The following is a 57,671-nucleotide window of genomic DNA, read 5'->3' as shown; positions in this document are numbered from 1 at the left end:
GCCGCGATCGCCTCGTCGAGGGTGAAGAGATCGGCGCTGAATGTGTTCTCCGCTCCGATGGATTTGCGAACGCGATCGGCGCAGACCGGGCGTTCGTCGACGCCCCGCGCCAGCCCATAGTAGTAGGGGCCGACCTTGCCGAAGTGCTGCTGAAGAAACGACGACGTCTGGGCCTTGAGATCGGTGCCGAGGCGAATGCCGAGTCGCTCCATCTTCGCGCACGTCGCCGGGCCTATGCCGTGGAACTTTCCGATAGGTAGGGTTTCGACGAAGGCCGGGCCCATCTTCGGTGTAATGACGAACAACCCATCGGGTTTGCGCTCACAGGACGCCATCTTGGCGAGGAACTTGTTATAGGAGACGCCCGCGGACGCGGTGAGCCCGGTCTCGGCGTGGATTCTCGCCCGAATTTGCCGGGCGATCTCGGTCGCGGTGGGAATACCCTTCGAGTTTTCACTGACGTCGAGATAGGCTTCATCGAGCGAGAGCGGTTCGATGAGCGGCGTGTACTCTTCGAAAATCCGACGGACTTGCTGCGACACCGCTCGATACACATCGAACCGAGGTTTCACGAAAACCAGCTCCGGACACCTCCTCCTCGCCGTCACCGAGGGCATCGCGGACTTCACGCCGAATTTCCGTGCCTCATAGCTCGCCGCCGCCACGACGCCCCGTTCGCGCGCCCCACCCACCGCGACCGGTCTGCCGCGCAGCTCCGAATGATCCCGCTGCTCCACCGACGCGTAGAAAGCGTCCATGTCGACATGAATAATCTTGCGTTGAAGCGCATCCCCTTGAAGGAGCATCACACTCACGCCCCCCTGCCGCTCGACGTTGGATAACGCCATCTCAGCTCAGGCCGTGAAGCCCCCCTCGTCTTCCATACCGGTCCCGGCGTTCGATTCAATTACAGCAACGATCCAATGTGGCGCTCACGCTCCCGACCTTCTCGGCATCGACTCGACGGAACGCCTCTCCAGAATATACCCCGTGTGAACGGCCTGCGAGCTTAGACCTAGACGAATGTCCATGATGGCACGAGAAGCCGACGGAGGAAGGCTCCGAGTTTTCCTGGCCCGGGGAGCGAAATGGAAGCCCGAAGCGCCAGCGAGTGAATTCCCCGCTGGCCGACCGGAAATTCACATGAGGTCGGGCACCCCAAACTGGCGGCATGACGATTCGTTCGATCAACGGTCCTTATTCCGAGCCATACAACAGGGGGATATACCTGGAGGGCACCGCAAATGGAAAACAGCTCTTTCCGAGCGTGCGGTTTCTCGTCCTCTCCATCGCCGGAAGCAGGATCGCGGCGGTGAGCAGGATGATCGCTATGAGGGTCGTGACGTCGGCAAGCCTGAAGCCGTGCCTGGCCAGGCTCAGGCAGGCGAAGACGGCTCCGGCGAGCGCTGTGAAGAAGACGATCATGGGCGTCGGGAAGCGGCAGGCCAGCAGTCCCGCCGAGCAGACGGCGACGACGACCATGTAGTCTTTCAGCGACCATTGCCAGGGGCGGGATAACCATCGTCGATACCCCATCGCGGCTAGGATCACCATGAAGATTGAGAGCGTCCGTCGCCGGGAAGTAGGTGCCCAAGCTTCGTGTCTCATGAGCAAGCTCCAAGCCGAATCATCGATGCGAATCCGCAACTGCGGGGGACGACCCAAGAGGGGGATGGGAGCCTCTAGCGATCAAGAATGCGCCCCGTCCCCCTGTTCCGCCCACGGCCGTCACGCGCCCGGCCAAGGGTTGATGAGAAGCGCCCCGCTTGCCTCGAAGTGACGCGTATTTCGGGTCATGACGTGGAGCCCATGACGGAGGGCGGTTGCGGCGAGGAGGCCGTCGGAGGCGGGGATGACGACGCCGGTCTTTTGCGATCGCGCCGTCAATTCGCCCCAGATCCTGGCCGTCTCGACGTCGACGCCGAGGATGCGGTCGCCGAACTGCGTTTCGAGCGCCACAAGCCACGAGGAGAGGGCTTTCTTCTTCCGGCCGACGGCCAGCAGGGCGATGCCTTTGGCGATCTCGCCAACGGACAGCACGCTAAGGTAAAGGTCGTCCGCGGGAATCTCCCGTACCGCCGACTTCACCAAGGGATCGCCCTCGGGCAGCCGAATCTCCGCGAGGACGCAGGTGTCAAGCAGCACCTTCACAACTCGACGTCCCGCATCGGGCTCTGATCACGCGTCAGGTCGAGCCCCTCGAACGATTCCCCCTGGAAGAGAAAGTCCTTGAAATCGGGCTTCCGACCCGTCAATTCGGCATACCTCGCCGCCGAAATGACGACGACCGTATCACTCCGCCTGGTGATCGTCTGCGGCCCCTCGGTGAGCGCCAGGTTCACAACTTCGGTGAGTCGGTTTTTGGCTTCGGCAAGTTTCCAGGTCATAAGCCCTCCCCTTTCCATAGCTAGACTAGCTAGCTATTGTACCGCATCTCCCATCAGTAGGAATCAAGCGGTCGCAGGTCGTCGACGACGAACTTGCCGTCGATGCGGATCGGCTCGCCGTCGAAGGCGATGGTGCCGCCGCCGTAGTCGGGGCGCTGGATCTGGACGAGGTCCCAGTGGATCTTCGACTTGTTGCCGTTGTCGGCTTCGTCGTAGGCGTTGCCGGGGGTCAGGTGGAAGCTGCCGGCGATCTTCTCGTCGAACAGGATGTCGCGCATCGGCTTGAGGATCTTCGGGTTGCAGCCGATCGACCATTCGCCGGTGTAGCGGGCACCCTCGTCGGCGTCGAAGATCCGCCGCAGCTTCTCAACGTCGCCCCCCGCGCAGTCGGCCCGGACGATCTTGCCGGCCTCGAACTCGAGTCGGACGCCGTCGAACGACGCCCCCTGGTAGATCGTCGGAGTATTGAACCGGATCACGCCGTTGATCGAGTCGCGCACCGGCGCGGTGAAGACCTCGCCGTCGGGGATGTTCATCGTGCCCGAGCACGGTACGACCGGGATTCCGGCGATCGAGAAGCTCAGATCGGTCTCCGGCCCGGTGATCCGGACGTCGTGGGCCTTCTCCATCCGGGCGACCAGCGGCTTGAGCATCTGGGCCATCCGGCCGTAGTCGAGTGTGCAGACGTCGAAATAGAAATCCTCGAACGCCTCGGTGCTCATCCCCGCCTGCTGGGCCATACTGGCGGTCGGCAACCGGAGCACGCACCACTTGGTGTTCGTCACCCGGCGCTCGAAGTGGACCGGCTTCTGGTAGAGGGCGTTGTACAGCTCAAGCTGTTCGGCGGGGACGTCGCTCATCTCGCTGATGTTCAATGATCCCCGCAGGCCGAGGTACGCCTGCACCTGCTCCATCCGCTGCCGGTCGATGCGCCCCCATGACTCGATCGACTCGGCCGAGCCGCGAAGCACTAGCTCGCGGACGATCCGGTTGTCGCGGGTTTCGACGAGCACCCGGCCGCCGCGCGCCGCCGCCTTCTGGATCAAGAGTCGAGGGAGCGTCGAATCGGGCAGGTCGAAGCACTCGATCAAGAGGGTCTCGCCCGAAGCCAGGCGGACGGAGTGATTGATCAGGATCTCGGCCAGCGCATCCCATCGCGGATCGGGCATCGGCTTTCACACCTTCCTTGAGAGTCGTCCACGAAGAACATCCAACCTCCGAGCAGGAATTCACCACGGAGGACGCGGAGGACACGGAGAGGAAACGATTCCAACGATCATGCGGGCGATGCCGACTCGCGAAGGAACGACGTTGAATTCGAGAGACGATTCAGCCCTTGTTCCTCTCGTGTTTCCTCCGTGTCCTCCGTGGTGAATTCTTCTGCATCAACTGTTGGACGCCGTTCGTAGACGGCACCTTGAAGAGACGACGATCGCGGCGGCGGCGTTCTTGCGACCGGCGCGGCCGTCGATTAGGTTACGAGGAACCGGGACGCAGAAAGGCCTCCGACGACCTCTCGTCCCTCAACATGATCCACCGTGCGATCCGCGACGGCAAGCCGACGGGACGACGGAACCGCGCCGAGGCTCACGCTTCGAGCGCCAAGGGAGCGGCGCGTTGAATCTCTTCGACCTGACGGACAGAGTGGCGATCGTGACCGGCGGCAACGGCGGCATCGGCCTGGGGATGGCCAAGGGGCTCGCAAACGCCGGGGCTTCGGTCGTCGTCCTGGGGCGGAACGAACCCAAATCGCAGGCCGCCGCCGAAGCCATCCGCGCGGAGACCGGCGCGAAGACGCTGGCCGTCACAGCCGACGTCTCGGTCCCGGCCGAAGTCGACCGCGCCGTCGCCGAGGTCCTCGATCACTTCCAGCGGATCGACATCCTGTTCAACAATGCCGGCATCAACATCCGCAAGCCTCCCCAGGAGTTGACGCTCGACGACTGGAACCAGGTTCTGACCGTGAACCTGACGAGCGCCTTCCTGACGTCGAAGGCCGTCCACCCGGCGATGAAGCAGGCGGGAGGGGGCAAGATCGTCAATATCGGCAGCATGACGTCGATCTTCGGATCGAGCTTCGCCGCCGCCTACAGCGCGTCCAAGGGAGGAATCGTCCAGCTCACCAAGAGCCTCGCCATGGCTTGGGCGGCCGACAACATCCAGGTGAACGCGATCCTCCCCGGCTGGTTCGACACCGAGCTGACCCAGCAGGCCCGCCAGCAGATCCCCGGCCTCCACGAACGCGTGCTGGCGCGGATCGCCTGCGGCCGTTGGGCCACCCCCGACGACATGGCCGGCACCGCCGTCTGGCTGGCGAGCCGAGCCAGCGACTACGTCACCGGCGTCGCTGTCCCCGTCGACGGCGGCTACGCCTCGACGCTCTGACGCGAGTTCGGCCGTCTTACGACGATCGCCTGATTCAAGAATCGAAACTCATCGTACATTGATGATAGGAGACTCCTCGGAGGCTCCTCGATTCGTTGACAATGCGCCAGTCGGAGGGGGCGAGAGCCGAGCGACGAGACTTCGAAAAACCGCGCGAACAATCCCAATCGCCGGAGGACCAGCGGGCGACGACTTGCGGAGAGAACCGCGCGAACAAACCCAGAGGGGATGCCGTTCCCGGGAACGCGAATCGGGGACGATCGAGCCGGGAAGGAGCGGCGGTGTGGAACGTGAAAACGACCGTTTTCCGCGCGATCGAAGCCAAAGCCCGCATCGACTCCAAAATCCACCTGGATAAGGAGTTAAGCTCCAGGATCGGGCCGAGGGGGACCGCAAACGAACCCAATCGCGGCAGCCGGCCGGGCGGCTTTCGCCTGCCTGGCGGAAAGCCCGACGCGCCACGGCGGCGGGGCGGTCGGCAGAGTTGCGGGAGGGGGAATTCGGGAGCAAACGAACCCAATCCGGGAGATCGCCGGACCGGGCGCGGTTCAGTTGCCCACGGCGACGACTTGATCCTCGGTCGCGGCGTCGGGGTCGGGGACGATCCGCCCGATAAGCTCGAATTCGAGCTTCTGGTTGAACGGCAGCTTGAGACCGAACGCCTTGAGCGGCAACAGGAACTGCGCCCCCGGCAGCGGCAGGGGGAAGAGGCTGCTGGCTCGGAACTGCGAGAGCTGAGGGAAGGAGAACGACGTCTTGGCCGCCTTGTGGTCGACTTTCTTGGCCTTGGGCTCCGTCGGCGCCGGTACCGGCGCCTCGGCCGGGACCGGCAGCCGAGGCAAGGGGGTGGGCGACTCGGCGGAAGGCGTCACCTTTCGCTTGGACTGCGGGCTGGCGAGCGGCTCGTCGGATTTCGAGTCGTCGGCCTTCTCATCGGCCTTCGCTTCGTCGGGGAGCGGCGGCAGGACCGAGGGGGTGCCATCGACGTTCAGGCCCTGGGGGAGCGTGCGGCTGGGGAGGCTGGGAATCGCCGCCGCGGTGCGGGGGGCGGTGGTCGTCGCGGGGGCCGGAGCCGGCTCGGAAGACTCGGCGATCGGCGGCGGCGGTGCGAGGGCGTCGACCTGAATCTGCGTTCCCTCCTCGGCCTCGGCGGTGATCACGGCGACGTGCTCGCGAACGACCGCCTTGCCATCGGCGTCTGCCACCGTGTGCGGGCCGAAACCGATCACGAGGACGCCGTCTTCAGGGATCAGCCATTCGCCGGCGGCCGATGCGCGGCCGATCTCGGGAAGCTGGATCTGCGAACCGGTCGTCGACGCCTTGAAGCCCGCGCGGACCGCCTTCGCGTCGGTCTTCGCCCTGGCGGCGACCGCCTCGGCCTTGGTGGGCGCCCAGCCCGACTGGCTCGTCTCGGAACTGCGGGCGGCCTTGTGCTCCGCGGGCGTCATCGGGCATGACTTGTCGCACGCCTCCGACTCCGGCAAGGAGGCGACGTCGACCTCGTTGAACGTGCAGGTCGAATCATCGGGGTCCATCGACGCCGAGACCTCCACCGAGGTGGCGCTCAATGGGCTGTCGACCTTCGCGACCTTCTTGGGGCTGGGGACGTCGATCGTGTGCACGGAGCGGATGTCGGTGTCGTCGATGACGAGTTGGACAAGAACCCCCTGGTCGATCTTCCGGCCGATCACCGTGGCGGCGATGCCTTCGCGGATGTTCTCGGTGATCTGCTTGGGCGCCTTGCCTTCGCCTTTCCACGAGACCCGTGTGACGAATGCTTGCTCTTTGCGGGTTGTGAGGTGCGTGGGGACCTGAGCCGGCCCGTGGATCTTGGAGTTCGTGGTGATCGCGCCGCGGGCTTCTTTCGGCAGCGAGTCGAGGAAGTCGCCGGGGGCGGTCCAGACGCTGACGGCCCCGTGATGAGCGACCGACCGGAGCATGCTCTGTCCAGGGTCGCGCCAGGAGAGGCCGCGGACTTCGACCATCTGGAACTGGTAGGTGATTTCCGGCTTTGCCTTCGGCGGCGCAGCGGGCCCCGCGGCGGCCAGAACGAGAGCCAGACATCCTAGCGTATTGCCCATGCGACGACCTCCGTTTCGTCTTCTCGATCCCGGAACCGCGTGTCGACCTATCCTGGGTCGGATTCGGCCGGGATCTTACGGCCGCCGGCCGATCCGGTCAACCGCGGCTGTCGGCCAATCGGTCGCCGAACTTGAGGATTCTTCGCCCGGACGCTTGGCGAGCGGATCAAAGATCGGGTTTCCAGGTGGGTGGTCGGCCGTCTCCCTCCCATTTGTCCAACGCCAACCATGCCAGGCTGGTAACCCTGTCGGGCCGGTCGGCCTCGACCTCGAAGCGTTTGGGAAGTTCCTTGGCGAGCACGAAGAGGAGGTAGGAGTGGGCCATGATGCAGACGCAGACGACCGCCGTCCAGTCGGTCGTATTCTGCTGTCTGTTCAGGAAGAAATCGGAAACCTGCGCATGGGTCGCGGTCGCGAATGTAACGATGAAAGGGGTTGCCCCGGCCAGGATGATCGCTGACTCCCCCCGGAACAAGGGCACGCAGCAGAAAAGATACCCCCCTTTAAGGAAGAGCCCGATCCCGATTGTCACGGCGATCGCCCGCGCCGAGCTGGTCATCCGCAGCGAGACGTAGCAGCCCATGGCCGAGACGAACGCCACATCCAGAGCCGTCAAAAAAACGATCAGGAGGAATGCGAGAGGATGAACCGCGCCGCAGACGACGCCGAAGACCCATACGGCCACCAGCAGTCCCAGCACGTACCGCACCCGCCAGATCGACCCGAGGAACTTGCCGGCGACGATCTCGTTGCCTTCAAGCGGGGACGCCAGCAGGCTGATCCAGGTGTCTTTCTCGCGCTCCGACGTGAAGCTGGTCCCAGCGACCCCCGCGAGCATGAACAGCAGGAGCACGTAAAGGACCGCCGTCAAAATGCGAACCGCGGCGTTGAGGTCGTCCCGGGCGTTATTAGGCCCCTCGCCGTAACCGAAGCTCCAGACCTCCTCCATGGCGGGGCCGCCCACTCTCACGGCGAGATAACCCAGGCCGCCGAGGGCGACGAGGACCAGCAGCCCGGCGAGAATGGTGCTCAGGAGGTTTCGCGAGATCGGCGCCCCGGTGCATTCCTTCCAGATCATCGGCCGGTCGCTGCACGGCTTGCGTCCCCAGAGGCGTCGAGCGACGGGCGATTGGGGTTCGATGGTCGCGCGAAACAAGATCCGCGCGCCTTGCTCGATCGGCCTGAGTCGGAGCGTCGCCCAGAGCAGGAAGATCGACCCGTAAAGGACCTGGAGTCCCATCATCCACAGGACTGGTTCGAGGTAATTGCCGCCGAAGGCGTTGGTAAAGATCAGGCCCGTCGGACTCGAGTCGGTCAGCCAACTGAGATAAGGGGCGATGATCCGGTACGAGGGGAAGAAGCGAGCCGGACCTTTGGTCAGCATCGTGTCGAGAACCGGCCAGCCCAGCCACACCAGCTCCCAGAAGTAGGTGCGGAGGATCGCCTCGCGCGGCTTCGCCGTCATGGTCGAGACGGCGATCGAGACGCCCGCGAGGAAGTAGATCGTCGAGAACGTCCCCGCGTACGAGAGCAGCAGGTCCATCGGGTCGATGCCGCCGAACAGCAGCGCGAGGCTGATGATCGGAAAGCAGCTCGCCACGATCACCACGACGTTGAACAGCCGCGCGGCCACCTTGCCCAGGACGATCTCCGCCGCGTTCAGGGGGCTGGTCAGCAGGTAAAGCAGCACCCGGCGCTGGCGGTCCTCGGCGATGGCGCCGGCCAGGAGCGCGGGCGTCAAGAAGAGGACGGCGATCGATTGCAGCCAGAAGACCGTGCTGAACAGACTGGTACCCAGCAGGGCCGTCTCCGACACGGTCAACTCGATCGTCGACGCCGACGAGTTCGGATACCTCGACAGCATCCAGCGAAGGGACGAATAGGTCTGGACGACGAAATAGAGCAGCAGGAGCCCGAATCCGAATCGCAGCGCGTAGAACCGCCGCCGCCGCGCCAACGTCCTCAGCTCGCTGTAAAAGACCGGACCTGGGAACATGGCGAGTCGTCTTCCGAGACAGGGGACGGGAACCGACGCGAAGGTGGCGGTCTCCGGCGTCTCACCTTCCGGCTCGACGCCCCGACAACTGTAGCGTACCGCCGCTGAACTCGACCCACAATAGCACGCACCCAAGGCCGCGACCGCTGGCTCTGGCAGGTCGAAGCCCCGACAATCAACCTGACGACCGATCACGCGTCGAGTCATCACAAGAACCGACGCTCACTCGCGACCACAGTTGAGGAATCATGCCGACCCACACGCTGTCTCGTCAGGAAAACCTGGACCGGCTCCGCGCGGGAGGAATCTGGGACGTGGTGGTGATCGGCGGCGGCGCCACCGGCCTGGGCACGGCCGTCGACGCCTCGACCCGAGGCTACCGGACCCTCGTGCTCGAAGCGCTCGACTTCGCGCACGGAACTTCCAGCCGAAGCACGAAGCTCGTCCACGGCGGCGTCCGCTACCTGGCGCAGGGGAATCTGAAACTCGTCCGCGAAGCGCTCCACGAGCGCGGGCTGCTCGTGCGGAACGCGCCGCATCTGATCTACTCGCGCGAATTCATGGTTCCCGCGTACCACTACTGGCAGTTGCCGTTCTACGGGATCGGTCTCTGGCTCTACGACCGGCTGGCGGGCCGGCTGGGCCTGGGACGGTCGCACTGGGCTTCGCGGACGACCGTGATCGAGCGGGTCCCCACGATCCGCCGGGAGCATCTGCGAGGCGGGATTCTGTACGTCGACGGCCAGTTCGACGACGCCCGGCTGGCGATCGCGCTGGCCCGGACGGCGGTCGAGCAGGGAGCGTCGGCCCTGAACCACTTCCCCGTGGTCGGCCTGATCAAGAACGACGGCAGGATCGAAGGGGTCCGGGCGCAAGACGCCGAGACGGGTGAGGAATACGCCGTGCGCGCCGCGCCGTCGTCAACGCCACGGGTGCCTACGCCGACGCGGTTCGGCGTCTCGACGAGCCCGACGCCCCGGCGCTCCTGGCGCCCAGCCAGGGAGCGCACATCGTGTTGGATCGGTCGTTCCTGCCGGGAGCGACGGCCGTGATGGTGCCGAAGACCGAAGACGGCCGGGTGCTGTTCGCGATCCCCTGGCACGACCGCGTGCTCGTCGGCACGACCGACGTCCCCCTCACCCGCACGCCGACCGAACCCCGGCCGCTTCGAGAGGAGGTCGATTTCCTGCTCCGACACGCCGGGCTCTACCTTGAGAAGGCCCCGACCCTCAAGGACGTCAAGAGCCAGTTCGCCGGCCTGCGACCGTTGATCGACGCCCGGGTCGGCAAGGATCGCACGACGGCGAAGCTGTCGCGCGAGCACGCCGTGATCGTCGCCGACTCGGGTCTGGTGACCGTCACGGGGGGTAAGTGGACCACCTACCGCGTGATGGCCGAGGACGCCGTCGACCAGGCCGCCCGGGTCGCGGGCCTGGCGTCCGTCCCCTGCGCCACCGCCGATCTCCGGATCCACGGCTGGTGCGCCGAGCCCGCCGGCGCCGAGAAGTCGATGGCGGTCTACGGAGCCGATCTGGCCGAGCTTCGCCAGTTGATCGAGAGCGAGCCGGGCGGATCGGAGCGGCTCCACCCCGCCCTGCTCTACGTCGAGGGCGAGGTCGTCTGGGCCGCTCGCCACGAGGCTGCCCGATCAGTCGAAGACGTGCTCGCCAGGCGGACCCGGGCCCTGTTCCTCGACGCCAGGGCCAGCATCGCCGCCGCCCCCCGAGTCGCCGAGATCCTGGCGCGCGAGCTGGGTAAAGACGCCGCCTGGCGCGACGACCAGACGGCCCGCTTCCGGGCGCTGGCCGCGACCTATTTGCCGGAACCCGAGGGCACGGAACCATGAACCGACGCTGCGAAGCCTCAGAGCCAGAAGCAACCCATCGGGTCGACGGCGATGAAGTCGAGGGCGTCGTCAAGCCTGAGGATCATATCGCCGAAGTCGCCGATCGTCCGCCAGCGCTGGCCGAATCGACTCCAATAGAGCACCGCGAATTGATGCTCTCCTTGGGGCCGCAGCCGTGCCACGGGGTCGCCGGTGTCCTCACGAAACAAAGTGAAGCCGTGACGGTCCTTCCGCACGCCGACACCGTGGGAGTTCTCCGCGGTGAACGCCAGAATCCGACTGTGCACGAAGTCGGGGACGACGGGCAACCGGCGTTCCATCGGGGCTTTGACGGCGGCGGGGACTCCCTCGCGCCTCATGACGATCGGCTTATTGCGATTCATGGTCAAATCCGGGGCGTCCGGCGTCCATGGTCGTCGAAGGGGTCCTCGCATCCTGCGCCAATTGATACGGATGACCATCCTGATACAGATGATCATCCGGGTTGCATGGGTTCCAACGCAAGAGAATTCACGACGGTCGCGCCGGGTTCGCTCGCACTCGGCGATCGGCGCTCAAGCTGGGCTTGCGTCTCTCGGCCGACCATTAGACTCTGGAAGCCTGGTCGCCCCTCCGGGAAATCGCTTCCGGATCGGGCCGATTCATTGATTTCCGTTTCTTATAGACGAGACCCCGGGTGCGACCGGGGTGATGGACTGCAACATGGCCGACAAGACTCTCCTGATGCTTCTGGACGACGTGCGGACCAAGACCCTGAACGACCTGAAGGGGCTCGACGAGGCCCAGGCGCGCTGGGCGCCGTCGAATTTGCAGAATTCCTGCCTGTGGCACGGCGGGCATTCCTACGTCGTGACCGAGTTCCTCACCGCGCGCGCCCTGGGGCGCGAGCCGAAGCTGCCCGAGGGCTGGCTGAAGATGTTCAGTTGGGAGAGCAACCCGGCTCACGTGTCGCCGGAGGCTTGGCCGCCGCTGGAGACCGTCATCGAGGCCCTGACCGAGCAGCTCGAACGGTTTCGCAAGCTGTTCAACTCGTTGTCGGACGAGCAGCTCGACGCCCCCGAGCCCGGCAACCCGATCCGCACGGTCCGTTACGGCCTGATGCACGGCCTCCACGACGAGGCCCGTCACAGCGGCGAGATCAAGCTGCTCCGCAAGCTGATGCAGCGGACCTTCATCGTCGCGCCGGCGTCGCCGAGCTGAACTCCGGCTCAGCGTTGCGTCAGCCCTCGCCTCGATTCCACCGCGTCTCGGGGCGAGGGACGACCGGCCAGGCGACCGGCGATCGCTTGGGCCGCGACCTCGTGCCCCTCGGCCGACCAGTGGGTGTCGTCGGGCAGATAGACCAGGCCCCCGGAGCGGGCGGCGGCCCGCAGCGGCCCGCTGAGGTCGACGTAGCCGATCTCGGGCGAAATCGCCGCCACGGTCCGGGCCATGACGTCGGGGAGATCGTCGATCGGCCAATCGCGGCAGGGGGAATCGGCGGCGAACCGGCAGAGGTCTTGGTAAACGCGGAACTTGGCCGGGATGAACGCGACGACGAGTTCGATGCCCCGCGCGGCGCACAACTCGTGAGCCTCGGCCAGGATCGCCCGCACCCGCTTCAGCTCGTCCGAGCCTCCCCGGGGAAGCTCCGGCCCCCCCGCTCCGTGCTGGATGCCCGTGCTGAAGTAGATTTCGACGTCCTTCCCCGCCCGGTCGGTGAACCGGCCGGCGTACGAAGCCGCGGGCCGCGTCGGCTCGGGACGCAGCCAGTTGCGGACCGCGAAGCCGAGGCTGTTCCGGACGAAGCAACGGCTGTAAAAACTGCTCGACCGCCGGTCGTCGAGAATCCACTTCAGGTTCTTCTGGTTTGCGTCGAACTCGTGGAGGTCTTGCAGGTCGTTGCCTTCGTAGAAGGCCCAGACGCAGGTCTTCGGCCCGAGGTTGAGCCCGTGCCGGACGAGCACGTTCCGCTCCTGCTGCGGCCCGTAGCCGGTGCGGCCGAGGTTGGTCACGGTCTGCCCGAGCTTTTCCGCCAGGCGGGCGGTCATCAGCTCGGGCGCCTCGACGTGCAGACCCTCCACGAACGAGTCGCCCACCACCACGACGTCGGTCGAATCGGCGTCGGTCGGATTACGAAACCCGTTGGCGTCGAGCGCCAGCTCGCAGTTGTAGCGCTGCCACGGCTTCGCGCCGCGAAGCCCGTACAGCTCGGCGCCGTCGTATCGGAACCGCGTCCGCTGATGCCCCTGGCGGACGTAGATCAGGTCGGGGTCCGGCCGATTTCCGGACCGTTGCCAGGGGGGCGTCGGGGTCGTGAAAACGGTCCGGTAGTCGATGATCCGGAGCAGCGCGGGAACTTCCAGAACCGCGAAGGTCGACGCGATCGAGAACGTGCACAACGCGAACCGGGCCGCCTTGCCGACCGGGGCGAGCCGCGAGAGGGCGAAGAACGGCCCCCAGGCCGCCATGTAAGCGAGGCCGAGCAGGCCCGTGAGATGCTCGGGGTTCGTGTCGAAGGCCGTGCAGCCGACCCGCAGGCCCAGCCACAACGCCCCGCCCCAGGCCAAGCCGAACAGGAGCGTCCCCCATCGTCGCCGTCGGCTGTCGCTCATCAAAGGCTCCCTGCTCCTGGTTCGGAACCCGACGTTCCAACGACCCTCGAAAACGTGAGTTGTAGCCCGAGCCCCGGACCTGTCAACTCGAATCGTCGGATCGCTCCGGGATCATGCGACGATCACGAAAAGGCCCCTCGCCCGAATCAAGGAGACTTTGAGGCGAGGAATGGCCCATGTTAAACTTTGGATCGACACTGCATGCGGTATTCGTCCTGTGAGGTCTCGTTCATGAACCGTTCGTCGTCGAATCGAAGGCCGTCGCGAACCTGGGCCTGGATTGGGCTCCTGGGGATTTTGACGCTCCTGACCGCGGATTTCATCCGGGCGCAGGTCACGCAAGACGCCGCGAAGCCCGCGCCGGCCCCGGCCGCCGCCAAGCCTGGCGACGGGCTGTATGCGCGCGACAACCTCATCGCCTGGTGCATCGTCCCGTTCGACTCCAAGAAACGGCCCCCGGAAGAGCGGGCGGCGATGCTCGAACGGCTGGGGTTCAAGCACTTCGCCTACGACTGGCGCGCCGAGCACATCCCGACGTTCGACGCCGAGGTCGAGGCCCTCAAGCGGCACGGCGTCTCGCTCGACGCCTTCTGGATGTCCGGCGAGCTGAACAACGAAACGCGGAACATCCTCGACGTCCTCAAGCGGCACAACGTCAAGGCGCAGCTTTGGTCCTTGCTCGACTTCGGTGCCGACAAGGTCGAGGGCGCCGAGCAAGAGCGTCGGGTCGAAGCGGCGGCGAAGAAGCTGAAGCCCCTGGCCGACGAGGCCGCCAAGATCGGCTGCACCGTCGCGTTGTACAACCACGGCGGATGGTTCGGCGAGCCCGAGAACCAGATCGCGATCATCGAACGACTCAAAAAGGACGGGGTCGCGAACGTCGGCGTCGTCTACAACTTCCACCACGGCCACGACCACCTCGACCGCATCAAGCCGTTGCTCGCCAAGATGATGCCCTACCTCGTCGCGCTCAACATCAACGGCATGGACCCGGCCGGCGACCGCCACGATCGCAAGATCCTGCCGCTGGGCCAGGGCGAACTCGACCTCGAACTCCTGCGGACGATCCGCGAGAGCGGCTATCACGGGCTGATCGGCATCCTCGGGCACACGATGGACGACGCCGAGGAGCGACTGCAAGACAACCTCGACGGCCTCGACTGGCTCGTCCCCCAACTTGACGGCAAGGTGCCCGGCCCCAAGCCGACGCCGCGCACGCCGGTCGCACCTCGTCCCGCGGCGCCCCCGGCGGCGGCCACGCCCCTCACGCCCGAGGAAGCGCGTCAGGTCGCGGCCCTCGTCGACGCCGCCCAGCACGACGGCGATCCGGCGCGCGGCGCGGCCGTCTTCGCGGACGCCCGCTTCAGTTGCTTGCCGTGCCACAAGGTCGGCGCCCAGGGGGGGACCGTTGGGCCGGATCTGACCACCATCGGCCAGACCCTCAAGCCTGAAGAGCTGGCCGAGTCGTTCCTCTGGCCCAAGCGGAAAGTCAAGGAAGGGTACGAAGCCTTCGCTCTCTCTATCGACGACGGCCGCTTGATTCAGGGCTACAAGCAAGGCGAAACGGCGACCGCGATCACGGTTCGCGAGGCCGCGATGGGCGAGGTCGTCACGATTCCGAAAACGTCGATCGAGGAGATCAAGTCGCTGGGCACGCTGATGCCCGACGGCCTCGCCGCGACGATGACCTCGCGCGAGCAGGCCGATCTGCTGAGCTTCTTGACGAGCCTGGGCAAGCCCGGGGCGTCGAGCAATCTCGCGATGGCCATGCCCGCTCACGGCCACGCGCCGGCGAGCTTTCCCTACGATCGCCAACCGCTCCGACCGGAGTATTACGCGAGCCTCGGACACCACGTCAATCGCGAGCGGATCTACGACTTCTACGCCAAGGAAGCCGACTACTTCCGCAAGCAGCCGACTCCGCCGACGCTCTTGCCCTCCTATCCCGGTCTCGACGGCGGAGTCAACGGGCACTGGGGCAACCAGAATGAAGAAACGTGGGCGGACGGTCGCTGGAACAAGACGATCCTCGGCTCCGTCATGAGCGGCGTCTTCCGGGGCGCGGGAGTCACCGTGCCCAAGGCGGTCTGCCTCAAGCTCGGCGACCAGGGCGAACTTTCCACCTGCTTCGATCCCCAAACGCTTTGCTACGAGGCGCTCTGGAACGGCGGGTTCGTCCGTTTCACGAGCGTCCGCCACGGCTTCATGGAAGGCCTGATCCTCGACGGTCAGCCGCTGCCAAGGCCCGAGGGCGCGAAGCCCGCCAAGCCGTTCGTTTACAACGGTTTTTATCGACATGGCAAACGGGTGTTGATCTCCTACACGATCGACGGCGAGGAATGGCTCGACGCGCCGTGGGTCGAGGGGGGCAAGTTCGCCCGCAACGCGTTCCCGGCCGCGAAGCACCCGCTCCGCGACTTCACGAAGGGGGGCCCGGCCGAATGGCCGCAGATCCTCATCACCAAGGGGAAGCTCGGCGCGACCCGTCCCTACACGACCGACACCATCGAGCCGCCGTTCAACAACCCCTGGAACGCCCTTCTGTTCTTCGGCGACCACGATTTCCTGGCCGACGGAACCGCCATGATCTGCACGATGCAGGGGGACGTCTGGCGGGTCGAGGGGCTGGATGGGAGTCTCGAAAACGTCTCCTGGCGGCGGTACGCCTCGGGCCTGCACCAGGCGCTCGGGCTGGTAGTGACCGACGACAAGACGTACGTCCTGGGCCGCGATCAGATCACCGAATTGCAGGACCGCAACGGCGACGGCGAGGCCGACTACTACCGATGCGTCAACAACGCGTTCACGACCTCGCCCGCCGGCCACGACTTCATCTGCGGTCTTCAGCGCGACAAGACCGGCGACTTCTACTCGGCCTCGGGCCCCCAGGGCCTGCTCCGCATCCCCGGCGACGGCAAGCCCGCGCAGACGATCGCCACGGGATTCCGCAACCCGGACGGCCTCGGCCTGACGGCGTCGGGCGTGCTCACCGTGCCCAACTCCGAGGGCGAATGGGTTCCCACGTCGATGATCTGCGAGGCTCGCCCCGGAAACCACTTCGGCTATCCGGGGCCGAAGGACGACCGCGCGCCCGAGCCGCCGATGGTCTACCTGCCGCGCGGGATCGATAATTCGAGCGGTGGCGCGGTCGAAGTGACCAGCGACCGCTGGGGCCCGCTCAATGGAAACCTCGTCCACTTCTCGTACGGCGCGGGGGCGGCGTTCCTCGTGCTTCGCGACCCGGTCGACGGCGTCCCGCAAGGCGCGGTCGTCCCGTTCCCCAGCGACTTCCTGTCGGGCGTTCATCGCGGCCGATTCAGCCCCCGCGACGGCCAGCTTTACGTCTCCGGGATGGCGGGCTGGGGCTCGTACACGGCGCTCGACGGCTGCTTCCAGCGGGTGCGTTACACGGGCGATCCGGTGCAAATGCCCGTGTCCTTCCGGGCAGTCGAGAACGGCGTGCTGATCGGCTTCAGCCAGCCTGTCGACCCGTCGATCGCGACGCGGGCCGGCAACACGTTCGCGCAGGCGTGGAACTACCGCTACAGCAGCGGATACGGCTCGCTCGAATACTCGACCCGACACCCCGGCGTCGCCGGCCACGACCCGTTGGCGATCCGCTCGGTGCATGTCCAGCCCGACGGGAAAACGCTGTTCCTGGAGATCCCCGAGGTCCAGCCCGTCAACACGCTGCACCTGCGGCTCGAAGTCGACGCCGGTCCGCCGCACGAGCTGTTCGCGACCATCAACAAGCTGGCCTCGCCGTTCACCGACTTCGAGGGCTACAAGCCTGTAGCCAAGACGATCGCCGCGCATCCGATCCTGGCCGACATGGCGACGCTCAAGATCAAGAAGGCGCCCAACCCCTGGGCCGGCGCCCTGCCGAACGCCCGACTGGTCGGCATCGGGGCGGGGAAGAACCTCACCTTCACGGTCCCGTCGTTCAAGGTCAAGGCGGGCGAGACGATCAAGCTGCGGTTCGAGAACCCCGACGTCGTGCCGCACAACTGGGTGCTGACGCGCCCGGGAAGCCTGGCCCGCGTCGGCGACCTCGTCAACAAGATCATCGCCGAGCCCGACGCCGCGGCCCGCAACTACATTCCGAGGTCCGACGACGTGCTGGTCTACGTCGACATCATCGACCCCGGCTCCGACGCCCGGATCTTCTTCAAGGCCCCGACGACCCCGGGCCGCTATCCGTACCTCTGCACCTTCCCCGGACACTGGATGGTGATGAACGGCGTGATGACGGTGGAATAATCACAATCCTGGAATCGCGACGTGAAAACCTGATCGCGGCGATCAATAGGCGTCGTCGTCGATCAGGTTGCCGTCGCTGCGATGGCCCAGCGAGCGGAGGACGTCAGGGCGGATCTTATTCTTGAGCATCCGAACCGAGCCGTCGCCGAACAGAAAATTCGCGCCGCCCGGATGCTGGCTGGAGAAGCCGCCGACCACCTCCGCGGCAAGCTCGCCGGAGTCGATCATGTTCTGAATGACGGTCGTATCGAACATCAGCTTCCCGCCAGCCGGCTTGAGCCTGGCGAACGGGTCGTTGCCGCCGTTGACGCCCCAGCCGGTGTTGCGGAGCGTGGCCGACGTGCCGACCGCCCACGAGCTGGAGGTGATCGCGCGGGAAAACTCGCCGAGGAGGATCGTGTACGCCGGCCCGTCGACAAGGTCGTCGTAGCCGATCCGGCTGTTGAGGAAGAAGACGCCGTGGTTGTCCACATCAATCGGCGCCTCGACGTCGTGGTGGCAGCCGGCGTAGTTGCTCGCCCCTCGAAACCCGTTCGACGGACACATGAACGTCTGGATCGAGATCTGCTGGGCCGTGTCGTTGCTGGCGTGGTAGACGCCGAACGAGAAGTTGAACTGGTTGTAGGTCGTCCCCCGCTCCATGAACGGCAGAATCCGCGCCGCCCAGCCGAAATGGTAGCCGGCGGGTACGTTGGAGATCGGCCCCTTGTCGTTGACCACGCCGGGGGGGAAGACGCGGTTCGACGAGGCGTAGTTGCTGATCGCCGTGCCGAGCTGGAGCAGGTTGTTGGTGCACTGCGTGCGGCGGGCGACTTCGCGCGACGACTGGATCGCCGGCAGCAACAGGGCGATCAGCACCGCGATCACCGCCACGACCACGAGCAGCTCGATCAGGGTGAAGCCCGACGATCGGGACGACCGTCGGCCGCGCGGAGATGTGGAATCCATGGGCGTGTCAGTAGCTGGAGTCATCGATCGCCTCCCCGTCGGATCGATTCCCGAGCAGCCGGAGCACGGCCGGATCGATCGACTCGTTGAGAAACCGGACCGAACCGTCGCCGAACGCGAAGATCGCCCCGCCCGTGTGCTTGCTTCCAAACCCGCCGACGAACTGGGGCGGGAGGGGGACGTCTTTCGATTGGATCGACGGGACTTGCTCGTCGTTGATCGGGTGTCCGGTGTTCCGGAGCGTGGCCCGGCTCCCGGACATCCAGCCGAGCGACGACGGCTCGGCGACCTCGCCGATGAACAGCGTCTGAGACAGGCCGTCGGTCACATCGTCGAAGCGAATGCGGCTGTTCCGGAAGAACACTCCGCTGTTGTTCACGTCGATCGGCGCCTCGACGTCGTGGTGACAGCCGGCGTAGGTGGACAGCCCATCCTGAACGCCTGGTATGACGACTCGCACCGAGGGCGTTCGCCAGTTCTGAAACGACTGTCGCCACGCGGCCGAGGTCGGGCAGAGAAGCATCGATATCGACGACACCCGTACCGTGTGGTTCGCCGCGTTGAGGACGCCGAGATCGAAGTTGATCGAGTCGAAGAGCGAACGTTGCTCGTTATAGGGGAGCAACGAGGTGATCCAGCTCATCCGATCGCCGCCGGCCACGTCCGGATTCGGCCCGCCGTAGTCGACGCTTCCCGACGGGAGGACGTTGTTCATCGAGTAATAACCCTGGGTCGCCAGGATCATTTGCTTCAGATTGTTGATGCAGGAGATCCGTCGAGCCGCCTCGCGGCCCCGGACGAATACGGGCAGCAACAGCGAGATCAGGACGATGATGATCGCCAGGACGACCAGGAATTCGACGACCGAGAAACCGGCGTTGCGCTTCATGTTCCCGCCTCGTTCAATACTGATCCGAATCGATGGCCTCGCCATCGGCGCGGTTGGCCAGGAGCTGGAAGACGTTGGCGCCGATCGTCGATTTGATGAACCGGACCGAGCCGTCGCCGAACAGGAAGTTGGCGCCCCCCGGGTGCCGGCTGCCGAAGCCCCCGACGTAACGAAGTTGCGCTTCCTCGGCCTCCTTGGGATCAAGCGGCTTCGTCTCCGGCCCGTCGACGACGACGCCGGTCGAGCGCCAGCCGCCGCCCGCCAACGGCGTTCCCGTGTTGCGGAGGCTGCTCCGGGTTCCCGACGCCCAGCCCTGGTCGAGGCCGTTGTTGAGCTTCTCGCCGACGAAAATCGTCTGGCTCGAACCGTCGGTGATCTTCTCATAGCTGATCGCGCTGTTGAGGAACAAGACGCCGTGGTTGTCGGCGGCGATCGGCGCCTCGACGTCGTGGTGGACGCCCGCGTAGCTGGTCATCGCCACGCGCTGGCTGTCGCGCACGGCGCCGGAGTCGGACGGGCAGAGGAAGCTTCGAACCAGGTTCGTCCGGGTCGTCAGGTTGGCCTGATCGTAGAGCCCGATCTTGTAGTTGAAGTGGTTGTAGACGTTCTTCAGCTCCATGTATGGCAAGACGCCGACCATCCAGCCGAAGCCGTACCCCTTGGGCTGGTCGAGGACCGGGCCGTTGCCATCGCCGACCGAGCCGGGGGGAAGCACCTCGAACGCCCCCTCGTAGTTCTGGAGCGCAATGCCGATCTGCATCAGGTTGTTCAGGCACTGCGCCCGACGGGCGGCCTCTCTGGCCGACTGGACGGCCGGCAAGAGGAGCGCGATCAACACGGCGATGATCGCGATGACGACCAGCAGCTCGATCAGCGTGAAGCCGAACCGAGGCCCGCCGTCCTCCCCCGAAAGGAGAGGCGCGGCGTGGGGAACGTCTGACGAACGCGAAGGCATGGCGGATCTCCTCGGAATCAGGGCGTTTGAGGGACGACGACTTCTCGTGTGTATCGAATCCGGCGCGGGGGATCGGGGGGGTAATCGGCCTGCACCTGGACGATCCGGGCTTCCCCCTGGGCCGACGGCCGCTCGACCCGGATCGTCACCACGGCCGACGGACCCTTCTCGGGGGCGAGCGAGGCCGGCTGGCCGAGCGCCTCGGCGCTGATCTCCCACCGTTCGCCCGTGTAATCGGGCTTCGCGGCCAGGCGGGCGAACGCCCGATCGACTCCCGACTCGGCGAGCCATTCCGCCTGGAGCCTTCGCTCCTGGACGCGGACCTGATCGCGGTATGCGACTCCCAGCTTGACGAGCACCCCGCTGACGAGCGTGACGACCATCAGGCAGACCAGGACGGCCGCCGCGGTGAGCCCGCGACGCTTCGGCTTTCCTTGCGCGGCTCTCATGGCTTGCCTCCTTCAGTCTTCGCCTCGGACGCGAGCGATCGCACGTCCTTGCCCACCGCCCCCAGGATTTCCAGGGTACGCACGGGATCGATCCGGTTCTTGCGGGCGATCGTATCGACCTCGACGACCGCGAACCTGCGGCCGTCCAGCTCGCGAAGCGACAGCCGGACCGCGCCGGACTGCGGCACGATGAACGTCTCGCGGCTGGCGACCTTGCCGCCGACCGTGTCCACGCGGGCGAGCTTGCCGTCGCCCTGGGGCTGGTAATCGATCGAACGATTCGGCCCGGGGGCGATCCGCAGGCCAGGCTGTCGCTTGGGGTCGGTCGTGACGATCTCGACGCCGCTCGCGGCGTGGACGTCGGACCGGAACTGACGGGCCAGGCGGCCCAGCGCCCCCGCCCGATCCAGCCGTCCCCGGCTGTCGGCTTCGAGCTTCATCGCCAGTTGCAAGACGATCACGGTCATCCCGAGCAGGACAGCCACGCCGGTCATCATGACCAGAGTCTCGATGATCGTGATCCCCCGGCGACGGCGTCCGAGAACGCGTTGGTTCGCACGAATCATCGTGGGCCCCCTTTCCGGCGATAGACCCACGAGGTGAGCCGCACGGGCGCTTCCCACCCGCCGGACCGGCTGCGCCAGCGGAGCCCCAGCGCGATCCGCTTCGAGTCGTCGCCGCCCGAGGGGTCGTGCTCGGTCACTTCGATGTGAAGCTGGGCGTCCGGCAGGGTTCGGGCGGCCTCGGGCGAGAGGGCCGTGTTCTTGACCGCGTCGGTCGTCAGGGATTCAAACGGTCGCGCGGTCAGCCGTTCCATGAGGTTGGCCCCTTCTTGCACGGCCCACTGGCGACGATCCAGGTTGCGGCGCTCGGCGGCGGTCCAGCCGACGACCCTGGCGATCAAGCTCATGGCGATCATCAGCATCACGGCCGACATCGCCATCTCGGCCAGCAGCGAACCCCGTCGCGATCGTCCCACTCGTCTCCGCGCGATCATCCCGACAGCCTCCCAATCAGCTCGACCAGCGGCGCGAAGAATCCGACCGCTATGACCAGGATCAACGCCCCGATGGCGCAAATGACCAGCGGAAACAGCGTCTGGACCACGGCCTGAGCGCGGATGCCGAGTCGACGCTCAGCCGTCTCGGCCAGCTCGTTCATGGCCCAGGCCAAGTTGCCGACGGCCGCGGCCGACGACAACACCTCGTAGTCCGTGTAGCCCAGCAGCCGGCACCTCAGCAGGGCCTCGCGCCAATCGCCCCCCTCGCGCGCCTCGCGGGCCGCCCCGGCGAGCTTTTTCCGCACCCAGCGGGTGGGGTAGTGGCTCGCCAACGTCTCCAAGCCCCCTTCGATCTTCCGGCCGCCTCCGATGGAGATCGCCAGCGATCGCAGGATCAACGCGGTGTGGCGGCGCTTCAAGAGCCGGTCGAGGAACGGGATCTCGAAGTTCGACCGGCCCGCGAATACGAACGGGAGGAAGAACAACAGAAGTACGTTGAGGGCCGGGAACCAGAAGAGGTACTTGATCAGGAAATGAGACGCCTCGAGGACGAAGATGGTCGTCTGCGGCAGCGAGACCCCGAAGTCTTTGAAGATCGCCTCGAACTTCGGCATGATGAAGTAGAGGATGAATCCAACGATCCCCTGGATGATGAACAGCACGCCGAGGATGTAGGCGACGCGGGACGAGATCGCCGCCCAGATCGGCGCCCGGGCCGCGCGGATCGTCGCGGCCGTCCGCAGGGCCTCCGCCAGCTCGCCGCTCTCGTGGCCGACGTGGGCCAGGAGCAGGGCGTCGCTCGACACCACGCGCGGCGTTCGCTCAAGGGCCTCGGGGAGGCTCAGGCCGCCGTCCAGCAGCGCGGCCACCCGCAGCACGCGGCGTCGATAGCGGCCGGAATACTGGTCCGCGAACGCGGCGACCGTCCTCGCCAGCGGCATCTGGTGCTCGGCCGCGATCGCCAGCATCCAGAGCAGCGAATCCTGCTGACCGGCACGCCCACGGATCAGGATCACCGCCGCGCCCGTCAGAAGGGCGATCCCCAGGACGAAGATCAGCGGAATCACGACGGCACGAAACGTCACCATCATCCAGAGGACGACGGCGATCGCCATGATCAGGTAGAGCAGATGGCTCAACCGCCACGGATTTGGCGCGGTGAGCGACTCCGCCAGTTCAGCGCGCCAGTCGTCGGTCGGCTTGTCAGGCAATTCGGCTCGCGGTTCCTCGGTCATCTCAACGTCTCCGCACTTCGGCCAGAACCCCGAGCACCAGACCCGACGTCGCCAGGCTGAGCGACGCCGCCACGGCCGCCAGCGTACCGATCAGCATCTCGGCCCGGTTCGTGCACAGTCGAGCGATCCCGAACAGGGCCACGATCAGGAGGGCCGGGCTCGCCGCGTGGCAAAGCACCTGCGCCGCGCGCAAGGCGGTCGACTCGTCGCAGATCCGCATCGCAAAAACCTTCGCCGTCGCTCTCATCGATATCGACTCCCGAATCGTGCGTGGACTCACCCGGAAAGCTTGCTCAGGAGCGTGATCATCGGCAGCATCAGACCCACGACCACGATGAAGATCCCCAGGATCACGCCGATGACCGCCAGCACCCCCATGACCGTGCCGGCGAAGGCCGCCTGCGACCGCGAGCGGGCCTCGAACATCTCGCCGGCCATGTGGAGGATCTCGGCGATGGCCCTGTGGCTCTCGGCCCATTGCAAGAGCCTGGCCAGGCTGCGCGGCATGGCCTGTCGCACCGCCGCCGCCCCTTCCTTGGCGCTGATCAGGTTTTCCATCGTCGGGGCCGGAGGCGCCAGGGCGGCCTTCTTGTCGAGATGGTCGAACGGTCCCACGGGCGCGACGACCGGCGCCCGGCCCGCCATCGCCTCGGACAGGGTCTTGCCTTGCTCGACGTCGTTCGCCATGGCGCGGCACGCTCGGTCGATGTCCGAATTCTGAATCCCCTGCCCGGTCAACCGCAGCGCCTCGGGCATGGGAAGATCGGACTCAAGCAAGATCGCGAGCAGGTGGCAGAACTCCGCCCAGGAGGTGAATCGCCACAGTTTGCCGATGACCGGTATCCGACCGATGACGCTGTTCCGGACCGGCGTCGGCAGCAGGAAGCGGAGAATCAGCCAGAAGGCCACGACCAGGCCGACGAAGGCTACCAGGACCGGCCAGCCCGCGCGGGCGAGGTGCGAGGTGCCGACCAGCATGATCGTCAGCGCGGGCAGCGGGATGCCGAAGTCGCGGAATATGTTCTCGAACTGCCCCACCAGGAAAATGTCGACGAGCAGCAACAGCGTCAACGCCAGACCGATCGTGAACAGCGGATAGGCCAGCCCCAGCCAGAGCCCGCGCTTCAACTCGGTCCCGACGCTGGCGTACGCGGAGAAGCGGCCGAGCACGTCGCCCAGCTTCCCCGTGCGAAGGCCGCCGAGCACGAGCCCTCGGATATGCGAGGGAATCCGATCTTGCTGAGCTTCGAGGGCCGTCGTCAGCGGGCTTCCCCGGTCGATCGCGTCGGCCAGCTCGATGAGCGAGTTGCGAAAGCCGCCCTGCGACAGCTCCTCGCCGAGCGCCCTCAGCCCGGGCCCCAGCGGCAGGCCCGAACGCGCGACGCCGGCGATCTGGTCCGACAGCCGCTCGGTCTCGCTCCGGGTCAGCGGGTCTCGTCCGCCAGGTTTCTCTTGTGAATCCGCCATATCTCGGAAAGCCTTGATTCGTGGTCGGAAGGTTCAGCCCGATCGACTCCCGCGGCGCCGGCTTTACGGGCCCGCCAGCCGACTCAACATGCCGGTAAGCGGCAGGAACAACGTCAACGCATAAAGCAACGTCGCCGACGCCCCCACCAGGATCATTACGATCGACGGCAGGAACAGCCGGAGCTTCTCGGCACGATACGCCGCGCGCTTGCGGTACATCGGCGCCAGGTTCCGCAGCGCCTCGACGATCGAGCCCTGCTGCTGATCGCTAGTCAGCACCCAGCGGAGCAGCGGGCTGAACGCCGGACCGGGGGCGCCGCGAAGCGCCTCGCCGGCCGGCCGGCCTTGCTCCAGATTCTTCGACAACGCGTGAGCCTCGTTGATGAGCGGCGTGCTTCCCGTGGCCTCCGCCGCCAGCGAGACGGCCTCGGGGTACGCGACCTTGTTTTCGAGCAGAAGCGCCAGCAGCTCGGCGAAGCCGGCCGACTGATGGTCCTTGAGCATCGGCCGCATCCACGGAAAGAAGCTCAAGAACGTCCAGCCGCTCTCGCTGAACTGGACCGCGCGACCCGACCGCCACCAGGCGAAGGCCATCCAGCACAGCATGATCGGCCAGATCGGCCACCAGTACGGCGCCAGCTCGCCAACCCGCTCGACGAACGACAGCGCCCGCGTCGCCGGCAGGTCGAATTGCTCGAACGCCTCCCGGAACCGGGGGACGAGCTGCGTCACCACCCCGATGAACAGCCCGTAAGCCAGCGTCACGACGAGCAGCGGATACCAGAGCGCCAACCCGATCGCGGCGCGGGTCTCGGAGTACCCCCTGAGATAGCGGGTGAGCCCCTGAAGGGCCGAAGCCAGGTCGCCGGTCCGGCTCCCCGCCTCCACGACCGCCCGGTAAAGCGGCGGGATGGCGTCCTTCTCGGCCTCAAGAGCCGAGACCAGGTCCTCGCCGCGTCCCATCCGATCCGCCAGAATCTTCGTGACCGCGCCCAGCCGCCCGGGCAGGTCCTCGCCCGCCTTCACCAGCCCGCGCTCGAGCGGCGAACCGGACCTGACAAGCGCCACGATCTCCTCGTTCAGGGCGATCAACTGGTCGATCGTGACCGGCCGCGCGCCGCTCCCCGCCGAACTCGCCTCGGACATGACTGCTCGACCCCCGCGCGACGCGGCCGTCGCAAACCGATCCGCTTGCCTCCGACATGTGTGACAGTTTTATTCCTATCACAATTGTCACAGGGCGTCAAGCAGCGGCTTTCGCTTTAGACGACATTTGTCGGACTGACGTGGGGCGGGTCAGCCGGGACGTGGTCCTTCGCCCATGCCCAGGACGCGCCGGACTTCGGCGGGGGAGGTTCGACCGTCCTCGACGGCCTGGAGGGCGCGGTCCCAGCGCGTGGTCATGCCGGCGGCGACGGCGACGGCCTCAAGCCGGCGGACGTCGGCGCGGGCGAGGACGGCCTGGCCGACTTCCTCGCTCTCGGGCAAGAGCAGTTCGGCGAGCACGATCCGGCCGGAGTAACCCGCGTTGCACGCCTCGCAGCCCCTGGGGAGGCGAACCTGGCGGACAGCGAGGCCGAGGCGGTCTTCGACGGCCTCGGAAGGGGTCGAGCAGGCGGGGCAGAGCTTGCGGACGAGGCGCTGGGCGACCACGGCCCGGAGCCCGCTGCGGATGGCGTAGGGCTCGATGCCCATGTCGAGCAGACGGCCGACGACCTCGCAGGCGCTGCCGGCGTGGAAGGTCGTGAGCGTCAGGTGTCCGGTGAGAGCGGCCTGAAGCGCGATCTCGGCGGTCGTGCGGTCGCGGACCTCGCCGATGGCGATCACCTCGGGGTCTTGCCGCAGGAGCGCGCGGAGGCCGGCCTCCAGGGTCAGGCCGGCGGCGGTGTTGACCTGCGACTGCGAGACGCCGTCGATCGCCGCCTCGATCGGGTCTTCGAGCGTGGTCAGGCTGCGGGCCCCCGCCGACCGCTTGGCCAACTCGCGAAGGCACGCGTAGATCGTCGTCGTCTTGCCGCTTCCGGCCGGTCCCGACAGGACGATCGCGCCGGAAGTCTCGTCGAGTAGACCCGAGAGGACCCGGCCGACCTCGTCGGGGAGTCCCAGGTCATTGAGCGTCAGATAGCGGCCCGGCCCGGCGAAGAGTCGGACGACGGCTTTCTCGCCGTGGAGCGTCGGAAAGCTGGAGAGCCGCATCTCGACCTGGCCGGCCACGCCGCGAATTCGGCCCTCCTGGGGGACGTCGGTCCGGTAGGTCAGCAGGTCGGCCAGCACCTTGAGCCGGGCGACGACGTTGGGAGCCCCCTGCCGGCCCAGCGTCGCGACCGATCGCAGCACGCCGTCGATCCGCCAGCGGAGGTCGAGCCCGTTCTCGACAGGCTGAAAATGGACGTCGCTCGCGCCCGATTGAACGGCCGCCGCCAGTACGCGATCGACGACTTCGGTCGCGTACTGGGGACGGCTCGGGTCAAGCTTTTTCAACGCCTCGTGCAGCGACGTCTCAGGCATGGAATCCCATTCTTCCTCAGCCGCGTCCGCCCTCGCAGCACGTCTCGCAGATTGTCCGACATCGCGAACAGATCAGCTTCCCGCGCCGCTCGACCAGCCGCCCGCCGCAGACCGGGCACGCCGGACAGCGGTCTTGCGGAGAATCGTCGGCGGACGCGGACGCGGGCGACGGCGGCGGAGACGGTGGCAGCGGCTGTATCGAGGCTTCGTCCGCCATGAAACGACTCACACATGAGAGACGACTGGCGTTACTTCCCCAGAACCGGAAGGGCCTGGGCCGAGGAACCGGCGACGTCTTCGAGAATGCACCGCACGCCTTCGGGGCGGCGGGCCGGCTCGAAGGCGACCGACAACATGTGAGCGCCGCGGTCGAGGTCGAGCACGAGCGCATCGGGTTCAGCCGAGGTCGGTTCGACGCGGCGGCCGTCGATCCAGAACGACAGGTCCTTCGCCGAATCGAACCGGAGCTTGATCTTTCCTGGAGTCGTCAACTGGACGGCCGACTGCGCGACGGCGATCGGCGGCGCCTGGTTGACGCGGGGATTGACCGGCAGCTCGCCCGACGGCAAGACGCCGCCGACCGTCGTGTAGATCGGCCGCCACGCCCACGATTGCTGGTTCTGGATCACCGCCTCGATGCTCGTGCGGATCATCGCCGTGGCGGCTTCGGGCGTGCTCTCAAGCGCCTGCCAGCGGCGAAGGACCCGATCCTTGCCCACTGAGTAAGGGCCGATCTTGCCCAGCTCGGAGAGGAACCGGACCAGGTCGACCAGTTCGGCGCGGGTGAGCGGATCGGTCAACCCGTTGGGCATGAGCGAGGGGCCCGGCTTCTGGTCCTCGATCGAGCTGACCGGGATGGCGACCTCGCGGTCGTCGGCGTCGCGCACGACCAGCTCGGCGTCCGACTGCCGGACTTTGATGCCGTTGATCACGCGGCCGTCGTCGGTTCCGACGATGAGCGAGTGGAAGTTCTCCTTGACCGCCTTGTTCGGTTCGATGATCGAATCGAGCAGGTAGTCGATCGGAGCACTCGCGCCGATGCTCTCCAGTCCCGGGCCGACCTGGCCGCCCGAGCCGGCGACCGCGTGGCATTTCAGGCAGGTCAACTGGGCGCGTCGGAAGATCGCCTCGCCGCGCGCGGGGTCGCCGTGGCTGATCTCGGCGAGGATCGCCGTCTTCTCCTCGGCCGAGTAGACGCGGTTCGTCGCGCCCAGGCCGGCGGCCTTGCCGAGGGCGTCGATCAGCTCGGGAGCCGAGCGTCCAGACGCCTGGACGTCGCGGATGCAGAGCTTGGCGAGGTCGGATTCGACCTTCGCGTCGGCGATCGCCTTGGCCAGCGCGGCCGGGCCGTCGCGACGTTCGAGGAACCGCGCGACGACCCGTTTCGCCTCGTCCGCTTGATCCGCCTTGAGGCTGGCCAGCCAGCGCGCGACGCGGGGGGCGGCCGCCTGGGGATTGTGAGAAGCCAGGGCGGCGAGGGCCAGGGCCTGAACCCCGTTGGAACCGCCCGAGTCGGCGAGCGTCTCGACCACGCGGGCCGATTCGGCGTCGCCGAGCCCCAGCAAGGCCCCGACGGCCTGCTGACGGACCGCCGGCGCGACCTTCTCGTCCTTCGCCAGCTCGGTCAGCTTGGGAGCGAGCCCCACGATCTTCCACGCGCCGGCGGCCGACGCCGCGGCCGCGCGGAGCGCGTCGTCGGGCTCGGCGAAGAGGGCGCCGAGGGCCGACAGGTCGCCGGACGGCACCGCCTTGCGATCGCGACTGGCGCGAACCAGGGCGTTCAGCAACGTCGCCCGGCGGCTGCTGGGGAGCGACTTCTCACGTTCCACCAGATCGAGCACAAGGGCCAGCTCGTTGGGACCGCCGACCGCCGTGATCAGGTTCAGCGCGGCCTCGTCCTGCTCGTTGGGCACGCGGCCCGATCGGTAAAGGCTCAGCAGCGGCTTGAGAACCTGGGCGGACCCTTCGGCCTGAAGGGCGAAGACCAGCCGGCGCGGGTGGCCGTCGAAATCGAACGTCCCGGCCTGAACGCCAGGGAGCCACGCCGGCGCAAGCTGGCGGGCGGTCAGCCACAAGGCGTAGTCGAGAAACGTGTCGACCGGCTTGTCGAGCGCCCGCATGGCCAGGCTTGCGGCCTGCTGGCTAGGAATCTGGGCCAGGACGCGGACCGCTTCGAGCCGCACCCGAGGGTTCTCATCCTCGACGCGAGGCGCCAGCAGGGCCAGGGCGTCCGGCAGTCGGTCCTTCCAGAACTCGACGACGCGGACCGCCGCGGCGCGAACGCGGCCGTCGGGCGATTCGAGCAAGCCGCCGAGCAGCGCGGGCTCGACGACGTTGAGCCCCTGGTAAACCCAGAGGGCTTCGAGCCGAAGATGCTCATAGCGGGCGTCGGCCGGCTTGAGAGCCTTGACCCAGGCCGCCAGCGCGGGGACGACCTTCGCGGCCCCCCGATCCTTGAGCACGCGCTTGGCGTGGTGCCGGGTGTAGTCTTCGGGGGCCGCGAGCGCTTCGAGCAGGCGGGGGACGTCGGCCGAAACCAGCTTCGGGCGCTCGACGAGCGGACGGCCCTTGGCCGTGACCCGCCAGATCCGGCCGCGCGAGTGGTCGCGCCGGGGGTCGCGGAAGTCGACCTCGCCGTGCTGGATGATCGGGTTGTACCAGTCGGCGATGTAGATCGCGCCGTCGGGCCCCATCTTCACGTCGATCGGCCGGAACGAAGCGTGGCGCGTCTTGATGAGTTCGGACTGCTCGCGCGAGGCGAAGCCCGAGCCGTCGTCGCTGACCACGAACCGGCAGACGCGGTTGCCCCGGAAGTCGTTGGTCAGCATGCTCCCCTGCCACGACTCGGGCAGATGCCGGCCGCTGGCGACCTCCAATCCGGAGTACTTGGGACTGCCCGGATTCAACCCCTTGAGAATCCGCGTCGCGTCGACGGCCGTCACGTAGTACGCGCCCGGCAGGCAATAGTTGATCCCCTCGCCCCCCGCGCCGTCGGTGGCGAACGACTGGCCCCAGCGGTCGACCTGGTGGCCCCAGGCGTTCACGAACCCTCGAACGAAGACGCCGAGCTCCATCGTCTCGGGCCGGAACCGCCAGATTCCGCCGCCGTTGAGCCGGCGCACGCCGTGCGGCGTCTCGATATGGCTGTGAATATAAATCGACTGATTCATGTACAGCATGCCGTCGTGAGCCCACCGCAGCGTATGGAGCAGGTGGTGAGTGTCTTCGGTGCCGAAGCCCGAGAGCACGACGCGCTTCGCGTCGCCCTTGCCGTCGCCATCGGTGTCCTTGAAGTGGAGCAGCTCGGTGCTGTTGGCCACGTAGACGCCGCCGTCGCCGGGCTCGACTCCGGTCGGGATCAAGAGACCGTCGGCGAAGACGGTCGTCTTCTCGGCCCGGCCGTCGCCGTCGGCGTCCTCGACGATTAAGACCTTGTCGTTGGCTTCCTGGCCAGGCTTGATCTGGGGATAGACCTCGGAGCTGGCGATCCAGAGGCGGCCTTCCGAGTCGAAGTTCATCTGGATCGGCTTGGCGATCAGGGGGTCGGCGGCGTAGAGGTTGACCTCGAAGCCGTCGGCCATGATGAACGACTTGCGCTCGACCTCGGGATCGGGGTCGGGCAGCGGCCCGGTCGCGTTCTGGGCGAGCGCGGACGTCGAGGCGTTCAGGGTCAGCAACAACGCGGCGAGGTTGCAAAGAAGGATGGACGCGGAGCGCCGGGTTCGGTTGCTCATTGGGACACCTCGTTCTCTCGGATCAGCTCGTAAGTGTGGGCGACGGGCTTGCGGAGTCGGGCGATCTCCTTCTCCTTGGCGTCGACGAGCGGGTCGAACTGAGGGATCTCGATCGCGTTCCGCCCCTGCTCGTGCTTGCGGAATCCGAAGAGGTAGGTGATGTTCTGCGGCCGCCAGCGATAGAAGAACAGCAGGTTCTTCTCGTTGATCGTCTTGCGAAGCTGCTCGACCTGCTCGATCGCCGGCCAGGGCGGGAGTCCGACCCCAGCGGCCCACTCCTCGGCGGTCCTAGCGGCGACGGGCCGGCCGTCGATCTTCAGTACGTAGCGACCGGGCTTGAGGCCCTGGAACTGGAGCACGTACGTCCGGTCGTTCGCATCGCCGGGGGCGAGCGGACGGTGCAGTCGGGAATCGAAGCTGACGAACTTCCTGACCTGATCCGTCTCTTCGACGTCCTTCACGTCGAACGGCAGTGTCGTGAAGGTCCGCTTCCTGGAGCCTACCAAGAAGGACGAGTCCGCCAGCCGCCACGAGCCCAGGGCCGTCAGGTGGATGCCGTCGTCGGTATCGGGGGCGACCCCGGCCCTGGGGCCCCCGCGCTGGCGCTGGACGCCGTTGAACAGGTCGATGAACGCAGCATTGCGTTCTTGCGCGATCTTGCCGACGGCCTCGGCGTAGAGTGCCAGGTCGCGGTTGTGGGCGGTCGGGTCGGGCAGCGGGGCCGGCAAGGCTTCGTGCGGCAAGGGGGAGAGCAGCACCAACCGCGCCTTGGCCGGGGCGACGGCATCGAGAAAGGCGTTGTAGCCTTCGACGAACCGGGAAAGCCCCGCCGGGCCGTCGAACGAGTCGGCCATGCCGTAGCCGACGATCAGCACGGTGGGCTTGGCGGCCAGCACCTGTTCCTTGAGCGCCTTGAACCCGGCTTCGGGGGGATCGAAGCCCGCTCGCGAGAGCCCGCGGACCGTGTCGCCGCTCCAGCCGAGGTTCCGAAACGTCAGGTCGAGGCTCGGATTCTCGATCGTCAGCACCGTTTCGAGATAGCCGTAGCGCTGGTCGCGCTCGATCAGCGTATCGCCGACGAACACGATGCGGTCGTGGTCCTTGAAAACCCAGGGTTTGGGCGGGCCGTCAGCTCGGACATCCTTGGCCGACGTCGCGGCGAGGACGAGGAGCAGGCCCGCGAAGAGCGGCCGTGCGGTCGAGACGCGCAGAGGGGGCAAGATCAACCTCCGATGATTTCGGGCGGGGGGAGCGGCCGGACGCGGCCGGAGTGCGATCGCCTCTCGATCGGGATCTCATCACTGTAAAACAAACTGTAACGGGACCTCGATTCCCGGTCGAGAGCCAATGGTGCAAGGCGATACGCCGTTGTATCATCGGACGGATGGATCATCCACAGAGCATTATCGATCATCTCGTCAAGCATCGGGACCGCGACCGGCTGGTCGACACGGCCTTTCTGCTGATCGACGCTCCGAGCCCCACCGGCCAGGCCGGGAAGGCCTGCGATCGACTGGCCGAGATCCTTGAGGCCGACGGCTTCGAGGTCGAGCGGCCCGACGGCGGGCATCCCGCCGCGCCGGCGGTCGTCGTCCGGTTCGAGACGGGAAAGCCGGGGCGGACGCTCCAGTTCAACGGCCACCTCGACACCGTCCACCTGCCGTTCGTCCCCGCCCGCGTCGAGGACGACTTGCTGCGCGGCAGCGGCGCGTCCGACATGAAGGGGGGCGTGGCCGCCGCGGTCGAGGCGCTCCGGATGCTCCGCGACTCCAAGGCCCTTACGGCCGGCTCAATCCTGCTGACGGCCCACGACCTGCACGAAGCCCCCTGGGGCGACGGCCGCCAGCTCGACCGCTTGATTCGCGAGGGGATCGTCGGCGACGCGGTGTTGCTCCCGGAACCGCTGTCCGACGTGTTGCCGACCGACGGCCGCGGCTGCGCGACGTGGAAGGTCCGCATCAGCCGCACCGGTCCGCCCGTCCATGAAGTGATGCGCCCGATGGACGAGCCCAGCGTGATCGCGGCGGGGGCCGAACTCGTCGCGCGGCTGAAGCGATGGGACGCGAAGCTGGCTGAGATCGTCCACTCGATCTGCGGTTCCGCGAGCGTCTTCATCGGCCAGATCCACTCGGGCGAGATCTACAACCAGTACCCTCAGGAATGCCGGCTCGAAGGCACCCGGCGATGGCTGCCGGGAACCGACGGCCGCGCGACCGAGACGGAATTCCGCACCCTGCTGGCCGACCTGGCGCGCGAGTCGGGGACGCGCATCGAATGCGACTGGCTGTTCATTCGCGATGCGTTCCATCTCGATCAGGCCGACCCGTTCGTCTCGATCTTTCAAGCGAGTTACCAGCAGATCTCGAACCGCCGCATCCCCCTGGGCGGCAAGCCGTTCGTGGATGACGGCAACAGTTTCTGGGCGTTGGCCGGCGTCCCGGCCATCACCCACGGCCCGCGCGCGGGCGGCCAGCACACGGTCGCCGAATGGGCCGACATCGCCGATATGGAACGCGTCGCCCTGCTCTACGCGCTCACGGCCGTGGCCTACTGTGCTTCGGGAAGAGCGCAAACGGAGGATGAGGAATGGCCGCAGCCGGCGCCGTACCCGATCTGATCACCGCCGCCCAGACCTCGGAGGAGGCGTTCCTCCGCCAGATTTTCGTCCGCGACCAGATGGCCGAGTGGTCGAAGCAGCCGCTCATCATGGCCAGGGCCGACGGCGTCTATTACTGGGACGTCGCCGGCAAGCGGTACCTCGACGCGCTTTCGGGCATTTACGTCGCCTCGGTCGGCCACAACAACCGCCGCGTGATCGACGCCATCCGCGCCCAGCTCGACGTCCTGACCTTCTCGCCCCCCATGCACGGCACGAACCCGCTCGCCGTGCAACTGGCCAACATGCTGGCCGAACTCGCGCCCGGCGACCTCTCGACGGTCAAGTTCGAGACCGGCGGGGCTGAAGTCACCGAAGCGGCGATCAAGCTGGCCAGGCAGTACCACAAGCTGACCGGCTCGCCCGGCAAGTACAAGATCATCAGCCGCTACCAGTCGTGGCACGGCTCGACCCTGGGCGCGCTCTCGGCCTCGGGCCTGAAGTCGCGCAAGACCGTGAACGAGCCGATGGCCCCGGGCTTCCTGCACGTCTTTCCGCCGACCTGCTACCGCTGCCCGTTCGGCAAGGAATACCCCGATTGCGACATCACGTGCGCGACGCTCATCGAGTCGGTCATCGATATGGAAGACCCGGCCACGGTCGCGGCGATCATGGTCGAGCCGATCGGCCACACGGGCGGAATCATCGACCCTCCCGAGGAGTATCTGCCGATCCTCCGGGAGATCTGCGACCGCCACAACATCCTCTTGATCTTCGACGAGATCATCACGGGGATCGGTCGCACGGGGCAGATGTTCGCGGCCGAGACGTTCGGCGTGACGCCCGACATCCTGTGCATCGCCAAGGGGATGAGCGGCGGCTACGCGCCGATCTCGGCGATGATCTGCCGCCGCCCGATCGCCGACGCCTTCTGGGGGCCGATCGCGACCAATCCGGGGTTTGTCGAAGGCCACACGTTCGAGGGCAACCCGATCTCGTGCGCGGCCGGAATCGCCGTGCTTAGCGAGATCATTGAACGCGACCTGCTCGCCAACGCACGCGAGCGCGGCTCGCAGCTCCGTCGTCGGTTCGAGGAGCTGGCGAGCAAGCACCGTGTGATCGGCGACATTCGTGGCAAAGGGCTGTTCCTCGGCATCGAATTCGTCCGCGACGTCGATACCAAGGAACGCTTCCCCGACGCGACGGCCCTCGGCGTGAAGGTCGGCCGGCGAGCCCTCGAACACGGCATGCTCTGCCGGTTCGACCCCCACTGGATCGCCTTCGGCCCCCCCTTGATCGTGACCGCCGAACAGATCGACGCCATGATCGCCGTCCTCGATCGCAGCCTCGGCGAAATCCTGGCCGAGGAAGGCATCGAAGCCGGCCGCTGAATTCGGAGGAATCCATGAGCACGACGACATCGACGCCGGGGACCCCGGGCTCGGTTCCGGCCGCCGTCGTTTCGACGCTCTACAGGCTGAGCGTCGACCAGTACGAGGCGATGGCGGACGCCGAGATCTTGACCGAACAGGATCAGGTCGAGCTTATCAACGGGTTTCTGGTGACCAAGATGACGAAGAAACCCGCGCATTCCGTCGCGGCCCGCGCCGTGGCCGAAGCACTCGTCAGGCTGGCGCCAGACGGGTATTTCGTAACGCGGGAAGACCCGATCCGCATCGGCGGCGTCAGCGAGCCCGAGCCCGGCGCGGCGGTCGTTCGCGGGCGGTCGCGCGATTATGCGAGGCGGCATCCCGACTCGGCCCAGGTCGCCCTGATCGTCGAGGTGGCCGATTCGAGTCTCAGCCTCGACCGCACGGAGAAGCTCCGAATTTACGCGTCGGGTGAAATCCCCGTCTACTGGATCGTCAACATCGTCGATGGTCGACTGGAAGTCTATTCGCAGCCCGAGGCGGGGACATATCAGGTCGTCCGGACTCTCGATCCAACCGAAGCGGTCACGGTCGTCGTCGACGGCCGCGAGCTGGGCGCAGTGGCGGTGGCGGATATCCTGCCCTGAGATCCGCCCCGTGGCCTTCGAAGTTCTCAGCGGGCCGTCTTGGGGACCCACTTCACGAAGTAGAACGCGAGCGGTTCGTCGCCCGTGTTGTTGATGTTGTGCGAGACGTTCGGCGCCGAGAACATCACCGAGCCGGGGCCGACCTTGGTCGTCTTGCCGTCGCAGAAGATCTCGCCGTGGCCCGACTCGATGACCATGATCTCCTCGTCGGGATGGACGTGCGGGGCGTGGGGCGACTTGCCGGGGTCGATGACGAACCTCCCCGTCACCAGGCTGGAGCAGCCTTCGGTCTCGCCTTGCAGGTACAGGCCGATCTTCCCGACCGGCTTGCCCTGATCGTTGGCGACCGACATCGGCACCTGATCGAGGCCGATGGTCTGCGAGGGGACGAGCGCGGCGCGTTCCTTCGCATGGACCACCTCGCGCCAGGCCCAGCCCGATCCCAGGGCCAGGGCGAGCAGCGTCGTCAGAGTCGTGGAGCGGCGGAAGGGGGGGATACGTCGCGACATGGGGCGAACTCCGGTCGTCATTGGCGGTTCCAGGACAAGGCGTCATCGTAAACCGGAGGAACGAGTGTTGGAACCGGGATGTCGACCGTCCGACCAAACAGCCCCCCCGACGAGGCTTCCTCGATCGAGCCTCCCATGTCGTATATTTAGATTGGAGAATTAGCGACCGACAGGGTCTTTGGCAATCGAGCGAAGGATGCGCGGCCCAGGTGGTCGACTCGGTTCGAATACAAACCACCATGACGCCGTGGGGACACCCGGCCTCATGAAAATGGGGCATCGCGCCGGCCGGGTCCGAGTACAAGCCCGAAGCGCCAGCGAGTGCATGGACCCGAACGGCCGACCGGAAATGCACTCGCTGGCGCTTCGGGCTTGTACTCGGGCATGCACTGGTTCGTCCCAAGGCGATTTTTCAGATCAGCTCGAAGCGCCAGCGAGTGAATTCCCCGCTGGCCGACCGGAGATTCACTCGCTGGCGCTTCGGGCTTCCATTCAGAGGCCGCCCGCGTGACTTCTCGTCAGCTCATTTTCATGGGGTCCGGTGTGCCGACGGCGTCATGATGGTTTGTATCGGGGCATGCCCTCGCGGGACTCTTTCCATGGCAACCCAATCCGATCAGCCGGCGATGCGAGGGGAACGAGTCGCCGTGGGGGGCAAAAACGCGCGAGCGGACTCAATCCGCGCATCGACGCGAATCGAGGACGACCGGGTGAAACAGGGCGGTCATTCAACCCGTTGGCACCGGATTCGTGAGCAAACGAAGCCAATTTCCGGAGTCGACTGAAGAGACGCAATACGTTTTTTGATCTCAATTTACAGCGATTTCCCCAGGAGCTGGCCCGGGGAATTCGGAGCGAACGGACCCAATTCGTCGGGGGCGTCCTCATCCAATGGCGAGGGCGCTGGAAGGTCGCCTGTGGAAGAAAATCGAGTGTTTTCCGCGCGAACGGACCCAATCCGAAGGGGTGAGGAAGCGAGAAGCAGATGCGAGGCGCCGAGGGGTTTTCCGCGCGATCGAAGCCAAATTCAGAGGCCGATACAAAACACTTGAGGACAACAGGTTGCGACTCTTCATGGGCGATCATGGAAACAGCAAACGAACCCAAAATCCGCGAGTCGGTCGGTGTCCGAGGCGGTTGGGCGAGGCCGGCCTCAAGGGGCCGACGTTTTGGAGCGAATGCGGAACGGTTTTCGCATGATGGCGCATCCCGCGCATGCAACGTCGCGAGACGGACGGCGGGTGTTCGTGGGGCGGCGACGGATAGTTTGAGATGGGACGGCGACGCCGTTCTCGACCTCGAAAGAAAGGAACCTGGAACTCGATGCTTCGGACCTCCATCGTGACCTGGTCGTTGATCGGCTGGCCCGAGATCAAGCTGCCGCTGGGCTTGATCCTCCTGTTCGGGCTCCTGGGCCTCGTCGCGCTCATCGTTCTGTATCAGCGCAGGCGACAGCTCCAAATCACCGTCGAAGAGCAGTTCAAGCAGTTCCGCGAGCGGGCCGTCGGCCTGATGGATCAGCTAGACTCGCTGCGACAGCGCCACAAGACGCTGCCGAGCACCGACCCGGACTTCGTCGAGCCGATGACGGGGGCGACATTGGCGTTGTACGACCAGGTGAGCGCGGACCTGGAACGGATGTGGGAGCGGTGGCTGGCGGTGATGGAGGTCTGGAACCAGGCCGAGCAACGGATGCGGTCCGCGTCGACGTTCGGAGTCAAGCCGACCGAGGAGGCTCGCGAACTGCTGGCCGGTGGCGGTCTCGAAGACCTGATCAAGCAGTCGAGTCTCTGCGAGGCGAGTCTCGACCGGCTCAACCTGGCCCACGAGGTCGCCCGGAAATCGGTGAGAGAAGCGCGGCGGCAACTAAGCCTGGTCGAACACGCGCTCGAGGGGGGCGAGCTGTCGAGCGGCGCCAGCGACCTGTACCGCCGCGAGGCTCGGCTGGCCCAGCGCGAGCTGGACGACGCCGAGAAGATCCTCACCGCCGATCCTATCGGCGCGGAGGAGCGGATCGGCGACGTCCGACGGTCGCTGGCCGACGTCCAACACCAGCCCTCGCCGCGAACCTACCAGCCCCGAGACGGCTTCGGGTTCCCTTCGCGATCGGTCCTGGACGACCTGGCCGTTGCGGCGAGCCGGCTCCAAACGCTGGCGTCCAATCTCCGTGTAACCGACGTCGTCGCCATGCTCATCAAGGGCTGGGTCCTGCTCTGGGTGCTGGGCCTGTTCCTGGCGATCCTGCCCGCTTTGATGCCGCTGATCCTGATGTTCATGGGATTCGTGGTCATCGCGTCGGGACTGAGGGTCTTTCAGCGCATGGCCATGCCCTGGTACTGGTACGAGCCCCGCCGCGGCAAGCGCCGAAGACCATGGTGAGCCTTGCTCGCCCCGGCGAGCCGACCGCCGGTCACGCCTCGCCGCCGGCGATCGCAAGGTTCTCGATGTCGACCGGCTGGGCCTCGGCGGCCTGGTCGGTCTCGGACGACGCCGGTTCGCCCTGGCCCGGCAGCCAGACGGCGCAGACCAGGCAGCCGACGGACAGGAACACCATCATCAAGTAGACGTCCCGCAGCGAATGAGCGAGGCTCGTCTGGACGAGGGCCAGGGCGCCGGTCGGGAGCAGGTGGTGCGTCTCGGTCCGCAAGGCCGAGCCTACGTCGACGCCCGCCGCGCCGGCGATCTTCAGCAACCGCGAGAGCTCCCAGGCCAGGGCGCCGCCAAGAGCGCCGACGCCGATCGCCCCGCCGATGGTCCGGAAGAACTGCACGGCGCCCGTCGCCACACCCCGTTGGCCCCAGTTCACCGCGTGCTGCACCGCGAGGATGAAGCTTAATGAAGTCGGCCCCATCCCGATCCCCATCACGACCAACCCCACCGCGAACGTCAGTCTGGCGGTCGACGGGTAAGCCGCCCCGACCGCGAGCGTCAGCATGCCCGCCGCGATGAAGCACGATCCGAACACGCCGGCGCCCCGGAACCCCCACCGCACCACCGCCCGGGCCGCCACGGTGACGCTAACCGCCCAGGCCAAGAACAACGGCATGAGCGCTCTGCCCGCCTCCTTGGCGGTCCCGCCGAGCACCCCTTGCACGTACAGAGGCACGTATGTCTCGATCCCGAAGAGGATGCCGCCGATCAAGAAGCTGCCCGCCACGGAGGTCGCGATCACCCGCCGGGTCATCAAGTCGATCGGCAGGATCGGATCGGCCGCGCGGCGCTCCCAGGCCACGAAGCCCGTCATCAAGGCGAGGGTCGCCGCGCCCAGGATCAGGCAGTTCGTCAGCCCGAGCGAGGCGCCGTCCAGCACGATCAGCAACAGCCCCGACAGCCCCGCCGTCAGCAACCCTGCGCCGGCCCAGTCGATCGGCGCCACCCGGCGCGGCTCGACCCGCTCGTGAACCGCCACCACGAGCATCACGATCGCGATCGCCGCGAATGGGACGCTGACGAAGAAGACCCAGCGCCATCCCAGCTCGACCGTGAGCCAGCCGCCGATCATCGGCCCGGCGACGCTCGACAGCCCCCAGACGGCGGCGAAAAGCCCCTGAATCCGCGCCCGCTCTTTCAGCGTGAAGAGGTCGCCGAGCAGGGTCAGAACGATCGGCCCCACGGCCCCCGCGCCCAGCCCCTGGATCGACCGCATCGCGATCAACTGCCCCATGCTCTGCGCCGCGCCCGAAAGCATCGACCCCGCGCTGAAGAGCGCCAGCCCGAACAGCAGCACTCGCTTGCGACCGAACAGGTCGGCCAGCTTGCCGTAGATCGGCGTACTGACCGTGGCGGCCAGCAGATACGCCGACACGACCCACGGATAAATCTCGAACCCCTTGAGCTGCGAGATGATCGTCGGCATCGCCGGCGAAACCACAAGCTGCTCAAGCGCCGTGACCGTCATCGCCACCAGCAACGCCGCCGTCACCATCCGCCGATGCGGCATCGGCGTCCCTTCTGAGCTTACATCCCTTTGTTCGACTTCATCCCCGGAATTCCCATTTTTTCCCGCTTCCGCCATTTAACCAACTCCACGTGCCAACAAGTGTCCAGGCTTCATCGATGTGGCATTCTAGCAACCTCGCCAAGGGGGACACGGTTCGATCCCGAGAGGATCGGCGAGAAGGCCGTGGTTTTGGAGCCGGTTCCCGAGAGTCCGAGCGGTCAGTTCGTTTTGAACCAGTTCAGGAACGTCAGCGCTGCGAGGATCAGCGCGAGTCCGAGGGCGAGAACCGCCAGGGAAGCGAGGGGCGAGACGTTTTCCGGGGCGAAGTGGTGGGTATCTGGCTCACGGGCCGGCACTTCGCCTTCTTCGTCGTCCGGCCAGTCTTCCTCGATATCGAGCGCAGCGGCGGTGGCGGACCAGGTTTGCGAGAGGATAATCCGGGCTTCGTCCGCGAGGTTCTCGGGAACGCGAAGGAGGACGCCGCCCGTGGCGACCGAGTACATCGACCGATCCCCCATGCGCTCACCGTCGATCATCGTCGGGATGCCCTCGGCTTCCAGACGAATGCGAGGAGGCTGGCATGCCAGCGAGTCGGCGTAATGGCCCACCTCGACCCAGGCGGACGACTCGTCGGCGAGACGACCGGTCAGCCCTGGCGGGGCGTGGCTTTCGAGCGTGATCTGGTGCTTCGGGCAGGAATCACCGGCGGGGAGCGACAGAAAGTCCTCGCAGACCGGGCAATAACCCTTCGAGATCAGGCGGTCGCCGCAGTGCGCGCACGCCTTTGAATAGGCTGTCGGCGTGGCCGGCCTGCGGCATCCCGGGCAAAACCAAGGTCCTGAACTCTGTGCGTGTTCCAAAGCGGCAAGGCTCCCGGGGCGGGCCGTCCGTCGCGGTCGGGAAAGTGTTCCGTACTTCTCTATTTTAACAGATGCGAGGCCCCCTCAGCTAGCCGATCGGTCATCGAACCGGGACCGTCGCGGCGACCTGATCGGCGGCGTCGAGTCGAGACTCAAGGTGGATCAGATGGATGGTCCCCGGCTTTGTGGTGACGGCCAGGAGACTCCGTGGTCGGCAATAGGCCAGGCCCGACGTCTCGGTCCCGCCGAGGTTGAACGGCCCCTTCACGGGGAACTGGCCCAGCGTGCGCCGGGGCGACACCTGAACGATCTCGAGCGCCGAGTCCTCGGGCCGGGTCAGGACGAGGTAGTCGGGGGAGGCTGACGAGTGCGGAGCCGACACGACGACCGCCTCGGACTCGCGGCCCGTCGGCATGACGATCCAGTCGCCGTCGGGCGCCTGCGAAACGTAGGGGAATTCGTCGGCCGCGAGATCAGTGCGACCCGATGCGACCGGAGCGGCGAGGTCGGCGAGGTCCACGGCGATCGACTGCTTCGAATGCGCGAGCGACACCAGGACGCGCGTCCCCCCCGATGAGACTGTCAGGCGGTCGGGATCGTCGCCGGACTCGAAAGTCACGCGGCCTAGCGGCTCGGGGGCGTTCGAGCCGAAGTCGGCCGGCAGGACGGTCAGTTCGGGCGACGGCTTGTCCGCGTCCCCCTCGGCGCGTCCGGAACACAGAACCAGAAGATGGCGGCCGTCGGGCGTCACGCTCAGGTCGTCAGGGTAATAGCCGGCGAGGATTCGCGGCCCGACCTGCGAGCCGGCAAAGGTGAAGACCTCGGACCAGCCGGGTTCCAGATGCTTCCGGTCATTCGCGGGACGCAGGAGAACGACAAGCTTATCGCCCGCCGCCGCGATCGCCACCGGTCGGCCGGCGACTTCGATCTTCGACAGGAGTTCGAGAGTGAAATCGTCGGCGATGCGGTACACCAGCACGCGGTTGTAGCGCGGGCACATCACCGCGAGCTTGTCCCCTCGGTCGTTGAAGACGACGCGGGTCGATCGCTGCTGGCCCGTCGACTCGCGGTCGGTCTCCCGCAGGTTCCACGGTCCCGCCTGGACCTCGATCGGAGTCCGAGCGCGATGGATCAGCCACGACGCCCCCGCGACGATCGAGACAGCCGCGAACGCGAGGCTCAGAAGGATCATCGGCTGAATCTTGCCGGCCGGCAGAGCGGACGGAGGCCCCCCCGATTTTCGACCTCGAAGCGGAACCTTGGTTTCGGTCCCGGCGATCAGGCGGCCGATGTTCTTGCGGTGCCGGAGGATCAACAGTCCGACGACCGCCAGCGCGAGCAGGCTCATGGCGCGGTGCTCCCGGCTCCAGGGCTCGGCGGTTCGCGCGAAGTACGCGGCCACGAACGCAACGCCCCCGGTCATCGACGACAGCGAGACGTATCGCGTGACGAGGAAGACCGCGAAGAACCCGATCGTTGCCGCGGCGCAGGCGATCGGATCGAGCGCCAGCAGCGCCCCCAGGCTGGTGGCGACCCCCTTGCCCCCTCGAAATCCGAGGTAGACGGGGAAGTTGTGCCCCACGATCGCCGCCAGGGCCGCCACGACAGGCAGCTCGGCGGGCGTCGGCAAGCCGAGCCAACCCGCCAGCCAGGGCAAGCCCGCCGTCGGCAGCAGCCCCTTGAGCAGGTCGAGGACGAAGACGAGCACAAAGTAGCGGAAGCCGAGCAACCGGCCCACGTTCGTCGCGCCGATGTTGCCCGATCCGACCGTTCGGACGTCGGTCCGGGTCGCCAGGTAATAGACGATATAGCCGAACGGAACTGACCCGAGCGCGTACGACGCGAGAGCGGTCAGCGAGAAAGACGTCATCAAGGAGGGGTCCAAGGTCACTGGTCGCGCCCGATTTTGAGGATCGACTTGTCGGTCTGCCCGAGGAACGCGGCTCGGCGGTTGTCGAAGATCTCGTTGGCCGTGGCGTAGTCGTCGTGCCGGCCGATGTCGAGCCAGTAGCACTTCTGCCGGTAGCAGTGGACCGCCTTGCCGGTCGTTCGCATGGCTTCGAGCAGCTCGGGCATGGTGACGGCTTCCCCGGCCTTGAGGAAGTCCCAGGCCTGGGGGTCGAGGATGTAAACGCCCATGCTCACCTGGAACGAATACTCGGGCTTTTCCTGGTATCCCGTCAAGACGTGCGGATCGTCGCCGAACTGGAGGACGCCGAAGTCGATTTTGACCTCGCGCGGATACGACGCGATCGTGGCGGCGGCCCCTCGGTCGCGATGGAACGCGTGCATCGCGCCATAATCGAGCGTCGTGAGGATGTCGCCGTTGATGACGAGCACGGGCTCGGTCGGCCGGTTCAGCAGCGTGAGACCGCCGGCGGTCCCCAGCGGCGTGACCTCGCGGCGATACGAGATCCGAGCGCCGAACTTCCGGCCGTCGCCGCAGAAGCTCTCCATCAGTTCGCTGAGGTAGCCGGTGATGATCGTGACGTCGAGAAAGCCGAACCGGACGAGCTGGCGGAGCACGACCTCGATGATCGGCATCGGGTCGTCCTCGCCGAGCGGCATCAACGGCTTGGGCAGAACGTGCGTATAGGGCCGCAGCCTCGTCCCCTTGCCACCCGCCAGAATCACGGCCTTCATCGTTCCGCTCCCCTTCCCTGGGTCTTGAACCTGTTCTTCGATCCCGACGGCGGGCTAGCCGCGCCCGGCTTTCTTGCGGCTCGGGCTGACCGCGGCGTGCGGCCCGGAGCCCGTGTGACGGCCGTGCGATCCGTGCCTCGCCTTGCTTGCGGCGACTTCCTGGAAAACCTTCAAAAGCGCCGCGACGTGGCGGTCGAACGTCTGCGCCTGGCCGAGCTTCACGGCCTCGGCCGCCATGGCGCGCCGCTGGTCGTCGTCGGTCATGTGATCAAGCGCGGCGACGAGTTCGCCCTGGGCGTCGGGCGAGGTCAAGACGTAGCCTTGGCGGCCGTCGGTCATCAACTCGCTGGCGCCGTTGCAGGTGGTGGTGATCACGGGCAAGCCGCACGCGAGGGCTTCCAGGACCACCAGCGAACACGGGTCGTAGTAGGTCGGCAAGACGAAGAAGTCGCTCGACCAGTAGCACTCGCGGACGTCGTTATGGAAGCCGAGGAAGTGGACGACGTCGCCGACTCCCAGCTTGTCGGCCAGCCGACGGTACGGACCGGTCCGGCCGCCGCCGCAGACGAGCGCGTGGATCGGCCGGGCGCCTTCGCGCCGGCGAGCGGCCAGAGCGCGGATCAGCGGCTTGAGGCCCTTGAGGGCGTAATTGTGGCCGACGAACAGGCCGACGAGGTCGTTGGGTTCGAGGCCGAGACGATTGCGGAACCCGCAGCGGACGGCCGACGGCTGGGCGACCTGCACCCGCGCCGGGTCGATCGCGTTGGGGACGACGTGAATCAAGGGGGGCAGGACGTTCTCGAATTCCTGAACGTGCCCCTTGACCATGTTGCTGACGGCGATCACCCGGGCCTGACGACGAGGCGCATACTGCCGACGCTCGATGGCGCGGTAGGTCCAGTATTTCGGATTGAGCACCTTGCCCAGAACGTAAAGTCGACGAACCAGCGGGCTGGAGAACCGCATCGAATTCGCCTGGAGGCTGCCGCGATGGACGCCTCCTTGCGGGATGATGACGTCGTGCTCGTAGGTGTTGATGAAGCCCACGGTGCAGTCGTACTGGGCGTTTTCAAGGGCCCGGGCCGAGGCGTCGGCGAAGCTCTTGATCTGCCCGCGACGGCTCGCGCCCTGGGTTTCGACCTTGATGCAGCGCACTTCGGCGGGCAAGGCACCTTCCGCCCAGCTCGAGGCGTACAGATCGACATGATGACCGGCCTGAACTAGGCTCCGGCAGAGGTCGACGATGTACGTCTCGGCCCCGCCTCGCGTGGGATCGATGCGCGGGAAATTCAAGGCCAACCGCATGGATCTGATCTCCCGATTAGGATGCGTGCGTCCTGAAGCGCCGTCATCCTCAAGTCTTCGCATCCCGGTCGTCGGTAACTGGAGCCTTTTCGGCTCCGGAGGAATTCAGTCGGCCGATCCTACAGGTTCGGAAAGCCGTTCGGCCGCTCCCGGCTCCGAAGCGGCGTTGTGGTCCGAATAGCGGGCCGCCTTGAGCCGGATCATCCGAGCCTGCCATTCTGGATTCCGGACCCCGGCTTCCCGCTTGTAATGCACCCAGAATCGCAGGGCGTCGCGAGGCGAGACGCCGGCGACGCCCTCGGTCGAAAACAAGAGCTGTCCCAGATCCTTCCACCGCCAGCGATCGGGCCAGTACCGGTGCTCTTGCAGCCGGTGGAGGTCGATCAGCGTCAAAGCGACGTCGCGCGGATCGCGCGCCAGCCGCTCCAGGTCGAGGAAGAAGTGGCAGAGATAGAGATCTTTGTGGAACATCCGGGCCTTGTGGATCGTGGCGCTGATGCGGGCCATCTCCTTGACGATCCGCCGCTTGAGGCTCTCGAAGGCCTCTCGGTCCATCGATTGCTCGATCACCGGGAGCGCCTCGTTCAGCTCCTTGCAACCGGTCAGCTCGGCGACGACCAGATAGCTCTGCAAGCCGGCCCAGGGGCCGATCCGCTCGCCAATGGCCACCACGTCGGGGACTGGCACGCCGAGCGACCGGGCGCGTTCGAGGTGAGCCCACTCGGCCGCCCCGGGAGAGTATCGCCCGTTCGGATGAACGAGGGCCGAGAACCGCGCGAGCCACGGCATCTGAAAATGTCGCTTGAGATAGACCGACAACGGCCGGCCTCCACTCTGATTCTGATCGGGCGGATGGAAGACCACCCGGGCCGTCGATCGGCCCTGCTTCGCGTGCAGGCGATCACGGCTTTCGAGAGTCATGACCATCGCGTCGAAATCGGCCGGCAGCGCGGACCGATACCGCTCGTCGATCCACGACCAGCGCACGCCTCGAACCAGGCGTTCCCAGAGCGAGCCGTGGTTCATGGACTGAAACCTTCCCAGGAAACCGGTTGTTGGAAGCGATAGATCCGAGCCCCGACGTTGCGTCCGCCGATCCGCACGGGGAAGTCCTGGATCGGCGTCGCCGCGAAGGCCAGCAAGGCGCCCAGCGTGCGCGATCGCGGGCTCTCGACCTCCAGCTCGTCATGCCCCACGACCACGTACGAAAGTCGCTGATCACTCAGAGCCTGCCGGACGTGCCAGTAGTCGTAACCTCCGGCGTTGTCGGATACGAACCGAGCCCAGCCTCGGGTGTCGAGAACTTCCTGTCCAGCCTGAGCGTTCTCCGCCAGCCAGCGCCCCGCCGCCCAGTGCCCCCAGCGACTCTGATGGCTCGTGCGAAGCTGATAGACGACCATCGCCCCGACGACGAAGGTCGAGGCCGTGATCAAGGCCAGCCGCTTCGTCCCCGGACGGATCGAAAGCTTGCCTCCCAATCTGTGCAGGCAGACGAACGTTCCCGCCGCCGCCCAGACAACCGACACGACGACCAATGGCAACAGGTGCCGGCTGGAGAGATACCCCAGGGCCGTGCCGTGACGAACCAGCACGGCGAGGTAAACCGCGACGAAGACTCCGATCACCAGCCGCTCGACCGTGCCCGAGTCTCGCTCGTCCCGATCCTTGAAGAGGCTCAGGATGAACCGTTGCCGCGTCAGGCCCCAGATCGCCATGACGGCGAAGCCCCAGCACAGCTCGTCCCACCACTGGCGGCCGATCCAGACGAGCGTCTTGACCGGCCCGCGCATCGTGGAGCGGTCGGATTCTTCCTTGGGCGAGAAGTCGAGCTTCGCGCCGTCGAGCCCCTCGGGAAGCAACTGGGGAGTCGTTCGATGCATGATCTTCTGAGAACCGATCGAGGCCCCATGCCGTAGGGCGAGCTTCTCGGAAACCTCGCCCTTCACCAGCGCGTACGACCCGACGCAGACCAGCGCTCCGACCCCCAGGGCCGGCAAGGCCGGCGTCGTGATCAGGCTTCGGATCGACCGACCGCGCGCGGCGTGGATCGCCCACGCCAGACCGATCGCCGCGGGCGCGAGGATCACCTCGGGCCGCGCCAGAAAGCCGACGCCTCCGACCAGGCCCGAGCCCAGCGCGGGGAGCCAGGCGGCTTCGCGGATCGCGCGGGCGCCCAGCCAGAGCGAAAGCGTCATGCAGCAAAGACCCAACGCGTTGCCCAGCGTGTCGCGGCCGACCTCGGCGGGGATCGGCAAGAGGACGTAAATCAGGACCGCGATCAGCCCAATGCGCTCGTCGAACAACGAGCGAGCGAGGCTGTAGAGCGGAAACAGCAAGATCAGCGAAGCGAGAGCCGAGACGCCTTGCGCGGCGATCCGCCAGGTCTCCGGACCCGATCCCAGCACGACCGACAACGGCGGTTCGACCGCCGCGATCAGCGCGGGATAAAGCGGGTGCTGATCCGATCCGCGAATCACGTCGCCCCAGGGCTTCGACTGGAAGTCTCGGGCCACGCGGAGGAATTTGAGGCCGTCCTGGGCCGGAACGAGGGTGCGGTAAATGGCGACGGCGTGCAGGATCGCGGAGAACCCGACGATGACGATGAACCAACGGCGCGACGCCATTCCGACCCTCCTTGATGTCGGGCTCCGCCCCAGGCGCGGGCGGTCCCAGCGCAGCTCGATCCTCGAACCGCAATCGGGAGTATAGGTGGAAGGGTCAGGCCGTCAATGGCAATGGGAGCAAGCGGTCCGACGCATGCAGCGCCTCGGCCCGGGATCGGGCGGCCGTCCAGAGGTCGCTCATCGTCTGCTCGAACGGGATCGTCGGCTGCCAGCTCGTCTCCGAAACAATGCGGTCGATGCGGGCACGCGAATCCTCCGGCTCTCGGGGGTTCGACAGGCGCGGGTCGATGCAGACCCGAACCGAGCGGCCGCTCAGACGGACCAAGGCGTCGAGCCCTTCATGGACCGTTCGCGAATGCCCCGTCCCCACATGATAGGCCCGCCCCCCCTGCCCTTGAATCGCCAGCGCGACCATGGCGCGAGCGGCGTCGCGGACGTCGATGAAGTCGCGACGCGCGTCGAGCCAACCGACGATCAGCGGCAGCGGGTCGGTCCCTGGGGCGAGAAGCTGGCTGGCGAATTGCCCGAACGCCTGGCTCTCCGGCAGTCCCGGACCGATCGGGTTGAAGACGCGCGCCACCATCACTTCGAGCGGCCCGACCTCGGCCAGCGCCGAGACCGTCGCCATCCACTTGCTGCGGCCGTAGGCGGTCATCGGTTGGCAAGGGTAATCCTCGCCGACCGGCAAGTCGACGGTCTTCACCGGGCCCAACTCGGCGGCCGAACCGGCGAGTACCACGCGCGCGGGCTTCCCCGAAATCCGAAGCGCCTTCAGAAGTCGGATCGTCGCCCAGAAATTCGCGTGGAAAAGCTCGTCGTCGGTCGCCGGCGGGGTCTTGCCCGCCGTATGAATCACGAAATCGGGCGCGATCTCACGGACCGCCGCGTCGAGACCGCTCGCGTCGCCGAGATCGGCCGAGACGAACGACGACGCGGAAACACCGGCGGGTCGGTTGCGTCCCAGAACTACGATCCGGTCGGACGAGCTTCCCGCTCGCTCCAGTTCGAGGCGCAGGACCTCGAGCGCATGCCGCCCCAAGAAACCCGAAGCCCCCGTGATCAGCCAGGTCGCCATGAATTCTCCCTCGCTCCTGGTTGCAATGACGGAACAATGCCGCGACGCCCCGCAAGCATCCGCCGGGCGGCCTCGAACACGCGATCCGGCGCCAGCCGCGTCATGCAGTCGTGATGTCCCAGAGGACAGACCGGACGCTGGCAGGGACCGCAAGGGACTGGGTGATAAATGTGAACGGCGTGCGGATGGTTGGTCCGGGTCCATTCGATCCGGGTCGGTCCGAAAAGCGACACGACCGGCGTTCCGAGGGCCGCCGCGAAATGCCTGGGGCCCGAGTCGGTCGTGACCAACAGCGACGCCCGGCGCACGAACGCTTTTGACAGCCCAAGGCTCAACGGTTGATCGGCCAGGCTGACGACTCTCGGGTGGCCGGCCAGCTCGGCGATCTTCCGGGACGCCTCGCGTTCCGACGGACCGCACAGGACCACGACGGAAACGCCCAGCTCTTCCGCCAGGCGGCGAGCGAGAATCCCGTACGACGCGTTCGGCCAGCTCTTGGCCGGCCCGAACGCGCCTCCGTTGTTGAGGCAGACGATTCCCTGTTCGGCCGAGACGCCGAGCGCCCGACACGCCTCGTCGGCGGCGGCCTCGTCGGCGGCCGTCGTCGCCAGCTCAAGCCGGACGCCGTCGCTCGGGCAGCCGATCAGGCGGAGCAACGCGAGGTAGTATTCGACGATGGGGCACGGGAGCAGCTTGCCGGCGGCGTCGCGCGGCGGCGGCAAGCGATCGGTGAGCAAGAGGCCCCGCGCATACCGGTCGTAACCGACTCGACGCTTGACGCCCGACAGCCAGGCGACCCAGGCCGAGCGGAACGAGTTGGGCAGCAAGACGGCCATGTCGCGACGTTCGGAGCGCAACCGCTTCACGACCGCGGTCGCTCGATGCTCTCGCAGTTTTCCATGAGGATGAAAGAAGACGGTCTCGTCGAACCACTCGGCGCCGTCGAGCACGGGGGCGACGTTCGGCCGAAGCACGGCCGTCAGCTTGGCCTGTGGATACCCGCGTCGCAGCGCGCGGAAGACGGGCGTCGCCATCACGGTGTCGCCGATCAAGCTGGGGCAGAAGACGACGATGTTCATGGAGTGACCGGGCCGTCGTGGCGGCGGATGCTCCCTGTCGTGATCGAGTACACGGGAAATCCTTTCCCTGACAGATGCGGTTCGGCGATCCTTGCCGAGGCTCTCGAATCCGACGAGTCGCGGCTTTCAGTCCTTCGAGCCGCCGTGAGATCCCGGGAGCAACGTCGCGAGCAGCGTCTCCAGCGGCTCGGCGCTTTCTAGTATCTCCAGCTCGATCCGAAGCGCACGCAGGCGCGCATCGCCGAGCGTCGAGGTCCGAAGCTTCACCAAATCCTTTTGGGTGGTCAAGACGAGATTCACCCCGAGACCGTCGGCCCACCGGCCGAGGCTGTCGACGTCGTCGGCCGTGTACGGATGGTGGTCCGGAAAACCGCGAAACCCGACGACTTCACCGCAAAGACCCTCAAGCGTCCGACGGAACCCCTCGGGATTGCCGATGCCGCAAAAGGCGGCGACGCGCGCGCCGGAGAGGCCGTCGAGGGCCGAGGGCTCGCCGTCGCCGTCGACCAGGTCGCGCGGACGGTGTCGCGCTTCGAGCAGCGGAACCGCGCCCGCCCGGCGACGAACCTCGGCGCGAATCTCCCGCCGGCGGTCGTCGGAGACCAGATCGGCGCGGGAGAGGATCACGGCGTGGCCGCGACGGATCGAGCTGACCGGCTCGCGCAGCAGGCCGCGCGGAAAGAGCCGGCCCAGACCGAAGGGATCGAGGGCGTCGAGCAAGACGAGGTCGAGGTCGCGAGCCAGCCGGCGGTGCTGAAACCCGTCGTCGAGGATGATCAGCTCGGTTTCGAGTTCCTCGACGGCGACGTGTGCAAGCTTGACGCGATCGGGGTCTTGCAGATGCGGAACGTCGGGCAGATTCTCCTCGAGGACGAGCCCTTCGTCGTTGATCGCGCCGTCCTGGCCGTAGCCGCGACTGATGATGCAGACGCGGACCCCGCGCTCGCGATACCAGCGGGCCAGCCACTCGACCATCGGCGTCTTGCCCGTGCCGCCGAGCGTGACGTTGCCCACGGAGATCACCGGGACGCTCGCGCGATAGATCGTCTTCAGGCCGCGGTCGAAGGCCGCGTTGCGAACGGCCACGGCCGCCCGATAGCCGACCGAGCCGAGCCCGAGCCCGAATCGGCCGAGACACGCGACAGGGCCTTTCGTCTCGCCTCGCACCAGCCTGAGAAACGCATCGGGATCGATCCTGATCACGCGGTCGACTTTCTCTTGAGAACGCCCCGCAGCGCCGCGGGCTTGTCCCGGAACCGTCGCGCGGGGGAGTGCTTTCCAGCGACGGTCGCCGGCGGGTATGCTGGGAGAAGGCTAACCGCGCCTGATGGAAAGCGTCAAGACGCCCCGCCGTTTCGTCGTCGCAAGGTCCGCATTGATGATCTACCCCCCCGAGCCGCCGCACCCCCTCGTCGACCACTGGATGAGGCGACACCCCAGCGCGGTCAGCTTCGTCCTACACATGTTCGGCATCCCCCCCACCATCCTGGGCGTCTTGCTGTTCGCGGTCTACGCGTTTCTCCTGTCGTTTCCCGTGTTCGTCCTGGCCCTCTCGCTGTTTCTGGGCGGCTACGCGCTCCAGTTCGCCGGCCACTATCTCGAAGGGACCGACCCGGGCGAGGTCATCTACTTCAAACGCCTGTTCGGCGTCCCCTACGTCGAGTTTCCCGCGGGAACAAGCTCCCCTGGCGAGGACCTGTGAAGCGTCGGCTTCGATCGAACCCGGAGAGTTCATCGGCTTCATCGCTCGACAATGCGGGAAAGGCTCGCCCCTCGGCGTCCCTTTAGTACGTGGCGGCCGGGAATACGGCTTCGCTTCGACGGCTCGGCGCGTCCAGTCGGTCGGGGCGAGGCGGGGATTCCGGTCGACTGATGAGCGGACCGACCTGCGATTCGCGGAGGGCTTCGAGCATGCCTTCGCTTTTGCACTAGGACCGATTCAGAATAATCCGTAAGATCCGCCTCATCGTTTCAAGTCGCAGATCACGAACATCCGATACAGTCCGATAGGCCGATCCATTACTCATCATGAGTAAGGTCGCTCGGCTCCTTTCGATGTTTGTTTGTTCACAACTTGTTTTCGGCACGAAGGGTCGGTCGACGCATCTCTTCTGGACGTCCTCGTGGGCGTCGAGAGGGTCGCGACCGGAGCGGCCCGAATGCGACCGCGGCAGTCGAGTCGTGGGCGGTAGACTCCGTGAGCCAAGCCAAGGATGGCGCGGCGTGTTCCCACGCCTTGAGTTACGCGTCACATGGCGATCTTAGTCAAGGACGGCTGGCCATGCGATTGACTTTACGCACGAACCGATGGACTCATGTGGCTGTATTGGCGGCCTGGGTGAGCTCGTCCGGTTGCCAGAGGCTTCCCTACATTGATCAATCCAAGTCGGTTCCTCACGACAATATGGGGAAGATGGCCCTGGAGGACAAGGAAGTCAAACAGGCCGACTTCTTGACGAACAGCTTGCCTCTCCAACTCCCGAAGGTCGCGAAGCCTCGCACGACCAACGATCCGGAAGCGGAAGAGATCTGGCCGATGACGTTGCAGGAGGCGATCCGGATCGGCCTCGACAACTCGGAAGTCGTCCGGGTGATCCCGTTCGGCGCCCAGGGTATTCCGATCGGCGGCTTCGAGCCGTCGCCGTTGAACAACGGGGCCGGCGGCGGCATCGCCGGAGCGCTCGGCGCCGGGACGCTGCAATCGGTCTACGACCCGGCGATCCAGGAAACCCAGATCGCCCAGGCGCTCAGCGTGTTCGACACGGCGTTCACGACCAATCTCGCGTGGGGCAAGAACACGCAGCCGTTCAACAACGCCATCCAGGGCGGTTCGCTCAGCTTCGCCGGACCGAAGACGCCGATCGTCTCGATTCAGGACACGGCCCAGTTCCAGACCGGTCTGTCGAAGCGGACGGCCACCGGCGCCCAGATCGGCATCGTCCACAACGTGAACTGGCTCTATCAGAACAGCACGTTCCTGGTGACGCCGTCGGTCTACACGACCAACCTCCAGATGACGCTCAATCAGCCCTTGATGGGTAGTGCGCCCATGCCGGGCCAGGCGGCCGGTCCTCCGGTCGGCCTCGAAGCCAACCGGGCTCCGATCGTCATCGCGCGGCTCAACGCCGACGCCGCGGTCTGGCGGTTCAAGGCTGAGATCATGTCTCAGGTGCGGTCGATCGAACAACAGTACTGGAGTCTCGCTCAGCAGCACGTCCAGCTCTGGAGTGCGGAGCGGGCCGTCGAGCTGGCCCGCGAGATCGTCAATCGCGAGCAAGCCGAGCTGGTCGTCGGCAAGGGGACGGTGGCCGACGTCGCCGAAGCCCAGCAGCGGCTGGAGCAGTTCAACCTCGACCTCGTGACCCGCACGTCGGACGTGATCACCACCGAGCGTCAGTTGCGGAACATCCTGGGGCTTCCCCCCTCGGACAACCGCCGGATCATCCCGGTCACGCCGCCGACCGAGGCGCGTCTCGAGCCCGACTGGGAGTCGAGCCTCGCCCAGATGGTCACCTTTCAGCCCGACATCGTCCAGCAGCAGTTGCTGGTCCGCGTCGCCGAGCTTCAGCTCCTGATCGCACGAAACCAACTGCTCCCCCAGTTGAACCTGAGCGTGCTCTACCAGCTCAACGGTCTGGGACAGCAGCTCGACTCGGCCGAGGCCATCATGACCGGGGCGACCCTCAAGGCGCTCGAACCGGTGGTCGCCGCCAAGCAACGTGCGGCCGGCGTGCAGGCCCAAGCCGGCGATTACAACAACTTCCGGACCTGGCAGGTCGGCTTCTCGTTCCAGATGCCGCTCGGCATGCGGGGACCGCTGGCCAACAGCCGCCAGGCTCAGTACATCCTCCTGCGGCAGCGGGCCTATCTTCAGCAGGTCGTCCACCAGACCATGCACTCGCTGGCCCGGTTCTTCCTGGAAGTCGACGCGAACTACAAGCAGTTCAAGACCGCCTCGCGACTCCGGGCCGCGGCGGCCGAACGCCTCGCCGCTCAGCGAGCCTACTACGAGGAAGGTCGAATCACGATCGACCGCTTCCTGGACGCCGTCAGCCAGTACGCCCAGGCGGTCGCGCAGGAGGCTCAGTTCAAGACGACCTACAACATCTCGATCGTGGCTCTTGAAGAAGCCAAGGGGACGTTGCTCGCCTACAACAACATCGCCGTCGCCGAAGGCCCGCACCCGCGGAAGGCCTACGTTCAGGCTCGCGACATTCAGAACGGTCACAAGCAGCTCCCGATCAAGCCCGACGGCCCGATGTATCCCGAACGCGAGACGGGACCGCTAACCCCCAACCCGGTCAATCCGGTGACGCCGCCGGGCACCGACCCGGGCAACACGGTGCCCCCGATGCCCGCTCCGATCGGACCGCTGGGACCGCCGCCGACGCCGCTGCCTCCCTTCCGTCCGGCCGGCGAGCCCCCGATCCTCTCGCAGACGCCGGGCCAGGCGGCCCCGACCGTCGCCGACAAGCCCCGGATCGACGCCGCGACGATGCCGACGAGTGGAGCCGCCGCGCCGGTCAACAACCAGCCGCCCGTGGGCGGAGCGCTCCCGACGTCGCCCCCCTCGGCGGCGCCGGAAGCCGTGTCACCCTCTCCGGCTCCGGCCCCAGCGGCCGTCCCGACCTCGTTCGCTCAACCGCCTTCGACGGCGGCCGAACCGGCCCACGCGGTCGACGAGCTGCCGACCCTGCCCGAGGCCATCGATCTGCCTCCACTGCCGCCCGGCTGACCCGCCGAGGCGATCACGACTCTCACTACCGGCCGATGCGTCCAAACGACGCATCGGCCTTCTTTTTTCGAAGGCTGCAAGAACAGTGTTGACCAGTTGTCAAACATATCGGCAAAATGATCCGGCGCTCCTGGTCCGAATTCCATCGCGACTCGCCGGGAAATCGCCACGCGACTTCGTCTTCCGGGCGATCCCGATCCGCTGGATTCACAAATCGAGGAATCCGTCATGACTTGTCCATCGCAGGCTCATCGTGGAAACTCCGGCGATCGACGGACGTTCCTGAAGACGGCCGTGGCCGCCGGTTCGGCCGGCGCGCTCGCCGCGGCCGAGTCGGTCACGCCCGCCTTCGCCCAGGCGGCCCAGGCGGAGCAATCCACCGTTCCCACGGCGACGCTCGGCAAGACGGGACGCAAGGTCAGCATCCTCGGGATGGGCACAAGCTGGAAGCTCTCGCCGAGCTTCGTCCAGGCCGCCCTGTTCTCGGGCGTCCGCTACATCGACACGTCCGAGAGCTACGAGAACACCGTGTCGGAGAAGGTCCTCGGCGACGTCCTCGACCGGACCAAGATGCGCAAGGACGTCTACCTCGTCACCAAGAACGCCGCCTACCGCAAGGGGATGGGGGCAAGCGCCCTGCAGACCCTCGAAAGCCGGCTCGACGCCAGCCTGGAGCGGCTGAAGACCGATTACGTCGACAGCTACTACCTGCACGGGGTCGCCGGCGATCAGATCGCGATCTTGCGCGATCCGGACGTCAAGAAGGCGTTCGAGGAGCTGAAGCGGAAGGGGAAGATCCTCTTCTGCGGCCTGAGCTGCCACGACGCCCGCCTGCCCGAGATCCTCGACGCGGCGGCCGAGGCCGGCTGGATGGATCAGGTGATGTTCAAGTACAACTTCCGCGACGTCGGCGGCAAGGATCGCCACGACGACCTCCAGCGCGCGATCGACAAGGCGGCGAAGGCCAACCTCGGGCTGGTCGCCATGAAGACCCAGGGGGGCTCGGTCAACTTCCCCGACAAGATGGCCAAGCTCCAGGAGAAAGGCTTCAAGAAGGAAGTCGCCGCAATCAAGACGGTCTGGATGGACGACCGGATCCAGGTCGCCGTCAGCGAGATGACGAACCGGAGCGATCTCCGCGAAAACGTCGCCGCGACCCGCGACCAGAAGCTCTCCGCGCGTGACGTCCAACTGCTCGAAGAGTACCGCCAGACGACGGCCCACCTCTACTGCCACGGCTGCGGCCACCTCTGCGAGACGGCCGCCAAGGGCGTGCCGGTGGCCACCGTGCTGCGTTATCTTCGCTATTACGAGGTCTACGGCAAGCGGCAGGAAGCCCGGGCGCTCTACCAGGCGCTTCCTCCCGTCGCCCGCAATCTCGCCGCCGCGGACCTCACGGCCGCCGCCCTGGCCTGCCCCCACGGGTTGCCGGTCGCCGACCTGATCCAGCGCGCCGACCGCCGCCTCAGGGTCTGATCCGGTCCGTCCGGATCGACCTCTCGAACGCCACAGGAATCGGACGGGCCGCCTCCCCCGGTTGCCGGTTCCTCCGCATGAGCCCGAGGCGCGACGAACAGCATCGGAACGGTCGTCATGCCCGTGATCAGGTTCTTTGCCATTTCCTGCGTGTCGATCGTCGTCGCCCTCGGGGCCTTGGGCTGTGGGGGCGATTCCGAGAACATCCCTGATTCTCCGGCCTCGGCGCGGGGCGGCGGCAAGATCGGCGCGGTGCTGCCGACGTTCAGCCATCCCTTTTTTCTGGCTCAGAAGAAAGGGATGGAAGACAAAGCCAAGGAGTTGGGCCTGGAGATCGACGTCCGCGACGGCCAGGACGACGACGCCAAGCAGATCGGTCAGGTTGAAACCCTGATCAACCTCGGCTGCCGCGCCCTTATCCTTTGCCCTCGCGACGAAGACGCCCTCGTGCCGGCGGTCGAGGCGGCCAACCGCGCGAAGATCCCGATCATCGCCCTCAACCGGCGGATCAACGGCGGCGAGGTCCTCAGCTACGTCGGGGCCGACGACGCCGAAGGGGGCGTCCTTCAGGGCGAGGAGCTGGTCAAGCTGCTCGGCCCCAAGGGAGGCAAGATCCTCTATCTTGAAGGCACCGAAGGATCGAGCCCCCAGCGCAAGCGGAGTGAAGGGCTGCTCGCGGTCCTTCAAAAACATCCCGAGATCACGATCGCCGACCGCCGGTTCGCGGGATTTCAGGAAGACAAGGCCAAGAGCGTCATGACCGACCTGGTGCGCCGGTTCCGCCCGGGGGACGTCCAGGCCGTCGTGGCCCAGTCCGACGAGATGGCCTTGCCGGCCGCGGAAGTCGCCCAGGCCGAGGGCTGGAAGGACGTCGTCGTCCTCGGCTTCGACGGCTGCAAGTCGGCCTTCGACGCCGTCCGGAACGGCAGACTCCAATCGACGGTGCTACAAGACCCGGCGGAACAAGGCGCCAAGGCCGTCGAGACCCTGGCGAACTTCCTCAAGGGCCAGAAGGTTCCCGCGGAGAACATCACGCCGCTGCGGTTGATCACCAAGAGCGACGTCGACAAGCACCAGCCCGCGTACTGAATGTTCGTCAACCGGCGGGCCATTCGCCCGAGAAGACCTCGGTAGCCGGGCCGGTCATGAACACCGACTCAGACGGCTCCGGCCATTCGAGCTGGAGGTCGCCACCGGGCAGGTGGGCGAGAATCCGCCGCGAGGTCCGCCCGGTCAGTACGCCGGCGACGCACACGGCGCAGGCTCCCGTGCCGCAGGCGAGCGTGATCCCCGAGCCCCGTTCCCAGGTGCGCATCCGGACCTCTTCAGGGCCGAAGACGTCGACGACGTGGAGGTTCACTCGACGCGGAAACATCGGGTGGTTCTCGATAAGCGGTCCGAGACGCTCAAGGGGGAACGCCGCGCTGTCTTCCACGAAAATGATCGCGTGCGGATTGCCCATGGAGACGGCGGTGACGGCGAAGGTCTGGCCGTCGACCTGGAGCGGAGCGTCGATCGGCGGATCGCCGGGCAAGAGCGTCGGGATCTCGGCGGCTCGCAGAATCGGGGTGCCCATGTCGACCCGGACGAGTTTCGCCTCGCCCTGATCGATCTTCAGATCGAGCGAGAGGACGCCGCGCCCGGTCTCGACGGTCACGCGCTCCTTACGAGCGATCCCATGATCATGGAGATACTTGGCGACGCAACGGACGCCGTTGCCGCACATCTCCCCTTCCGAGCCGTCCGCGTTGAACATCCGCATCCGGGCGTCGGCCTGTCGGCTGGGCATGATCAGGATCAGGCCGTCGGAGCCGACTCCAAAATGCCGGTCGCTGATCGTCCGGGCCAGCAACGAAGGGTCGGAAGGTTCCGGCTGATGAAACGTCTCGATGTAGACGTAATCGTTGCCGAGACCGTGCATCTTGGTGAATTTCATGGCTCGTCGGTCGCCGCGCGAGTAGAGAAGAAGGCCGTAGCGGAGTGAGAACGCGCCGGACTCAAGGAATGTCGAGATCCGTTGGCCGACTGGGCGGTCGACACGTTAACATGGTAGTCCAAACCAAGCCCTGGTGTAAACG

The 57,671-nt window shown here is 66.5% G+C and carries 45 protein-coding genes and 1 pseudogene (1 of these 46 cut by a window edge); 12 read left to right on the top strand and 34 right to left on the bottom strand.

Features of this window, described 5'->3' with window-relative positions:
- From dinB to BSF38_RS23620, 5 genes are all read right to left on the bottom strand, one after another.
- A protein-coding gene (gene dinB / locus BSF38_RS23640) for a DNA polymerase IV (protein WP_076351372.1) crosses the window boundary here: on the bottom strand, positions 1–806 show its 5' portion. 280 nt of this gene lie to the left of the window's left edge; the window shows 806 of its 1,086 coding nt (coding positions 1–806); its start codon is at positions 804–806; its stop codon lies off the left edge, out of view.
- Positions 807–1,197: 391 nt separating this feature from the next.
- The gene (locus tag BSF38_RS23635; protein ID WP_076349564.1) at positions 1,198–1,608 is read right to left on the bottom strand and encodes a hypothetical protein; all 411 of its coding nucleotides are present in this window, start codon (positions 1,606–1,608) and stop codon (positions 1,198–1,200) included.
- Positions 1,609–1,728: 120 nt separating this feature from the next.
- A complete protein-coding gene (locus tag BSF38_RS23630; RefSeq protein WP_168189439.1) occupies positions 1,729–2,145 on the bottom strand; it encodes a type II toxin-antitoxin system VapC family toxin in 417 nt (138 codons plus the stop codon).
- A 2-nt stretch (positions 2,146–2,147) separates the two neighbouring features.
- On the bottom strand, positions 2,148–2,387 hold the full coding sequence (locus BSF38_RS23625; protein WP_076349562.1) for a type II toxin-antitoxin system prevent-host-death family antitoxin: 240 nt from the start codon (positions 2,385–2,387) through the stop codon (positions 2,148–2,150).
- A gap of 53 nt (positions 2,388–2,440) precedes the next feature.
- A complete protein-coding gene (locus tag BSF38_RS23620; RefSeq protein ID WP_076349561.1) occupies positions 2,441–3,556 on the bottom strand; it encodes an aminopeptidase in 1,116 nt (371 codons plus the stop codon).
- 448 nt (positions 3,557–4,004) lie between these two features.
- Here BSF38_RS23620 and BSF38_RS23615 point away from each other — a divergent pair, with 448 nt between their 5' ends.
- A complete protein-coding gene (locus BSF38_RS23615) occupies positions 4,005–4,772 on the top strand; it encodes an SDR family NAD(P)-dependent oxidoreductase (protein WP_076349560.1) in 768 nt (255 codons plus the stop codon).
- Positions 4,773–5,320: 548 nt separating this feature from the next.
- Here the strand turns inward: BSF38_RS23615 and BSF38_RS23610 are convergent.
- A complete protein-coding gene (locus BSF38_RS23610; protein ID WP_076349559.1) occupies positions 5,321–6,853 on the bottom strand; it encodes a hypothetical protein in 1,533 nt (510 codons plus the stop codon).
- 166 nt (positions 6,854–7,019) lie between these two features.
- A complete protein-coding gene (locus tag BSF38_RS23605) occupies positions 7,020–8,849 on the bottom strand; it encodes an ABC transporter permease (RefSeq protein ID WP_076349558.1) in 1,830 nt (609 codons plus the stop codon).
- Between the two features lie 248 nt (positions 8,850–9,097).
- Between BSF38_RS23605 and BSF38_RS32715 the strand changes: the two are divergent.
- A pseudogene (locus tag BSF38_RS32715) lies at positions 9,098–10,695 on the top strand (glycerol-3-phosphate dehydrogenase/oxidase).
- Positions 10,696–10,712: 17 nt separating this feature from the next.
- Here BSF38_RS32715 and BSF38_RS30145 read toward each other — a convergent pair.
- The gene (locus tag BSF38_RS30145) at positions 10,713–11,078 is read right to left on the bottom strand and encodes a DUF3024 domain-containing protein (RefSeq protein WP_083713340.1); all 366 of its coding nucleotides are present in this window, start codon (positions 11,076–11,078) and stop codon (positions 10,713–10,715) included.
- A gap of 319 nt (positions 11,079–11,397) precedes the next feature.
- Here BSF38_RS30145 and BSF38_RS23590 point away from each other — a divergent pair, with 319 nt between their 5' ends.
- Positions 11,398–11,895, top strand: coding sequence for a DinB family protein (locus BSF38_RS23590; protein ID WP_168189438.1), 498 nt, complete (start codon positions 11,398–11,400; stop codon positions 11,893–11,895).
- 8 nt (positions 11,896–11,903) lie between these two features.
- Here BSF38_RS23590 and BSF38_RS23585 read toward each other — a convergent pair whose 3' ends face one another.
- On the bottom strand, positions 11,904–13,289 hold the full coding sequence (locus BSF38_RS23585) for an alginate O-acetyltransferase AlgX-related protein (RefSeq protein WP_076349556.1): 1,386 nt from the start codon (positions 13,287–13,289) through the stop codon (positions 11,904–11,906).
- Positions 13,290–13,520: 231 nt separating this feature from the next.
- Between BSF38_RS23585 and BSF38_RS23580 the strand changes: the two genes are divergently transcribed.
- Positions 13,521–17,549 carry a DUF6797 domain-containing protein gene (locus BSF38_RS23580; protein WP_076351368.1) on the top strand — a complete coding sequence of 1,343 codons (4,029 nt, stop codon included), beginning with the start codon at positions 13,521–13,523 and terminating at the stop codon, positions 17,547–17,549.
- Positions 17,550–17,591: 42 nt separating this feature from the next.
- Here the strand turns inward: BSF38_RS23580 and BSF38_RS23575 are convergent, their stop codons facing one another.
- The 13 genes from BSF38_RS23575 to BSF38_RS23510 all read right to left on the bottom strand — a co-directional run bounded on the left by BSF38_RS23575 (position 17,592) and on the right by BSF38_RS23510 (position 31,954).
- Entirely contained in the window at positions 17,592–18,497 is a 906-nt protein-coding gene (locus tag BSF38_RS23575) for a DUF1559 domain-containing protein (RefSeq protein ID WP_076349555.1), read from the bottom strand.
- A gap of 7 nt (positions 18,498–18,504) precedes the next feature.
- Positions 18,505–19,386 (bottom strand): DUF1559 domain-containing protein, encoded by an 882-nt coding sequence (locus BSF38_RS23570; RefSeq protein WP_076349554.1) that lies wholly within the window; start codon positions 19,384–19,386, stop codon positions 18,505–18,507.
- A 13-nt stretch (positions 19,387–19,399) separates the two neighbouring features.
- On the bottom strand, positions 19,400–20,341 hold the full coding sequence (locus tag BSF38_RS23565; RefSeq protein ID WP_083713334.1) for a DUF1559 domain-containing protein: 942 nt from the start codon (positions 20,339–20,341) through the stop codon (positions 19,400–19,402).
- A 17-nt stretch (positions 20,342–20,358) separates the two neighbouring features.
- Positions 20,359–20,790 carry a hypothetical protein gene (locus tag BSF38_RS23560; protein WP_076349553.1) on the bottom strand — a complete coding sequence of 144 codons (432 nt, stop codon included), beginning with the start codon at positions 20,788–20,790 and terminating at the stop codon, positions 20,359–20,361.
- Positions 20,787–21,356: a type II secretion system protein gene (locus BSF38_RS23555; protein WP_076349552.1), complete on the bottom strand. Its 570-nt coding sequence runs from the start codon at positions 21,354–21,356 to the stop codon at positions 20,787–20,789. Before BSF38_RS23555 ends, BSF38_RS23560 begins: the two co-directional genes overlap by 4 nt.
- Positions 21,353–21,787 (bottom strand): hypothetical protein, encoded by a 435-nt coding sequence (locus BSF38_RS23550; protein ID WP_237170583.1) that lies wholly within the window; start codon positions 21,785–21,787, stop codon positions 21,353–21,355. Before BSF38_RS23550 ends, BSF38_RS23555 begins: the two co-directional genes overlap by 4 nt.
- Positions 21,784–23,025: a type II secretion system F family protein gene (locus BSF38_RS23545; protein WP_076349551.1), complete on the bottom strand. Its 1,242-nt coding sequence runs from the start codon at positions 23,023–23,025 to the stop codon at positions 21,784–21,786. Before BSF38_RS23545 ends, BSF38_RS23550 begins: the two co-directional genes overlap by 4 nt.
- 1 nt (position 23,026) lies before the next feature.
- A complete protein-coding gene (locus BSF38_RS23540; RefSeq protein ID WP_145952289.1) occupies positions 23,027–23,272 on the bottom strand; it encodes a hypothetical protein in 246 nt (81 codons plus the stop codon).
- Positions 23,273–23,301: 29 nt separating this feature from the next.
- Complete coding sequence (locus tag BSF38_RS23535) at positions 23,302–24,492, bottom strand: type II secretion system F family protein (RefSeq protein WP_076349549.1); 1,191 nt, start codon at positions 24,490–24,492, stop codon at positions 23,302–23,304.
- A gap of 63 nt (positions 24,493–24,555) precedes the next feature.
- Entirely contained in the window at positions 24,556–25,638 is a 1,083-nt protein-coding gene (locus tag BSF38_RS23530) for a type II secretion system F family protein (protein WP_076349548.1), read from the bottom strand.
- Positions 25,639–25,788: 150 nt separating this feature from the next.
- A complete protein-coding gene (locus tag BSF38_RS23525) occupies positions 25,789–27,000 on the bottom strand; it encodes a GspE/PulE family protein (protein WP_076349547.1) in 1,212 nt (403 codons plus the stop codon).
- A 248-nt stretch (positions 27,001–27,248) separates the two neighbouring features.
- Positions 27,249–30,734, bottom strand: coding sequence for a PVC-type heme-binding CxxCH protein (locus BSF38_RS23515; RefSeq protein WP_083713331.1), 3,486 nt, complete (start codon positions 30,732–30,734; stop codon positions 27,249–27,251).
- Entirely contained in the window at positions 30,731–31,954 is a 1,224-nt protein-coding gene (locus BSF38_RS23510) for an SGNH/GDSL hydrolase family protein (protein WP_168189437.1), read from the bottom strand. The genes BSF38_RS23515 and BSF38_RS23510 overlap by 4 nt, the downstream gene beginning before the upstream one ends.
- 164 nt (positions 31,955–32,118) lie before the next feature.
- On the opposite strand from BSF38_RS23510, the gene BSF38_RS23505 reads away from it, so the two are divergent.
- The 3 genes from BSF38_RS23505 to BSF38_RS23495 are packed head-to-tail and all read left to right on the top strand — an operon-like array spanning position 32,119 to position 35,347.
- Positions 32,119–33,351, top strand: a complete 1,233-nt coding sequence (locus BSF38_RS23505) for a M20 family metallopeptidase (protein WP_076349544.1) — start codon at positions 32,119–32,121, stop codon at positions 33,349–33,351.
- Positions 33,321–34,721 carry an aminotransferase family protein gene (locus tag BSF38_RS23500; RefSeq protein WP_076349543.1) on the top strand — a complete coding sequence of 467 codons (1,401 nt, stop codon included), beginning with the start codon at positions 33,321–33,323 and terminating at the stop codon, positions 34,719–34,721. The genes BSF38_RS23505 and BSF38_RS23500 overlap by 31 nt, the downstream gene beginning before the upstream one ends.
- Positions 34,722–34,735: 14 nt before the next feature.
- Positions 34,736–35,347, top strand: a complete 612-nt coding sequence (locus BSF38_RS23495) for a Uma2 family endonuclease (RefSeq protein WP_076349542.1) — start codon at positions 34,736–34,738, stop codon at positions 35,345–35,347.
- A gap of 26 nt (positions 35,348–35,373) precedes the next feature.
- Here the strand turns inward: BSF38_RS23495 and BSF38_RS23490 are convergent, their stop codons facing one another.
- Complete coding sequence (locus tag BSF38_RS23490; RefSeq protein WP_168189436.1) at positions 35,374–35,856, bottom strand: cupin domain-containing protein; 483 nt, start codon at positions 35,854–35,856, stop codon at positions 35,374–35,376.
- A gap of 1,323 nt (positions 35,857–37,179) precedes the next feature.
- Between BSF38_RS23490 and BSF38_RS23485 the strand changes: the two genes are divergently transcribed.
- Positions 37,180–38,235: a hypothetical protein gene (locus BSF38_RS23485; RefSeq protein WP_076349540.1), complete on the top strand. Its 1,056-nt coding sequence runs from the start codon at positions 37,180–37,182 to the stop codon at positions 38,233–38,235.
- A 31-nt stretch (positions 38,236–38,266) separates the two neighbouring features.
- On the opposite strand, the gene BSF38_RS23480 is transcribed toward BSF38_RS23485, so the two are convergent.
- The 10 genes from BSF38_RS23480 to lpxK all read right to left on the bottom strand — a co-directional run bounded on the left by BSF38_RS23480 (position 38,267) and on the right by lpxK (position 50,585).
- Positions 38,267–39,796 (bottom strand): MFS transporter, encoded by a 1,530-nt coding sequence (locus BSF38_RS23480; RefSeq protein WP_237170582.1) that lies wholly within the window; start codon positions 39,794–39,796, stop codon positions 38,267–38,269.
- A 218-nt stretch (positions 39,797–40,014) separates the two neighbouring features.
- The gene (locus BSF38_RS30900; protein WP_145952288.1) at positions 40,015–40,332 is read right to left on the bottom strand and encodes a hypothetical protein; all 318 of its coding nucleotides are present in this window, start codon (positions 40,330–40,332) and stop codon (positions 40,015–40,017) included.
- A gap of 424 nt (positions 40,333–40,756) precedes the next feature.
- Positions 40,757–42,526 carry a glycerol-3-phosphate 1-O-acyltransferase PlsY gene (plsY, locus tag BSF38_RS23470; protein ID WP_076351360.1) on the bottom strand — a complete coding sequence of 590 codons (1,770 nt, stop codon included), beginning with the start codon at positions 42,524–42,526 and terminating at the stop codon, positions 40,757–40,759.
- 17 nt (positions 42,527–42,543) lie between these two features.
- Positions 42,544–43,299: a sugar phosphate nucleotidyltransferase gene (locus tag BSF38_RS23465; RefSeq protein WP_076349537.1), complete on the bottom strand. Its 756-nt coding sequence runs from the start codon at positions 43,297–43,299 to the stop codon at positions 42,544–42,546.
- A 54-nt stretch (positions 43,300–43,353) separates the two neighbouring features.
- A complete protein-coding gene (locus BSF38_RS23460; protein WP_076349536.1) occupies positions 43,354–44,604 on the bottom strand; it encodes a glycosyltransferase family 4 protein in 1,251 nt (416 codons plus the stop codon).
- Between the two features lie 105 nt (positions 44,605–44,709).
- Positions 44,710–45,630: a lipopolysaccharide kinase InaA family protein gene (locus tag BSF38_RS23455; RefSeq protein WP_076349535.1), complete on the bottom strand. Its 921-nt coding sequence runs from the start codon at positions 45,628–45,630 to the stop codon at positions 44,710–44,712.
- Positions 45,627–47,228 (bottom strand): ArnT family glycosyltransferase, encoded by a 1,602-nt coding sequence (locus BSF38_RS23450; RefSeq protein ID WP_076349534.1) that lies wholly within the window; start codon positions 47,226–47,228, stop codon positions 45,627–45,629. Before BSF38_RS23450 ends, BSF38_RS23455 begins: the two co-directional genes overlap by 4 nt.
- A 94-nt stretch (positions 47,229–47,322) precedes the next feature.
- Positions 47,323–48,303, bottom strand: coding sequence for an NAD-dependent epimerase/dehydratase family protein (locus tag BSF38_RS23445; RefSeq protein WP_076349533.1), 981 nt, complete (start codon positions 48,301–48,303; stop codon positions 47,323–47,325).
- Positions 48,288–49,382, bottom strand: coding sequence for a lipopolysaccharide heptosyltransferase II (gene waaF, locus BSF38_RS23440; protein WP_076349532.1), 1,095 nt, complete (start codon positions 49,380–49,382; stop codon positions 48,288–48,290). Before waaF ends, BSF38_RS23445 begins: the two co-directional genes overlap by 16 nt.
- A gap of 126 nt (positions 49,383–49,508) precedes the next feature.
- Positions 49,509–50,585: a tetraacyldisaccharide 4'-kinase gene (gene lpxK / locus BSF38_RS23435; protein WP_083713322.1), complete on the bottom strand. Its 1,077-nt coding sequence runs from the start codon at positions 50,583–50,585 to the stop codon at positions 49,509–49,511.
- A gap of 175 nt (positions 50,586–50,760) precedes the next feature.
- On the opposite strand from lpxK, the gene BSF38_RS23430 reads away from it, so the two are divergent.
- From BSF38_RS23430 to BSF38_RS23415, 4 genes are all read left to right on the top strand, one after another.
- The gene (locus BSF38_RS23430) at positions 50,761–51,084 is read left to right on the top strand and encodes an Mpo1-like protein (RefSeq protein WP_076351356.1); all 324 of its coding nucleotides are present in this window, start codon (positions 50,761–50,763) and stop codon (positions 51,082–51,084) included.
- A gap of 579 nt (positions 51,085–51,663) precedes the next feature.
- Positions 51,664–54,117, top strand: coding sequence for a TolC family protein (locus BSF38_RS23425; protein WP_083713319.1), 2,454 nt, complete (start codon positions 51,664–51,666; stop codon positions 54,115–54,117).
- A gap of 228 nt (positions 54,118–54,345) precedes the next feature.
- Entirely contained in the window at positions 54,346–55,593 is a 1,248-nt protein-coding gene (locus tag BSF38_RS23420) for an aldo/keto reductase (RefSeq protein ID WP_076349530.1), read from the top strand.
- Between the two features lie 117 nt (positions 55,594–55,710).
- Positions 55,711–56,682, top strand: a complete 972-nt coding sequence (locus BSF38_RS23415) for a sugar ABC transporter substrate-binding protein (RefSeq protein WP_076349529.1) — start codon at positions 55,711–55,713, stop codon at positions 56,680–56,682.
- Between the two features lie 7 nt (positions 56,683–56,689).
- Here BSF38_RS23415 and dapF read toward each other — a convergent pair whose 3' ends face one another.
- Entirely contained in the window at positions 56,690–57,529 is an 840-nt protein-coding gene (gene dapF / locus BSF38_RS23410) for a diaminopimelate epimerase (protein WP_076349528.1), read from the bottom strand.
- Positions 57,530–57,671 lie beyond the last annotated feature (142 nt).

Origin of the sequence: Paludisphaera borealis (assembly GCF_001956985.1) — a bacterium.
GTDB lineage: Bacteria > Planctomycetota > Planctomycetia > Isosphaerales > Isosphaeraceae > Paludisphaera > Paludisphaera borealis.
This window is presented reverse-complemented; position numbering and strand designations above follow the sequence as displayed.

Excerpts from the sequence above, each read along its gene's own strand:
- BSF38_RS23485 (WP_076349540.1), top strand. The coding sequence starts at position 37,180 with ATGCTTCGGACCTCCATCGTGACCTGGTCGTTGATCGGCTGGCCCGAG.
- BSF38_RS23560 (WP_076349553.1), bottom strand. The coding sequence starts at position 20,790 with ATGAGAGCCGCGCAAGGAAAGCCGAAGCGTCGCGGGCTCACCGCGGCG.
- BSF38_RS23530 (WP_076349548.1), bottom strand. The coding sequence starts at position 25,638 with ATGTCCGAGGCGAGTTCGGCGGGGAGCGGCGCGCGGCCGGTCACGATC.
- BSF38_RS23620 (WP_076349561.1), bottom strand. The coding sequence starts at position 3,556 with ATGCCCGATCCGCGATGGGATGCGCTGGCCGAGATCCTGATCAATCAC.
- BSF38_RS23505 (WP_076349544.1), top strand. The coding sequence starts at position 32,119 with ATGGATCATCCACAGAGCATTATCGATCATCTCGTCAAGCATCGGGAC.
- BSF38_RS23590 (WP_168189438.1), top strand. The coding sequence starts at position 11,398 with ATGGCCGACAAGACTCTCCTGATGCTTCTGGACGACGTGCGGACCAAG.
- BSF38_RS30900 (WP_145952288.1), bottom strand. The coding sequence starts at position 40,332 with ATGATCGACGGTGAGCGCATGGGGGATCGGTCGATGTACTCGGTCGCC.
- BSF38_RS23575 (WP_076349555.1), bottom strand. The coding sequence starts at position 18,497 with ATGGATTCCACATCTCCGCGCGGCCGACGGTCGTCCCGATCGTCGGGC.
- BSF38_RS23570 (WP_076349554.1), bottom strand. The coding sequence starts at position 19,386 with ATGAAGCGCAACGCCGGTTTCTCGGTCGTCGAATTCCTGGTCGTCCTG.
- BSF38_RS23545 (WP_076349551.1), bottom strand. The coding sequence starts at position 23,025 with ATGACCGAGGAACCGCGAGCCGAATTGCCTGACAAGCCGACCGACGAC.
- BSF38_RS23420 (WP_076349530.1), top strand. The coding sequence starts at position 54,346 with ATGACTTGTCCATCGCAGGCTCATCGTGGAAACTCCGGCGATCGACGG.
- dapF (WP_076349528.1), bottom strand. The coding sequence starts at position 57,529 with ATGAAATTCACCAAGATGCACGGTCTCGGCAACGATTACGTCTACATC.
- BSF38_RS23450 (WP_076349534.1), bottom strand. The coding sequence starts at position 47,228 with ATGGCGTCGCGCCGTTGGTTCATCGTCATCGTCGGGTTCTCCGCGATC.
- BSF38_RS23555 (WP_076349552.1), bottom strand. The coding sequence starts at position 21,356 with ATGATTCGTGCGAACCAACGCGTTCTCGGACGCCGTCGCCGGGGGATC.
- BSF38_RS23500 (WP_076349543.1), top strand. The coding sequence starts at position 33,321 with ATGGCCGCAGCCGGCGCCGTACCCGATCTGATCACCGCCGCCCAGACC.
- BSF38_RS23540 (WP_145952289.1), bottom strand. The coding sequence starts at position 23,272 with ATGAGAGCGACGGCGAAGGTTTTTGCGATGCGGATCTGCGACGAGTCG.
- waaF (WP_076349532.1), bottom strand. The coding sequence starts at position 49,382 with ATGAACATCGTCGTCTTCTGCCCCAGCTTGATCGGCGACACCGTGATG.
- BSF38_RS23455 (WP_076349535.1), bottom strand. The coding sequence starts at position 45,630 with ATGAACCACGGCTCGCTCTGGGAACGCCTGGTTCGAGGCGTGCGCTGG.
- BSF38_RS23495 (WP_076349542.1), top strand. The coding sequence starts at position 34,736 with ATGAGCACGACGACATCGACGCCGGGGACCCCGGGCTCGGTTCCGGCC.
- plsY (WP_076351360.1), bottom strand. The coding sequence starts at position 42,526 with ATGACGTCTTTCTCGCTGACCGCTCTCGCGTCGTACGCGCTCGGGTCA.
- BSF38_RS23535 (WP_076349549.1), bottom strand. The coding sequence starts at position 24,492 with ATGGCGGATTCACAAGAGAAACCTGGCGGACGAGACCCGCTGACCCGG.
- BSF38_RS23610 (WP_076349559.1), bottom strand. The coding sequence starts at position 6,853 with ATGGGCAATACGCTAGGATGTCTGGCTCTCGTTCTGGCCGCCGCGGGG.
- BSF38_RS23605 (WP_076349558.1), bottom strand. The coding sequence starts at position 8,849 with ATGTTCCCAGGTCCGGTCTTTTACAGCGAGCTGAGGACGTTGGCGCGG.
- BSF38_RS23465 (WP_076349537.1), bottom strand. The coding sequence starts at position 43,299 with ATGAAGGCCGTGATTCTGGCGGGTGGCAAGGGGACGAGGCTGCGGCCC.
- BSF38_RS23625 (WP_076349562.1), bottom strand. The coding sequence starts at position 2,387 with ATGACCTGGAAACTTGCCGAAGCCAAAAACCGACTCACCGAAGTTGTG.
- BSF38_RS23550 (WP_237170583.1), bottom strand. The coding sequence starts at position 21,787 with ATGATCGCGCGGAGACGAGTGGGACGATCGCGACGGGGTTCGCTGCTG.
- BSF38_RS23525 (WP_076349547.1), bottom strand. The coding sequence starts at position 27,000 with ATGCCTGAGACGTCGCTGCACGAGGCGTTGAAAAAGCTTGACCCGAGC.
- BSF38_RS23490 (WP_168189436.1), bottom strand. The coding sequence starts at position 35,856 with ATGTCGCGACGTATCCCCCCCTTCCGCCGCTCCACGACTCTGACGACG.
- BSF38_RS23635 (WP_076349564.1), bottom strand. The coding sequence starts at position 1,608 with ATGAGACACGAAGCTTGGGCACCTACTTCCCGGCGACGGACGCTCTCA.
- BSF38_RS23425 (WP_083713319.1), top strand. The coding sequence starts at position 51,664 with ATGCGATTGACTTTACGCACGAACCGATGGACTCATGTGGCTGTATTG.
- BSF38_RS23460 (WP_076349536.1), bottom strand. The coding sequence starts at position 44,604 with ATGCGGTTGGCCTTGAATTTCCCGCGCATCGATCCCACGCGAGGCGGG.
- BSF38_RS23480 (WP_237170582.1), bottom strand. The coding sequence starts at position 39,796 with ATGCCGCATCGGCGGATGGTGACGGCGGCGTTGCTGGTGGCGATGACG.
- BSF38_RS23415 (WP_076349529.1), top strand. The coding sequence starts at position 55,711 with ATGCCCGTGATCAGGTTCTTTGCCATTTCCTGCGTGTCGATCGTCGTC.
- BSF38_RS23515 (WP_083713331.1), bottom strand. The coding sequence starts at position 30,734 with ATGAGCAACCGAACCCGGCGCTCCGCGTCCATCCTTCTTTGCAACCTC.
- BSF38_RS23580 (WP_076351368.1), top strand. The coding sequence starts at position 13,521 with ATGAACCGTTCGTCGTCGAATCGAAGGCCGTCGCGAACCTGGGCCTGG.
- BSF38_RS30145 (WP_083713340.1), bottom strand. The coding sequence starts at position 11,078 with ATGAATCGCAATAAGCCGATCGTCATGAGGCGCGAGGGAGTCCCCGCC.
- BSF38_RS23430 (WP_076351356.1), top strand. The coding sequence starts at position 50,761 with ATGATCTACCCCCCCGAGCCGCCGCACCCCCTCGTCGACCACTGGATG.
- BSF38_RS23565 (WP_083713334.1), bottom strand. The coding sequence starts at position 20,341 with ATGCCTTCGCGTTCGTCAGACGTTCCCCACGCCGCGCCTCTCCTTTCG.
- BSF38_RS23445 (WP_076349533.1), bottom strand. The coding sequence starts at position 48,303 with ATGGCGACCTGGCTGATCACGGGGGCTTCGGGTTTCTTGGGGCGGCAT.
- BSF38_RS23585 (WP_076349556.1), bottom strand. The coding sequence starts at position 13,289 with ATGAGCGACAGCCGACGGCGACGATGGGGGACGCTCCTGTTCGGCTTG.